Raw genomic sequence first — 48,014 nt, forward strand, 5'->3', positions numbered from 1 at the left:
GCCAGCTCAAGCATGGACAGAAACTTGAATTCGAGCTCAATCCGAATGGTCAATTGACCAGCCTGCACAGCAAGGTCAGCGATCTGGAAACCCTCAACCGTGCCCTTCATCGCCCGTTACCGGAAAGAAGTGACCGGCAGCCTCGATGACACCCAACTGCGTCATCTGGAAGAGCGCCTGCGCTACCTGCGAGAACTCGACGAACGGCGTATCAGCATCCTTGCCAGCATCCAGGAGCAAGGCAAGCTGACCCCCGCGCTCGAACGCGACATCAAGCTCGCCGACACCAAGACCCGCCTCGAAGACTTGTACCTGCCGTACAAGCAGAAGCGCCGCACCAAGGGCCAGATCGCCCTGGAAGCCGGCCTCGGCGACCTGGCCGACGGTCTGTTCAACGATCCTTCGCTGGCCCCGGAAGCAGAAGCGGCACGCTTCATCAACGCTGAAAAAGGCGTGGCCGACGTCAAGGCCGCCCTCGAAGGCGCCAAATACATCCTGATGGAACGCTTCGCCGAAGATGCCGGCCTGCTGGACAAGCTGCGCAACTTCCTCAAGCAGGAAGCCACCCTCAGTGCCCGCGTGATCGCCGGCAAGGAAGAGGAAGGCGCCAAGTTCCGCGACTACTTCGAACACGACGAACCGCTCAAGAGCATGCCGTCGCACCGCGCCCTGGCGATTTTCCGTGGCCGCAACGAAGGTATCCTCAGTTCCGCACTGAAAGTCGGCGACGAACTGCCGGGCACCCTGCACCCTTGCGAAGGCATGATCGGCCAGCACGTCGGCATCGCCAACCAGAACCGGCCGGCCGATAAATGGCTGGGCGAAGTGGTGCGCTGGACCTGGAAGGTCAAGCTTTACACCCACCTGGAAACCGACCTGCTGGGCGAACTGCGCGATGGCGCGGAAACCGAAGCGATCAACGTATTCGCGCACAACCTGCACGATTTGCTGCTGTCGGCACCGGCCGGCCCGCGCGCCACGCTGGGCCTCGACCCGGGCCTGCGTACCGGCTGCAAGGTCGCCGTGGTCGATGCCACCGGCAAGCTGCTGGACCACGCCACGGTTTACCCGCATGTGCCGCACAACAAATGGGACCAGACCATCGCGATCCTCGCGGCCCTGTGTGCCAAGCACTCGGTGGACCTGATCGCCATCGGCAACGGCACCGCCAGCCGTGAAACCGACAAGCTGGCCATCGAGCTGATCAAAAAATACCCTGCGATGAAAATGACCAAGGTCATGGTGTCCGAGGCGGGTGCATCGGTGTACTCGGCGTCGGAACTGGCAGCCAAGGAATTCCCGGATCTGGACGTATCGATCCGTGGCGCCGTGTCGATTGCCCGTCGCCTGCAGGACCCATTGGCGGAGCTGGTGAAAATCGATCCGAAGTCAATTGGCGTCGGTCAGTACCAGCACGACGTGTCGCAGTTGAAACTGGCCCGCGGCCTGGATGCCGTGGTCGAAGACTGCGTGAACGCCGTCGGCGTCGACGTCAACACCGCCTCCGTGGCGCTGCTGGCGCGGATCTCCGGTCTTAACGCGACCCTGGCGCAAAACATCGTCAGCCACCGCGACGAGCACGGCGCGTTCAAAACCCGCGCGGCGTTGAAGAAGGTCGCTCGCCTGGGTGAAAAAACCTTTGAACAGGCTGCCGGTTTCCTGCGTGTCATGAACGGCGAAAACCCGCTGGACTCCTCTGCAGTTCACCCGGAAGCCTACCCTCTGGTGCAGCGCATTGCCGCTGAAACCAACCGTGACATTCGCTCATTGATCGGCGATGCCGCGTTCCTCAAGCGCCTGGACCCGAAAAAGTTCACCGACGAAACCTTCGGCCTGCCGACTGTCACCGACATCCTGCAAGAACTGGAAAAACCGGGTCGTGACCCGCGTCCGGAGTTCAAGACCGCCGAATTCCAGGAAGGGGTCGAAGACCTCAAAGACCTGGAGCTGGGGATGATCCTCGAAGGCGTGGTGACCAACGTCACAGCGTTTGGCGCATTCGTCGATATCGGCGTACATCAGGACGGTTTGGTGCATATCTCCGCGCTTTCGGAGAAATTCATCAAGGACCCACGGGAAGCGGTCAAGGCTGGCGACGTGGTGAAGGTGAAGGTCATGGAAGTCGACATCCCGCGCAAGCGCGTTGGCCTGTCGATGCGCATGAGTGACACGCCTGGCGAAAAAATCGACGGTGCCCGTGGCTCCCGCCCTGGTTCGGCGCCACGCCAATCGCAGAACAATGCCCCGCGCAAGGAAACTGCAGCGCCTGCTCCTGCCAACAACGCCATGGCTTCGCTGTTCGCCAATGCCAAACAGTTGAAGAAACGCTGATGGACATTCCGGCCGGGCTCGTCGAGAGCGCGTTTTTCAAGCTGTTGGGTTGCCGCCTGCACAGCCTGGAAACCGGGGTGGCGCAAGTCGCCCTGGTGCTGGAACCGCAGCTGCGCAATCGTGGCGGCAAGCTGCACGGCGGCGCCTTGTTCAGTCTGGTGGATATCGCCATGGGTCTGGCCTGCTCCAGCACCCACGGCTTTGACCAGCAGAGTGCGACCATCGAATGCAAAATCAACTACATCCGTGCCGTGTCCGACGGCGAGGTGATGTGCACGGCGCGGGTGATCCACCCGGGCCGTCGCACGCTGGTGGTCGAGGCCGATGTGATGCAGGGCGACAAACTGGTCGCTAAAGCACAAGGCACGTTCGCTGTCCTGTAGCTACCTGTCATCGATTTGAGTTAATTTCGACGCAGTGCCTTTCCCTGTAGGAGCGAGCATGCTCGCGATGGACGTCAACGATACCGCTGGGTACCTGAAACCCCGCGGCGATCTTCAGACCATCGCGAGCATGCTCGCTCCTACAGGATTTGGATCAATCGGCGACAAAAACCAGGCGATAACGCCAGTTTCAACTTCACCCTTGTAGACCGTCTTGCCCACCCCCATATTGGGGCGACTGACGCGTGAAGGAATCCAACTTGAGCGAACTTCTCAACCGCCGCCTGGCCCTGCTCGGCGAGCGCGCCAACCTCTCTCTGCTCGAACAGTGCCTTCACGGCATCGAACGTGAATGCCTGCGTGTGACCGACGAGGGACGCCTGGCGCAAACGCCGCACCCGGAAGAACTGGGCTCCGCGCTGACCAACGAACAAATCACCACCGACTATTCCGAGTCGCTGCTGGAGTTCATCACGCCGGCACTGCACGACCCGGCCGATACGCTGGCGAGCCTGGACAGCATTCACCGCTTCGCCTACAGCAAGCTCGGCAACGAGTACCTGTGGAGCCCGTCGATGCCGTGCCCCTTGCCGGCCGAGGAAGATATTCCGATCGCCTATTACGGCACATCCAATATCGGCCAGCTCAAGTACGTGTACCGCAAGGGCCTGGCACTGCGCTACGGCAAGACCATGCAGTGCATCGCCGGGATTCACTACAACTTTTCCCTGCCGGAAAAGCTCTGGCCGCTGCTCAAGGCCACCGAAGGTTTTGTCGGCACCGATCGCGATTACCAGTCGTCGGCGTACATCGCCCTGATCCGCAACTTCCGCCGCTACAGCTGGCTGCTGATGTACCTGTTCGGTGCATCGCCGGCACTGGACGCCGGCTTCCTGCGCGGGCGTGCGCACCAGTTGGAGCAGCTGGACCCGGACACCTTGTACCTGCCGTACGCCACCAGCCTGCGCATGAGCGACCTGGGCTACCAGAGCAACGCCCAGGCAGGCCTGACACCCTGCTACAACGACCTGACCAGCTACACCGACAGCCTGCGCAAAGCGGTGGCCACGCCCTACGCACCCTATGTCGAAGTCGGCACGCACAAGGACGGTGAGTGGGTCCAGCTCAACACCAACATCCTGCAGATCGAAAACGAGTACTACTCCAACATTCGCCCCAAACGCGTGACCTATTCCGGCGAGCGACCTATCCAGGCCCTGATGGCCCGCGGCATCCAGTACGTTGAAGTACGCTGCCTGGACATCAACCCGTTCATGCCGATGGGCATCGATATCACCGAGTCGCGGTTCCTCGACGCGTTCCTGCTGTACTGCGCCCTGAACGACAGCCCGCTGCTGACCAACACCAGCTGCGGCAACGCAACGTCGAACTTCCTCAGCGTGGTCAAGGAAGGTCGTCGCCCGGGTCTGCAACTGCAACGCGACGGCCAGCCGGTAGACCTGAAGCAATGGGCTGGCGAGTTGCTGGAAAACATTGCGCCACTGGCCGCGCTGCTGGATCAAAGCCATGGCGGCGATGCCCACAACAAGGCACTGGATGCGCAACTGGCCAAGGTCAACGATCCGTCCCTGACGCCATCGGCCCAGGTCCTGGCGGCCATGGCCGAGCACAAGGAAAGCTTCGCCCAGTTCTCCCTGCGCCAGAGCCGGGCCCATGCGGAGTTTTTCCGCAGCGAGCCGTTGCCGGCCGAGCAGCAGGCGAAATTCGAAGAACTGGCGCGCTCGTCGCTGGCCCAGCAGGTTGAGCTGGAGCAGAACGAAGTCGGCGATTTCGATGTATTTGTCGGTTCGTATCAGGCGAGCATCCTGGCGATCAGCAACTGACATCTGAAGGTCTTTCGGACCTTATCGCGAGCAGGCTCGCTCCCACAGGGTATGTGTTGTCCTTGTGGGAGCGAGCCTGCTCGCGATTCGCCGTGAGTACCGATCGTTCCCACGCTCCGCGTGGGAACGCCTCAAGGGACGCTCTGCGTCCAGTGACGCGGAGCGTCACGGGCTGCATTCCCACGCAGAGCGCGGGAACGATCAGTTACGTGACATAGATTTTTCCGTTAATAAGCTCATTCGAAAAAGTTATTTATTTTTGAATTCTTAGATCATTTAGTCTTCTTTTCACGCCGATCCTCGGTCGCCTGACAAGGAGCTTAATGATGAAACTGACTTTCCCTCTTCGCCTGCTGGCGGCCGCTTCCCTGGCGGCAGCAAGTTTTATTGCCCAAGCCGCTGACGTCACTGTCGCCTACCAGACCACCGTCGACCCGGCGAAAGTCGCCCAGGCCGATGGCGCCTACGAAAAAGCCACCAAGGCCGACATCAACTGGCGCAAGTTCGATAACGGTGCGGACATCATCGCCGCCATCGCTTCCGGCGACGTGCAAATCGGCTACCTCGGTTCCAGCCCCCTGACCGCCGCCATCACCCGGAAAGTGCCGGTGGAAACGTTCCTTATCGCCACCCAGATCGGCGCGGCCGAAGCCCTGGTGGCCCGTGATGGTTCCGGGATCAAGACGCCGCAAGACCTGATCGGCAAGAAGGTCGCCGTACCGTTCGTATCCACCGGTCACTACAGCCTGCTGGCGGCGTTGAAGCACTGGAACATCGACCCGTCGAAAGTCACCGTTCTCAACCTCGCCCCGCCCGCGATCATTGCCGCCTGGAAACGCGGTGACATCGACGCCACTTACGTATGGGACCCGGCACTGGGTGTCGCCAAGGAAAACGGCAAAGTGCTGATCACCTCCGGCGAACTGGCCAAGTTCGGTGCGCCAACCTTCGATGCCTGGATCGTGCGCAAGGATTTCGCCGAGAAGCATCCTGAAATCGTCACGGCATTCGCCAAGGTGACACTCGATGCCTACGCCGGTTACCGCAAAGACCCGCAAGCCTGGCTCGCCAACCCGAGCAACGTCGACAAGCTGGTGAAGCTGTCCGGTGCCAAGGCCAGCGACATTCCGCTGCTGCTGCAAGGCAACGTCTACCCGTTGGCGGCTGATCAGGTGGTCACGCTCGGCGCCCCGACCACCAAGGCGATCACCGATACCGCCGTGTTCCTCAAGGAGCAAGGCAAGGTCGAGGCTGTGCTGCCGGACTACGCGCCCTACGTGAACGCCAAGTTCATCACCAACTGATCGGGAGTTCACCGCGATGGCCTTGCTACAGCTGGAGCGCATCAGCGCACAGTACCCCGGCAGCCCGGACCCTGTGCTGGCGGATATTTCACTGAACCTTGGGCCCCGGCAACTGCTGGTGGCCCTGGGCCCCTCCGGCAGTGGCAAGACTTCGCTGTTGAACCTGATTGCCGGCTTCGTCGAACCCAGCGCCGGGCGCATCACCCTCGATGGCGTGCCGGTCAAAGGCCCAAGCGCTGAACGCGGAGTGGTGTTCCAGGACGACGCACTGCTGCCCTGGCAGGACGTGTTGGCCAACGTTGGCTTCGGCCTGGAACTGGCAGGCGTCGACCGGCAAAAACGCGAACTTCGCGCCCGGGAAATGCTCGCGCTGGTGGATCTTGCCGGGTTCGAGAGTCGCCGCACCTGGCAACTCTCCGGCGGCCAGAAACAGCGGGTCGGCCTGGCCCGCGCCCTTGCCGCCGACCCTCGCGTGCTGCTGATGGATGAACCCTTCGGTGCTCTCGATGCCTTCACCCGCGAACAGATGCAGGAATTGCTGCTGCAAGTCTGGCGGCGCACCGACAAACCGGTGTTCCTGATCACCCACGACATTGAAGAAGCGGTATTCCTGGCCACCGACCTGATTCTGCTGGCCCCCAACCCCGGGCAAATCGTCGAGCGATTGAGCCTGGATTTCGGCCAGCGTTACGCGGCCGGGGAGTCTGCCCGCTCGATCAAATCCGACCCGCGCTTTATCGAAACCCGTGAGCATGTGCTCGCCCGTGTCTTCTCCCAACGCAGCGCCGCTCAGCGGCAGGAGCGCGCATGAGCAGTTATCAGATTCCCGCCGTAGCAGTGAAAGCCGGCACCACTGCACCACCTGCCCGTCGCAGTTTGAGTACGCGCTGGATCAGTGTGCTGACCTTGATCGCGCTTATCGTTATCTGGTGGGCCGTGACGGCGAGCGGTTTGATCGAGCCATTGTTCTTGCCGCCGCCGTCGGCCGTCGTGCAAAAAGGCTGGCTGCTGGCGACCAGTGGCTACATGGATTCGACCCTGTGGCAGCACCTGAAGGCGAGCCTCGCTCGCATCGGCCTGGGCCTTGGCTTCGCCGTGCTGACCGCGGTGCCGGTTGGCATTGCCATCGGCGCCAACCGGATCGCTCGTGGTGTTATCGATCCCTTGATCGAGTTCTACCGCCCTATTCCGCCATTGGCCTATTTGCCACTGATCGTGATCTGGTGCGGCATCGGCGAGCTGTCGAAAGTCCTGCTGATTTACCTGGCGATTTTTGCACCGATTGCCATCGCGACCGCCACGGGCGTGCGCACGGTCGACCCGGCCAAACTGCGTGCCGCGCAGTCGCTGGGGGCAACGCGAGCGCAGTTGATCCGCCATGTGATTTTGCCGAGTGCCCTGCCGGACATTTTGACGGGGGTGCGCATTGGCCTGGGCGTGGGTTGGTCGACCCTGGTCGCCGCCGAGCTGATTGCCGCCACCAGTGGTTTGGGCTTCATGGTGCAGTCGGCCGCGCAGTTTCTGGTCACTGATGTCGTGGTGCTGGGCATTCTGGTCATTGCACTGATCGCCTTTGCCATGGAAATGGGCCTGCGCGCCCTGCAACGCAAACTGGTGCCATGGCACGGCCAGGCCCACTGAAGATTTTCAATGTGGGAGCGAGCCTGCTCGCGATTGCGGTATGTCAGACGACAACGCTGTGACTGTTCCACCGCCATCGCGAGCAGGCTCGCTCCCACAGTCTGTCATTAAAGAGAACGTCCATGAGCAGCTTGAATATCACCCCCTTGAGTTCTGCCCTCGGCGCGCAAATCAGCGGCGTCGACATCAGCCAGCCGTTGAATCTGGAACAGCGCGATGCCATCGAACAGGCATTGCTCAAGCACCAAGTGCTGTTCTTCCGTGACCAGCCGATCACACCGCAGCAACAGGCGCGGTTCGCCGCCAATTTCGGCGACCTGCACATTCACCCGATCTACCCCAACGTGCCGGAACAACCGGAAGTGCTGATCCTCGACACCGCAGTCACCGACGTGCGCGACAACGCGATCTGGCACACCGATGTGACGTTCCTGCCCACCCCGGCCATGGGCGCGGTACTCAGCGCCAAGCTGCTGCCGGAATTCGGCGGCGATACCCTGTGGGCCAGCGGTATTGCGGCCTATGAAGCTTTGTCGGCGCCAATGAAAACCCTGCTTGAAGGGCTGACCGCCACCCACGATTTCACCCGTTCGTTCCCGCTGGAACGCCATGGCAATTCACCAGAGGCACTGGTGCAGTGGGAAGAAACCCGACGCAAGTATCCGCCGCTGTCGCACCCGGTGATCCGCACGCATCCTGTGAGCGGGCGTCGCTCGCTGTTCGTCAACGAAGGCTTCACCGCCAGGATCAACGAGCTGTCGGAAACCGAGAGCGAGACGATTCTGAAGTTCCTGTTCGCCCACGCCACCCGACCGGAATTCACCCTACGCTGGCGTTGGCAGAAGGACGACATCGCGTTCTGGGACAACCGTGTGACGCAGCATTACGCGGTCGACGACTACCGGCCGGCGCGGCGGGTGATGCAGCGGGCAACGGTGTTGGGGGATGCGCCGTTCTTTCGCTGACTGCGATGATCGTTCCCACGCTCCGCGTGGGAATGCCTCAAGGGACGCTCCGCGTTCCGGCCAAGCCGCGGGCTTCTGATCCGAGATCGTTGGGACGCGGAGCGTCCCGGGCTGCATTCCCACGCAGAGCGTGGGAACGATCAAATGTGGGAGCGAGCCTGCTCGCGATGGCGATCCGAAAGGCGCCGAATAGTCCGGCGCCAACTTGTCATTCAGCCGTCGAAGGCTTTTCCCAAAGATTAATCCCGCCTTCCTGGGCAAACCGGTCGATCTCCAACAGCTCCTCTCGACTGAAATACAGATTGCTCAAGGCCCCGACGTTTTCGATGATTTGCTCCGGCCGACTCGCACCAATCAGCGCCGAAGTCACCCGAGGGTCGCGCAGGGTCCAGGCCAGCGCCATTTGTGCCAGGCTCTGACCGCGGCGCCTGGCGATCTCGTTGAGTGCATGCACCTGCGCCAGGTTGCCTTGCGACAAATGCGACGCCTGCAGCGATCCACCACCCGGTCGATTGACCCGCGCATCCGCCGGTACGCCTTTGAGGTACTTGTCGGTCAGCAGTCCCTGGGCCAGGGGCGTGAAAGCAATCACACCGGCGCCAAGCGCTTCGGTGGTGTCCAACAGGTCCTTTTCCACCCAGCGGTTGAGCAGGTTGTACGCCGGCTGATGGATGAGCAGAGGGACTTTCCATTCCTTGAGCAACGCCGCCATCTCACGGGTTTTCACGCCGGAATACGACGAGATGCCGACATACAGCGCCTTGCCCTGCTGCACGGCCGTGGCCAGTGCGCTGGCGGTTTCCTCCAGTGGCGTGTCCGGATCGAAACGGTGCGAATAGAAAATGTCCACGTAGTCCAGGCCCAGGCGTTGCAGGCTCTGATCAAGGCTGGCCAGCACATACTTGCGCGAACCGCCGCCTTGCCCATAAGGACCGGGCCACATGTCCCAGCCAGCCTTGCTGGAGATAATCAGCTCGTCGCGGTACGGCTTGAAATCCTCACGCAGCAAACGACCGAAATTGATCTCGGCACTGCCGTAGGGCGGGCCGTAGTTGTTGGCCAGGTCGAAGTGGTTGATGCCAAGGTCGAACGCCGTGCGCAGCAGCGTCCGCTGGGTATAGATGGGCGTGCTGTCGCCGAAGTTGTGCCACAGGCCCAGGGACAACGCCGGCAGCACCAGCCCGCTGCGGCCCACACGGCGGTAAGGAATGGAGTCGTAGCGGTTTTCAGCAGCGGTGTAAGTCATCGAGTCCTCTCTTGTCTGTCTTCAATCGGGTGTCGACTGCTTCGCCAGTCACCCAGCATACGCCCGGACAAACGCCAAAAAACCTCTGACTCGACAAATTGCTGAAACGTTTCACAGAATTCCACCGATACCATCCGGCAATCTATGACAACGAGTCAACGCGCATCGGCAAATACCTCCCCCAACCAATCCACAAACACCCGAACCCGTGGCGACAGGTGTCGATTGTGCGGGTACAGCACGGATATCGGCATCGGCGGCGGTGGCGTGTCGGTGAGCACTTCGCGGATCAGACCCTGGGCAATCTGCGTTTCCATGCGGTAGTGCGGACACTGGATCAGGCCCAGACCGGCAATGGCGGAAGCAGCGTAGATTTCAGCGCCGAACACTGAAACGGCACCTTCGATGGCCACTTCCTGGCGTTCACCATCGACCATGAATTCAAACGGAAACCGCTTGGCGGTGGTGCGGGAAACGTAATTCACGGCGCGGTGGTTTTTCAGGTCGTCGAGGTTTTTCGGTTCGCCGTGTTTACGCAAATAAGTGGGGCTGGCGCAGGTGATCTGGCGCAGGCTGGCGATGCGTTTGCCGATCAGTGCCGAATCGCTCAGGGTTCCGGCGCGCAGCACGCAGTCGACACCTTCGGCGATCAGGTCCACCAGGCGGTCAGCCTCGCTGATGGACAGCTCGATATCCGGGTAGCGCGCCATGAATTGCGGCAGCGCCGGAATCACGAAGTGCCTGGCCAGCGTACCTTGCAGATCCACCCGCAGCCGCCCTTTCGGCGCCACGCTGCGGAACGCCAGTTCAGCTTCCTCCAGCTCCGCGAGCAATTGCACGCAACGCCGGTAGTACGCCTCGCCATCGAGCGTAGGCCGCACCTTGCGCGTGCTGCGCTCCAGCAAGCGCGTGCCGAGCCAGGCTTCAAACTGATTGAGGGTGTGGGTCAGCGTCGCGCGCGGCATGTCCAGATCATCCGCCGCCCGGGTGAAGCTGCTGCGCTCGTAGATCCGCACGAAAACCTTCATCGCCTTGACTTGATCCACTGTGCGCTCCCGGCTATTGATTGTTGGTGTTTCTTGAACAGTCAAGGCAACTCTGGTGCATTTATCCACCTGAGTAAACATGTGAAATTGGCTTCACCCCCCCATTCAGAGGAAACAAGCCATGACCCACCAGAACTCGAAAGTTGCCCTCGTGACCGGCGCCTCCCGCGGCATCGGCGCAGTCATCGCCCGACAACTGGCCAGCGAAGGTTTTGCCGTTGCCATCAATTACGCCAGCAGCGCAGGCGATGCCTCGAAATTGGTGGTGGAGCTGCGTCAGGCCGGGCATCGAGCCATAGCGATCAAGGCCGACGTTGGCAGCGCCGACGATGTGCGGCGGATGTTCGACGAAGTCGAAACACAACTGGGCAAGATCGATGTGCTGGTCAACAACGCCGGCGTACTCAAGGTCATGCCGCTGGCGCAACACAGCGACGAGTTGTTCGAGCAGAACTTCAACATCCACGCACGCGGCACCTTCAACACCCTGCGCGAAGCCGCCACACGCCTCAATGCCGGAGGACGAATCATCAATTTTTCCAGCAGCACGGTCGGTTTGAATCTGCCGGGTTACGCCGTGTACATCGCCAGCAAGGCTGCGGTCGAATCCCTGACCCAGGTGTTCGCCAAGGAAATGCGCGGGCGCAACATCACCGTCAATGCCGTGGCGCCCGGCCCGGTTGCGACCGAGCTGTTCCTGCACGGCAAGAGCGAGGAACAGATCCAGACCTTCGCCAAAATGGCCCCGCTGGAACGCCTCGGACAACCGGAAGACATCGCCCGCGTCGTTTCCTTCCTGGCCGGGCCTGATTCGGCGTGGGTCAACGGGCAGATTCTGCGGGTCAATGGCGGGCTGGTTTGACTAAGCTCACATTGAAACCGTAGTGAATCCAATCGCGAGCAGGCTCGCTCCCACAGGGTTCACAGTGATCCTTGTGGGAGCGAGCCTGCTCGCGAAAACGGTCTTAAGGACAACGTAATTCCGACGGGCATAGTCGACCATGCACACCACCATCATCATCACCTTCGGCCTGATCCTTCTGGCCCTGATGCTGTACATCGGCGAGAAGATCGGCTTCACCCGCCAGACGCTGGCCTACAGCTTCATCGGGCTGTGGCTGGCCCTGACGCTGATCAATGGCGCGGTCGGCATGGTGCATGCTGGCCAGCCGTTGAGCACGGAACTGGTGGTTGGCAGCGCCGTGTTCGGGGTCCCGGTGGCGGCGCTGGTGCTGTTCATGGTGCTGACCAACGAGGCGTGACCGACGATCAGCGCACCAAATGCAGAAACTGCATGTGCCGCTCGTACTGGTCCAGGATGTCGTTGATCACCTGCTCCCTGCTGTAACCCACCAGGTCGTAATCCTGGCTGCCTTCACTCAAATGCACTTCGGCGCGGTAGTAACGGCGATTCTTGAGTTCCCGGGAGCCCATACCGCCCAAGGCGAACGACGGGGTGAAATAGCCACGCATCCGCGCCTGATAGATGAACGGGTGCTGGTCGCCGTGACCGATTTCCAGACTGACGCTGTCGGTGACCGGTTCCGAATGCGTGGCGACGCTCAGGCCCTTTTCGATGAACACCGCCGACACTTCGTCGATGGCCGGACGCACCGTCGAATCGAGAAAACGATACACCTCGTCCCGCGACGGAAAATGCACGGCCTGGCTCAAGCGCTGCTGCCAGCCACCGCGCCGTGAACCGGACACCGGTGCCAGCGAGTGCATCTGCGCGATCTTCCTCTGCGACTCCAGATAAAACGCTTTGTGCAGTCCCCACATCATGGACAGCAGGATCAGCGAAAACGGCAGCGAGGTCAGCACCACCGCCGACTTCAACGCATCGATGCTGCCGGAGAACAACAGCGCACTGGTCACCAGCGCGGTCATTGCCCCCCAGAACACCCGCAGCCATTTCGGCCCGTCTTCATCCGGATTGCCGCCCCTGGCGGACAATGTCGACAGCACCACCGTGCCGGAATCGGCGGAAGTCACGAAGAACACGAAGCTGATGAACACCGTGACTGCAATGACGGTTTTGCTCCACGGGTAGGTTTCCAGCAGCAGGTAAAGCGCCATCGACGGATTGTCGATGGCCGACAGGCCCAGCGCCGACATGCCGTGGTTGAGTACCTGGTCGATGGCGCTGTTGCCGAAAATCGACATCCACGCCAGGGTGAAACCGAGTGGAATCAACAGCACGCCGAAGACGAATTCGCGCAGGGTGCGGCCACGGGAAATCCGCGCGATGAACAGCCCCACGAACGGCGCCCAGGCAATCCACCAGGCCCAATAGAACACTGTCCAGCCGCCCAGCCAGTCACTGGGTTTGTCGTAAGCGTAAAGATCGAAACTCTTCATCGGCAACGCGCCGAGATAATCGCCAAGGTTCTGGATCAAGGTATTGAGCAGGTGCTGCGTGGGGCCGGCGAACAGCACAAACAGCAGCAGCGCGCAGGCCAGCAGCATGTTAATGTCGGACATGACCCGCACGCCTTTGTCGACACCGGACACCGCCACGATGATCGCCGCCCCCATCATCAGCGTGATCAGGCCGACCTGAATCCACTGGGTGTGGGCGATGCCGAACAAGTAGTCCAGCCCCGAGTTGAGGTGCAACACGCCAAAGCCCATGTCGGCGCCGAGGCCGAACACCGTGGCGATGATGCCGAAGCCATCCACCGCGTAGCCGATGGGACCATTGATACGCTTGCCGATCAGTGGATAGAGCGCCGAGCGCAGGGCCAGCGGCAGGTTGTGTCGATACGCGCAGTAGGCCAGCGCCATACCGACGAAGGCAAACACGCCCCAGCCGTGCAGGCCCCAGTGCAGAAACAGGATCTGCATCGCCTGGCGCGCCGCGTCCGCAGTGCCCGCCTCACCTTGCGGTGGTGCGAGCAGGTGAGTCAGCGGTTCGGATACACAGAAGAAAAACAGGGTGATGCTGATACCGGCCGCGAACAACATGCCGGCCCAGGACAGATAACTGAATTCGGGCTCGTCGTGGTCGGCACCGAGTTTGATCTTGCCGTAGCCCGATAACGCGGTGACCACCACGAAGACCAGATACAGGGTCATCGCCAGCATGTAGTACCAGCCAACCGTATTGGCTGCCCAATTTTGCGCCGCCAGCAACCAGGCACCGGCCTGCTCGGGCAACGCCATCACCACGACACCGAACAGCAGAATGAAGGTTGCCGAGAACCAGAAAACCGGCGGATTCATGCGGACCGGGCCGCTGGCAGGAAGGAACGATGCACTCATCCGCGGTGCACCTCGAAACGGTAAAACGTGGCTGGAAAAATCGGACTCAGCAAAGGCAAGCCTCCTGTTGTGAGCGGGCGGCGAACCGCCGGTTTAACTTGAATGAACGTTCAAGTTAAACATAGATAGGAGGCTAAGGACTAATTCCAGGGCTGGACGGTGCCGGGTTGGCTACTCGATTCGACGGGAAATCCCTTCGCGAGCAGGCTCGCTCCCACAGGGTTCACAGTGATCCTTGTGGGAGCGAGCCTGCTCGCGATGAGGCCAGAAAGATCAGTGGAGACTGATCGTTCCCACGCTCTGCGTGGGAATGCAGCCCGTGACGCTCCGCGTCACTACGGTGCCCGGCTCTGCAATCGGGTGAAGCTGGAACGCAGAGCGTCCCGGGAGGCGTTCCCACGCGGGAGCGTGGGAACGAGCAAAAGCCTTACTTCTGTGCCCCATCGTCATGCTGCAGATTGGCCTGGGTCAGGTTGCTGCCCGGCGGCACGCTGCGGGTCAGCCAGACGTTACCGCCGATGGTCGAGCCCTTGCCGATGGTGATACGCCCGAGAATCGTCGCACCGGCATAGATCACCACATCGTCCTCGACAATCGGATGGCGCGGCTGGCCCTTTTGCAACTGGCCGTCTTCGTCCGCCGGGAAACGCTTGGCACCCAGGGTCACGGCCTGGTAGATGCGCACCCGCTCACCGATGATCGCGGTTTCGCCGATGACCACGCCAGTCCCGTGATCGATGAAGAAACTGCGGCCGATCTGCGCGCCCGGATGGATGTCGATACCGGTGGCCGAGTGCGCGATTTCAGCGCTGATACGGGCCAGCAACGGCAGACCCGCGCGGTACAAATGATGGGCCAGGCGATGATGAATCACCGCCAGAATGCCGGGGTAGCACAGCAAGACTTCATCGACACTGCGCGCCGCCGGGTCACCGTGGTAGGCCGCCAGCACATCGGTATCGAGCAGGCTGCGCAAGCCTGGAAGGGCCAGCGCAAAATCCTGAATGATCTGGATAGTCCTGGCCTCGACCTCGGTGTCGACCTGATTGCTATGCCGGGCGGCGTAACGCAGCTCAAGTCGCGCCTGAGCCAGCAACGCATTCAACGCGACGTCGAGGGTATGGCCGACGTAAAAGTCTTCGCTCTCCTCGCGCAGGTCTACCGGCCCAAGACGCATCGGAAACAACGCGCCACACAGGGCTTCGAGAATCTGCGCCATGGCCGCCCGAGACGGCAACTCGCGACCGCCCTGCTCGGTACTGGCGCGGCCGTTCTGTGCACGCCACTGGTCACGTGCCGTGCGCAACTGGCTGACGATGGTCTGCAATTGCCAATGGCTGGAACGCTCACTCACGGTAAAAACTCCTCACGGGCGGCCGGACGTCCTGGCCGCGTCAACGGCGATTACTTTACGGCATGCTCCAGAGCCGAAATTAAGAACCAATTCTGCTGGACCAAGAACCATTGGCTATAAGCGCCTGACGGTTGCCCAGGCTTTTGAGCGTGCCTATAGTCCTGACATCTCCCACCGCCAGTACGGACCCATGATCAAACAACAGCTTGCCCGCTTTAACCGCCTCGACCTGCTCGGTCACCCTACCGCCCTGGAAAAACTCGAACGTCTGTCGTCCTGGCTGGGCCGGGATGTCTACGTCAAACGCGATGACCTGACACCACTGGCCATGGGCGGCAACAAGCTGCGCAAACTCGAATACCTGGCCGCCGACGCCCTGGCCCAGGGTGCCGACACCCTGATCACCGCCGGCGCCCTGCAGTCCAACCATGTTCGCCAGACGGCTGCCATTGCCGCCAGACTGGGCCTGGGTTGTGTCGCGTTACTGGAAAACCCGCTGGGCACCGACGACGCCAACTATGTCGGCAACGGCAACCGGCTGCTGCTGGACCTGTTCGACGCCAAGGTCGAATTGGTGGACAACCTCGACAATGCCGACGACCAACTGCACGCCCTGGCAGCTCGCCTGCGCAGCAATGGCAAGAAGCCGTACCTGGTGCCGATCGGTGGCTCCAACGCATTGGGCGCCCTGGGTTACGTGCGTGCCGGCCTGGAGCTGGCCGGGCAGATCAAGGACACCGGCCTGGATTTCGCGGCCGTCGTCCTCGCCTCGGGCAGCGCCGGCACCCACAGCGGCCTGGCATTGGCGTTGAGCGAGACGCTGCCGGATTTGCCGGTAATCGGCGTCACGGTTTCACGTAGCGAAGAAGATCAGCGGCCGAAGGTACAGGGTCTCGCCGAACGCACCGCCGAACTGTTGGGTGTGCCACTGCCGGCGAGCTTCAAGGTCGAGCTGTGGGACGAATATTTCGCGCCACGCTACGGCGAACCCAACGCGGGCACGCTGGCGGCGGTCAAGCTGCTGGCGAGTCAGGAGGGCCTGCTGCTGGACCCGGTCTACACTGGCAAGGCCATGGCGGGATTACTGGACGGAATCGGCCGCCAGCGTTTCGATGACGGCCCGATCATCTTCCTGCACACCGGCGGGGCACCGGCGTTGTTTGCCTACAAGGATTTCCTGTAACAGCCAGGCCATCTTCTGTAGGAGCGAGCATGCTCGCGATGGAGGCACGAGCCCCAAGGGGTGTCAGGTTGCCCGCGTCATCGTTGACGACCATCGCGAGCTTGCTCGCTCCTACAGGGAAAAGCTGAATTATTCAAAATATGAATAAGAAGATTATTATTTATTATTTTCTAATCTAAAAACGCCATCATATAGTCATCTCGCAGGCAAATTTGCCGCGAGACGCATACGCTGCTTTAGGGCAGGATAGCGCTGTCGTTCAAATCCCGAATTCGCCAACTTTCGTTTAGCGTCTTCCATAAGAAAACACAGGGGTTCGTCATGAATTTTTCCGCACTACGTCGCAATCTGCTGGTCGGTTCGCTGGGCCTGGCTCTGGGCGCCGGTCTGCTGGGGCAAGCGGTTGCCGGTGAGCAACTGCAACAGATCAAGGACAAAGGCGTTATCAACGTCGGCCTGGAAGGCACTTATCCACCGTTCAGCTTCGTCGATGAAAGCGGCAAGCTGACAGGTTTCGAAGTGGAATTCTCCGAAGCCCTGGCCAAAGAACTGGGCGTGAAGGTCAAGCTGCAACCTACCAAATGGGACGGCATTCTCGCAGCCCTGGAATCCAAGCGTCTGGACGCCGTGATCAACCAGGTGACCATCTCGGAAGAGCGCAAGAAGAAGTATGACTTCTCCGAGCCCTACACCGTTTCCGGGATTCAGGCACTGGTGCTGACCAAGAAAGCCCCTGAGCTGAACATCAAGTCCGCCGCCGATCTGGGTGGCAAGAAAGTCGGCGTGGGCCTGGGTACCAACTACGAGCAGTGGGTCAAGGCCAATGTGCCGACCGCTGACGTGCGTACCTATGAAGATGACCCGACCAAGTTCCAGGACCTGCGTGTCGGCCGCATCGACGCGATTCTGATCGACCGCCTGGCAGCGCTGGAATACGCCAAGAAGGCCAAGGACACTACCGCCGCCGGTGATGCGTTCTCCCGCCAGGAAGCCGGCATTGCCCTGCGCAAGGGCGAGCCAGAACTGCTGGCTGCAGTGAACAAGGCCATCGACAAGCTGCGCGCCGACGGCACGCTGAAAAAGCTTTCGGAAAAATACTTCAGCGCTGACGTCACTCAATAATGGAAGCAGCTTTCCAACTCGCACTGGACTCCGCGCCCTTTCTGCTCAAGGGCGCGTACTACACAGTCATCTTGAGCCTGGGCGGGATGTTCTTCGGCCTCGTGCTGGGCTTCGGCCTGGCACTGATGCGTCTGTCGCGCTTTCGGCTGGTGAGCTGGATCGCCCGCATCTACGTGTCGTTCTTTCGTGGCACGCCGTTGCTGGTGCAACTGTTCGTGATCTATTACGGCTTGCCGCAATTGGGTCTGGAACTCGATCCGCTGCCGGCAGCCCTGATCGGCTTCTCGCTGAACATGGCCGCCTATGCCTGTGAAATCCTGCGCGCCGCTATCGGTTCCATCGAACGCGGTCAGTGGGAAGCTGCCGCCAGCATCGGCATGACCCGTGCGCAGACTCTGCGCCGGGCCATCCTGCCGCAGGCGATGCGCACTGCATTGCCACCGCTGGGCAACAGCTTCATTTCGCTGGTCAAGGACACTGCGCTGGCCGCCACCATCCAGGTGCCGGAACTGTTCCGTCAGGCGCAATTGATCACCGCCCGTACCTTCGAAATTTTCACCATGTACCTTGCCGCCGCGCTGATCTACTGGGTTCTGGCCACGGTGCTGTCGCACCTGCAGAACCAGTTGGAAGCCCGGGTCAATCGGCACGATCAGGAGTCCTGACCCCATGATTGTCGTGGAAAAACTGACAAAGCAGTTCAAGGGTCAAGTCGTGCTCAACGGCATCGATCTGCAAGTGAAGGAAGGTGAGGTCGTGGCGATCATCGGGCCCAGCGGCTCGGGCAAGACCACGTTCCTGCGTTGCCTGAACTTCCTGGAAGAACCCACCAGCGGCCGGATCAAGGTCGGCGATATCGAGATCGATACCAGCCGCCCGCTGAACCAGCAGCAAGGCCTGGTGCGCAATCTGCGCCAGCATGTGGGCTTCGTGTTCCAGAACTTCAACCTGTTCCCCCATCGCACCGCCCTGGAAAACGTCATCGAAGGCCCGATTGTGGTCAAGAAAGTGCCGCGCGCCGATGCCGTTGCCCTTGCTAAAAAGCTATTGGCCAAGGTGGGCCTGGCGGGCAAAGAGGACGCCTATCCGCGTCGCCTTTCCGGTGGACAGCAACAACGCGTGGCGATTGCCCGCGCGCTGGCGATGGAACCGGAAGTGATCCTGTTCGACGAGCCGACCTCGGCCCTCGACCCGGAACTGGTGGGTGAAGTACTGGCGACCATCCGCGGCCTGGCCGAGGAAAAGCGCACCATGGTCATCGTGACCCATGAAATGGCTTTCGCTCGCGATGTGGCCAATCGTGTGGTGTTTTTCGACAAGGGCGTAATCGTCGAACAGGGCGAAGCGAAAGCACTGTTTGCCAACCCGAAAGAAGAACGCACGAAACAATTCCTCAGCAAGTTCCTCAATAACACCCCGCACTAAGAACACCTCGCAAAACTTATTAACTTCCACGGACGGAAGTTACTCACTCTCGCACCATTCACGCACAATAAAACATCGCCAACAATAAACGGTCTTTGTCAGCGTGCGCGGTACATATTTATATTGCACGGCTGATTTCCTTGCCTTGGCGGTACACGCCCCTGCCCGCTCGCCTCTGCCCTGATTACCCCAAAGCCGGATAATTCAAATATCCGTGGTCCATTTCGACGCATCGATAGCGCTTATTAACTTCAATGCGTAGGAGTTTTCTGAATAACGCTGGATTTTGTATTTAACCAACTTATTCCATTGACTCTTTTTCCAGCAAACTTATATCTAACGCTCCAACAAGCGTCACTCAGCACGCTCACTCATTATTTAAACTCAAAGTAATGATCGGTTTTGCAGTTTTAACTCCATGTTTTCAGGAATGGATTGAACGGCAAAACTTCAAGGAGATTCCCATGCCAAGCACCTCGAACAAAACCGGGCTCGCGGCCCCGACCCTGGCGCAATCGCGCAAGACCGGCATCAACATCACCTCGGCAGCGCACCTGCTCATCGACGTGCCGCCCTACCCCGCGATGGATGAAGGCGATCTGATCGAATTGTTCTGGGATGGCTGTTATGTCGCCTCGCGGGTGCTGACAGCCAGTGATGTCGGTGGCCCCGTTCAGTTGCGTGTGCCTGAGAGTTTCATTGCCAATGGCACCTCACGGGTTCATTACCGGGTCATGCAGGTTGGCCAGGGGCCCGCCGTGTCGGCGGCGCGACGCGTACAAATCAAACTCGACTGTCCCGGTGGCCAGCCATCGGCCTTGAGCGGCGACGAAAACCAGAGCCTGGCCCCCGTGAGCATCCCTGAAACGATTCGCCGTCAGGGCGTCAATCCGAACCAGATCAGGCGCGGCGTGCCCTTGACCATCGAGCCGTACCTGAACATGGCGGCCGACGACGAAATTACGCTGCGCTGGGGCGATGTACGCATGGACCTGCCTCGCCTGAAGGCGGCGGATGTGGGGCAGCCGATCCAGATCTGGGTGCCACCGGTGGTCATTGATGAAGCTGGCGAAGACCTGCGGCTGGAGGTGACTTACTGCATCCTCGACCGGGTCGGCAACAACTCGCGCTGGGCGCCGGCACGGATGCTGAAGATTGGTTGCACCAACCCACTGCAACTTGCGGCCCCCCGTAGGAGCGAGGCTTGCCCGCGAAGGCGTCAGTCCTGACACACCGCGTCATCGTTGTTCGCCGTAGGAGCGAGGCTTGCCCGCGAAAGCGTCAGTCCTGGTACACCGCGTTACCGTTGTTCGCCGTAGGAGCGAGGCTTGCCCGCGAAGGCGTCAGTCCTGGTACACCGCGTTACCGTTGTTCGCCGTAGGAGCGAGGCTTGCCCGCGAAGGCGTCAGTCCAGATACACCGCGTTATCGTTGTTCGCGGGCGAGCCTCGCTCCTACAGGCGAAGGCGTCAGTCCTGGTACACCGCGTCATCGTTGTTCGCGGGCTAGCCTCGCTCCTACAGGCGAAGGCGTCAGCCCTGACACACCGCGTCATCGTTGTTCGCGGGCTAGCCTCGCTCCTACAGGAAGATACGTCTTCTATGTTTATTCCTAAAAGTTAGTTCATAACTTTTTTATAAACGCTTAGGGTATATACACCGGACCACCGGACATTCTTTTTCGTTCGCCGCACAGCGGCGTTTCCATGAGATGTGAGGTAGGTATGGTCCGGAACACAATCACCCCAGTGCAGATCGCCAGGGCATTGCGTGTAGCCAAGGAGTGGCAGTGATGTCCAGTCTGGCAGATGCAATCATCCAGAGTGATCTGGATATCGCCCCGCTGTTGTTGCCTGCGCAGGTGCTGCACGACGACGCTCAAGCCATCAAGGCCGCCCATGAGCTGGCGCAAGTCGCCCGCCTGCAAGCGTCCCGTCGCGATCAGCAGCGCAAGCTGCCGTGGTCGGAAATCGAACAGTTCACCCGCAGCGGCCTGGGCAGCATTGCCATCCCGCGCGAGTACGGTGGCCCACAGGTTTCGTTCGTCACCCTGGCCGAGGTGTTCGCGATCATTTCCGCGGCAGACCCGGCACTCGGGCAGATCCCGCAGAACCAGTTCGGCATCCTGAACCTGGTGTTCGGCTGCGCCACCGAAGCGCAGAAAAAACAGCTCGCCAAAAGCGTGCTCGACGGCTGGCGCATCGGTAATGCCGGGCCGGAACGCGGCACAAAACACACCCTTGAACTCAAGGCACGCATCACCGCCGACGGCGATGGCTACGTGCTCAACGGACAGAAGTTTTATTCCACCGGCGCGCTGTTTGCGCACTGGGTTGCGGTCAAGGCGCTTAACGATGAGGGCAAACAAGTGTTGGCCTTCGTGCGTCGCGGCACACCGGGATTACGGATTGTCGATGACTGGTCCGGCTTCGGGCAGCGCACCACCGCCAGCGGCACGATTTTGCTGAACAACGTGCGAGTGGACGCCGAATGGGTGGTGGACAACTGGAAAATCAATGAGAAACCGAACATTCAGGGCGCCGTATCGCAGCTGATCCAGGCTGCCATCGACGCCGGTATCGCCCAAGGCGCCATCGACGATGCCATCGAGTTCGTGAAAACCCGCGCCCGCCCGTGGATCGACGCCAATGTCGAGCGCGCCAGCGACGATCTGTATGTCATCGCCGACATCGGCAGACTGAAAATCGAGCTGCACGCCGCCCAGGCACTGCTGCGCAAAGCCGGGCAAGTGCTCGATCAGGTCAGTGCCGCACCGGTTACCGCCGAGTCCGCCGCCCGCGCCTCAATCGCCGTGGCGGAAGCCAAAGTCCTGACCACCGAAATTGCCTTGCTGGCCAGCGAAAAGCTGTTCGAACTGGCGGGCAGTCGCGCCACCCTCGCCGAATTCAACTTCGATCGCCACTGGCGCAATGCCCGGGTGCACACGCTGCACGATCCGGTGCGCTGGAAATATCACGCAGTCGGCGCCTATCGCCTGAACGGCACGCTGCCGGCCCGTCATTCCTGGATCTGACGACCGAATCTCTGGAGAACTACATGAGCACTTCTCAACATGTCGCCGTCATCGCCAGCGATGAGCAAGCTCTGGTCGTCGCCAGCGACCTGGCTGAAGACTTCAAGCGCGACAGCGCCCTGCGTGACCGCGAACGCCGTTTGCCGCACGCGGAACTGGATGTCTTTTCCCGCTCCGGCCTCTGGGGCATCAGCGTGCCCAAGGCCTTCGGCGGTGCCGGGGTCTCCAACGTCACGTTGGCCAAGGTCATCGCGCTGATCGCCCAGGCCGATGGCTCGCTGGGGCAAATCCCGCAAAACCATTTTTATGCATTGGAAGTGCTGCGGGTGAATGGCAGCCAAGAGCAGAAAAAACGCCTGTACGCCGAAGTATTGGCCGGCCAGCGCTTCGGCAATGCCCTGGCCGAACTCGGCACCCGGACAGCCCATGATCGCGTGACCCGCCTCACCCGTGACGGTAACGGCTATCGCATCAACGGTCGCAAGTTCTACGCCACCGGCGCGATTTACGCACAGCGCATTCCGACTTCCGTGGTGGATGAAAACGGCGTGCAGCAATTGGCGTTCGTCCCGCGCGACAGCAAAGGCCTGAGCGTGATCGACGACTGGAGCGGCTTCGGCCAGCGCACCACCGGCAGCGGCTCGGTGGTGTTCGAAGACGTGCAGGTTGCAGCCGAAGACGTGATCCCGTTTCAAAGCGCTTTCGAGCGACCCACGCCGGTCGGTCCGCTGGCGCAGATTCTCCATGCCGCCATCGACACCGGCATTGCCCGTGCCGCCTATGAGGACGCGCTGCACTTCGTGCGCACCAAAACCCGCCCATGGATCGATTCGGGCAACGACAGTGCGACCAAAGACCCGCTGACGATCAAGAGTTTCGGCCACTTGAGCATTCGCCTGCATGCCGCCGAAGCCTTGCTCGAACGCGCCGGTGAATACCTCGACAGGGCCCAGGCCGACACCAATGCCGACACCGTCGCCGCCGCCTCGATTGCCGTCGCCGAAGCGCGGGCGATCAGCACCGAAATCTCCCTCGCCGCCGGCAGTACGCTGTTCGAACTGTCCGGCAGCCAGGCGACCCTGAGCGAACACGGCCTCGATCGTCACTGGCGCAATGCCCGGGTGCATACGCTGCACGACCCGGTGCGCTGGAAGTATCACGCCGTGGGCAACTACTACCTCAACGATCAAAACCCTCCGCTGCGGGGGACGATCTGATGAGTAACGCTTCAGGCGCGAAGAAAAAGATCCTGCTCAACGCGTTCAACATGAACTGCATCGGGCACATCAACCATGGCCTGTGGACGCACCCACGGGACAATTCCACCCAATACAAGACCATCGAATACTGGACCGAACTGGCGCAGTTGCTCGAACGCGGGCTGTTCGACGGCTTGTTCATCGCCGACATCGTCGGCGTCTACGACGTCTACCAGAACTCGGTGGATGTGCCGCTCAAAGAGTCGATCCAGTTACCGGTCAACGACCCGCTGCTGCTGGTGTCGGCCATGGCGGCAGTCACCAGAAACCTCGGTTTCGGCCTGACCGCCAACCTCACCTACGAGCCGCCGTACCTGTTCGCCCGGCGCATGTCGACCCTCGATCACCTGAGTCGCGGCCGCGTGGGCTGGAACATCGTCACCGGCTATCTCGACAGCGCCGCCAAGGCCATGGGCCTGAGTGAACAGGTCGAGCACGACCGTCGCTACGACCAGGCCGACGAATACCTGCAAGTGCTCTACAAGCTCTGGGAAGGCAGCTGGGAAAACGGCGCGGTGCTGAACGATCCGCAGCAACGGATCTATGCCCGGCCGGACAAAGTGCACAAGGTCGAGCACAAGGGCGAGTTCTATCAGGTCGAGGGTTATCACCTGTGCGAACCCTCCCCGCAACGCACGCCGGTGCTATTCCAGGCCGGCACGTCCGATCGCGGCTTGCTGTTCGCCGGACGGCATGCCGAGTGCGTGTTCATCAGCGGTCAGAACAAGCCATCGACCAAAGCGCAGGTGGACAAGGTGCGCGCCAGCGCCATCGAGGCCGGGCGCAACCCCGAGGACATCAAGGTGTTCATGGGCCTGAACGTGATTGTCGGCGAAACCGAGGAGTTGGCCTGGAGCAAACACGCGGAGTACCTGAGCTATGCGAGCGCCGAGGCGGGCGTGGCACATTTTTCGGCCTCCACCGGCATCGATTTTTCCGAGTACGCCATCGACGAACCGATCCAGTACGTCAAGAGCAACGCCATCCAGTCCGCCACCAGGCACCTGCAAAACAACGACTGGACCCGTCGCAAATTGCTCGAACAACACGCCCTGGGCGGGCGCTACATCACCGTGGTCGGCTCGCCGCAACAGGTGGCCGACGAACTGGAGTCGTGGATCGCCGAAACCGGGCTCGACGGCTTCAACCTCACGCGAATCGTCACGCCGGAGAGCTATGTGGACTTCATCGAACTGGTGATCCCGGAGTTGCAGCGACGTGGCTCGTACAAGACCGCCTACGACGACGGCAGCTTGCGGGAAAAACTGTTTGGCGAAGGGGCGTATCTGCCACAGCAGCACACCGGTTCCGTGTTTCGCCGCTAAGAGCATCGCGAGCAGGCTCGCTCCCACAAGAGCACCGCAATCCCCTGTGGGAGCGAGCCTGCTCGCGATGAGGCCCAAACAAACAACAAACATTTATGCACTGACTGGATAAACCATCATGACCAAAAACTACTTCTCTCACCCAGTCAAAGCACTGGCCCTGGCCCTCGGCCTCTTCAGCTCGGTGGTGTTCGCCGCCGACGCGCCACTGAAAATCGGCACCACCGCCGCTTTTGCCATTCCGCTGGAAGCGGCCATCGAGGAGGCCGGCAAGCAAGGCCTGAAAGTCGAGCTGGTGGAATTCAGTGACTGGATCGCGCCGAACGTCAGCCTCGCTTCGGGCGACATCGACGTGAACTATTTCCAGCACATCCCGTTCCTGGAAAACGCCAAGGCCGCTTCCGGTTTTGATCTGGTGCCATTCGCGCCGGGGATCATCAACAACGTCGGCCTCTACTCGAAGAAGTACAAGAGCTTCGAAGAATTGCCACAGGGTGCCAGCGTCGCCATTGCCAACGATCCGATCAACAGCGGTCGCGGCTTGCAGCTGCTGGCCAAGGCCGGTTTGATCACCCTCAAGCCCGGCGTCGGCTACAAGGCCACCGAAGAGGACATCGTCGCCAACCCGAAGAAAATCAAGATTCTGCAAGTTGAGGCGGTGCAACTGGTGCGCGCCTACGATGACGCCGATCTGGTCCAGGGTTACCCGGCCTACATCCGCCTGGCGAAGACCTTCGATGCCGGCTCCGCGCTGCTGTTCGACGGCCTCGACCACAAGGAATACGTGATTCAGTTCGTGATTCAGCCGAAAAGCAAAACCGACCCGCGCCTGATCAAATTCGTCGACATCTACCAGCACTCGCCAGCGGTACGTGCGGCCCTGGACAAGGCCCACGGCAAGCTCTATCAAGCCGGTTGGGAGAGCTGAAATGACGACCGCCACACAACTTCGACTGCAAGTCCCGACACCCCAAAGCGCGGAACACACCGAGCTGCATCCCGAACTCAACCGTGCCCATGTGCGTTTTATCGGCGTGGGTAAAACCTACGACGGCCAGCAAGGCGCGGTGCCCGCCCTTCAAGGCATCGACCTGGCGATTCAGCGCGGCGAAGTGTTCGGCATCATCGGCCGCAGCGGTGCCGGCAAGTCGTCGCTGATCCGCACCATCAATCGCCTGGAACGACCGAGCAGCGGCCGGGTGCTGATCGATCAGGTCGACATCGGCGAGTTCGATGACGACCGGCTGGTGGCGCTGCGTCGGCGCATCGGCATGATCTTCCAGCACTTCAACCTGATGTCGGCCAAGACCGTTTGGCAGAACGTCGAACTGCCGTTGAAAGTCGCCGGCGTACCGAAGGCCCAACGCGAGCGCAAAGTCCGTGAACTGCTGGAGCTGGTGGGCCTGCAAGGCAAGCACGCGGCCTATCCGTCGCAGCTGTCCGGCGGTCAGAAACAGCGCGTCGGCATCGCCCGCGCGCTGGTGCACGACCCGGCGATTCTGCTGTGCGACGAAGCCACCTCGGCGCTGGACCCGGAAACCACGCAATCGATTCTTGGCCTGCTGCGCGAGATCAATCAGCGCCTGGGGCTGACCATCATTTTGATCACCCACGAAATGGCGGTGATTCGCGAGATCTGTGATCGCGTGGTCGTGCTCGAACGCGGCCGCGTTGTTGAGCAGGGGCCGGTGTGGGAGGTGTTCGGCAACCCGCAGCATGAAGTCAGCAAGACCTTGCTCGCGCCGTTGCAGCACGCCTTGCCGCCCGAACTGCAAAGCCGTTTGCAGGCTCAACCACAGTCATCGGAAGACGCCGTGGTGCTGCGCCTGCAATTTACCGGCGCGGCCCAGGACGAGCCCGACATCGCCGCCCTGTTCAGCACCCTCGGCGGCCGCGTGCGTTTGCTGCAAGGAGGCGTGGAGCGGATTCAGGGCCACGCCATCGGGCAGCTGCTGCTGGCGGTGACCGGCTCGTCACTGGATGCACAAGCGCTGCGCCTGCGCGCCAGCCTCTGGGCGCAACAGGTGGAGGTGCTGGGTTATGTGGTTTGATCGCTTGCTGCAAGGTTTTATCGATACCTTCCTGATGGTTGGCGTGTCGTCGCTGATCGCGCTGCTGGCGGGTATTCCGCTGGCGGTGATTCTGGTCACCAGCTCCAAGGGCGGCATCTACGAAGCCCCGGCCGTGAACCGGGCGCTGGGCGCGTTCGTGAACCTGTTCCGCTCGGTGCCCTTTTTGATCCTGATGGTCGCGCTGATCCCTTTTACCCGCCTGATCGTCGGCACCACCTACGGCGTCTGGGCCGCCGTGGTGCCGCTGACCATCGCGGCCACACCGTTTTTCGCGCGCATTGCCGAGGTGAGTTTGCGCGAGGTCGACCATGGCTTGATCGAAGCGGCACAAGCCATGGGTTGCCGACGCGGGCACATCGTGCGGCACGTGCTTCTGCCCGAAGCGCTGCCCGGGATCGTCGGCGGCTTCACCATTACGCTGGTGACAATGATCAACTCCTCGGCCATGGCCGGCGCCATTGGTGCGGGTGGACTGGGGGACATTGCCTATCGGTATGGCTATCAGCGCTTCGACAGCCAGATCATGCTGACGGTGATTGTATTGCTGGTGGCGTTGGTGGCGCTGATTCAGCTCGGCGGGGACCGCCTGGCACGCGGACTGAACAAGCGCTAACCCAACCCCCCCACCCTCTGTAGGAGCGAGCAAGCTCGCGATGGTCGTCAACGATAACGCGGGGCGTCTGATGCCCCGTGGTGCTCTTGAGTGCATCGCGAGCGTGCTCGCTCCTACAGGAAACCGCATACCCCTGTGGGAGCGAGCCTGCTCGCGATGGCGTATATTCGGTCAACCCCAATTACCCTCACAGCCCACCATGAAGCAGACCCCCGCCGACCTCGAACAGATCACCACAACCACCCTGGCCCACTACAACTCGGTGGCCGAAGGTTTCCGCGAAGGCACGCGTGATCACGATGTCAGCCAGAACATCGATGCATTGCTGCGGCACATCCAGGGCGAGGCGCCTTTCGACATTCTCGATTTTGGCTGTGGGCCGGGCCGTGATTTGCAGACCTTCACCCGCATGGGCCATAGGGCCGTCGGGCTGGACGGTTCGGAAAAATTCGCGCAAATGGCCCGTGAAGACAGTGGTTGCGAGGTCTGGCAGCAGGACTTTTTGAAACTCGCCTTACCGTCGGAACGTTTCGACGGGATATTTGCCAACGCCGTGCTGTTCCACATCCCACGCCAGGAATTGCCTCGGGTGCTGCAGCAGCTGCGCGAGGCGCTGAAGCCCGGTGGCGTGTTGTTCAGCTCCAATCCCCGTGGCGAGAATCAGGAAGGCTGGAACGGGCCGCGTTATGGCTCGTATCACGACCTTCAGGCGTGGCAGCGGTTGCTGGGTGAGGCGGGGTTTGTGGAGCTGGAGCATTACTACCGGCCGGCAGGGCTGCCGCGGGAGCAGCAGCCCTGGTTGGCGAGTGTCTGGCGTAAGCCTTGCTGACGCCATCGCGAGCAGGCTCGCTCCCACAGTTGACCGCGTACCTCTGTGGGAGCGAGCCTGCTCGCGATGGGCGCAAAGCGCCCGCTTCTACCGCACCTCTTTCTGAGGTTCGCGGATTTTGTACCAGGCCACATACAGCGCCGGCAAAAACAGCAGTGTCAGCAGCGTCGCGATGATGATGCCGCCGATCATCGCGTAGGCCATCGGTCCCCAGAACACTTCCCGGGCAATCGGGATCATGCCCAGGCTCGCGGCCGCAGCAGTCAGCAGGATCGGCCGACGACGATGCTCGGTGGCTTGCACCACGGCATCCCAGGGTGAATAACCTTCGGCCTCGAACGAGTCGATCTGGGTCACCAGAATCACCGAGTTGCGGATGATGATGCCGATCAGCGCGAGGATCCCCAGAATCGCCACGAAGCCCATCGGCGTTCCGGTCGGCACCAGCGCCAGCACGACACCAATCAAGCCCAGCGGCGCCACGCTGGCGACCAGGAACAGCTTCTGCACGCTGTGCAATTGGATCATCAGGAAGGTGGCCATCAAAAACAGCATCAACGGCACGACCTTGGCAATCGGCCCCTGGGCCTTGCCGCTCTCCTCCACCGTACCGCCCGTGGCGACCTTGAAGCCTGCCGGCAACCCGGCGGCGAATTTGTCGATATCCGGCTTGAGCAGGGTCACCAGGTCAGTGGGCTGAATGTCGCCCAGGGTGGCGGCCTTGATGGTGATGGTCGGCTTGCGGTCGCGACGCCACACCAACGGTTGCTCCAGTTCGTAACGCACGGTGGCGAAGGCCAGCAGCGGGATCGAGGTGCCGCTCGGCGTGACGATCTGCAGGTTCTGCAAGGTTTCCGGCGTGCCACGCTCGGCATCCACCGCACGCCCGACCACGTTGATCAGGTAGATATCATCGTCGACCTGGGTCACGGTCGAGCCGCTGACAATGCTGTTCATCAGGTTCGCCACATCTTCGGAGGAAAGGCCCAGCTGGCGCGCCTTGTCCTGGGCGATGTCGATGCGCAGGACCTTGCCGGGCTCGTTCCAGTCGTAAATGATCTCGCCGATGTACGGGCTCTTGTCCAGCTCCGTGGCCAGCTCGATGGCATGCTTGCGCACCTGATCGATGTCACCGCCGCTGACCCGATACTGGATCGGCCGCCCGACCGGCGGGCCCATTTCCAGGGCATGCACGTAGCTGCCGATGCCGACGAAGTCTTTGCGCAGGCGCTCGCTCAAACGATCGCTGAGGGCTTTGCGAGCCTCGAAATCCTTGCTGACGATCACCAGTTGCGCGTAGTACGGGTTTTGCAGTTGCTGGTCGAGGGGCAGGTAGAAGCGGATCGCACCCTGGCCGATGTAGGTACTCCAGCGCACGATGTCCGGGTCACCCTTGAGCGTTGCTTCAAACTTGTCCACCGCTTTGCGGGTTTCGTCGATGGAGGCGTTTTGCGGCAGGTTCAGGTCCACCAGAATTTCCGGGCGATCGGAGTTCGGGAAAAACTGGTTCTGCACAAAGCGCATGCCCAGCACCGACGCCACGAACAGCAGCACGGTGATGCCGATGGCCCACCAGCGATTGCGCATGCTCCAGAGCAAGCCTGCGTTGAACGCATGCCCCAGGCGCCCGGGTTCTTCGGAGTGGGGTTTGACCTGCGTGCTGAGGATGTGCACGCCGATCACCGGGGCGAACAGCACCGCGACAATCCACGACACGAGCATCGCCACCGCGATGACCGCAAACAGGGTGAAGGTGTATTCACCGGCGGAACTGGCATTCAACCCGATGGGAACGAAACCTGCGACGGTCACTAGCGTACCGGTGAGCATCGGAAAAGCTGTGGAGGTGTAGGCAAAGGTCGCGGCCTGATCCTTGGTATCGCCCAGTTCAAGGCGCGACACCATCATCTCGACCGTGATCATCGCGTCATCCACCAGCAGGCCCAGGGCGATGATCAACGCACCGAGGGAAATACGCTGCATGGTGATGCCGCTGTATTCCATGAACACGAAGACCATCGCCAGCACCAGCGGAATCGAGCACGCCACCACCAGCCCGGCACGCACCCCAAGGCTGACAAAACTGACGAGCAACACGATCACCACCGCTTCGAACAAGGCACTGGTGAAGCCGCCCACCGCCTCTTCCACCACCACCGCCTGATCGGAAACGTTGTGTACACCGACGCCCACCGGCAAATCGGCGGTCAGTTCAATGATGCGCTGGTGCAGTGCCTTGCCGAAGGCTTGAATGTTGCCGCCCTTCTGCATGGCGATGGCCAGGCCGATGGCCTGCTGGCCGTTGTAGCGAAACTCGGGTGACATCGGGTCGACATAGCCACGGCGAATCTCGGCGATATCGGCCAGGCGATAGAAACGGTTATTGACCCGCAAATTGACAGTAGCCAGGTCTTTTTCGGACATGAACTGGCCCGATGTGCGCACCGAGATCCGCTCCGGACCGGCCTCGATCACCCCGGCCGGTGTCACGGCGTTCTGGGTTTGCAGGCTCTGCAGCACCTGGCCTTGATCGATGCCCAGCGCCGCCAGTTTGCGCGTGGAAAAATTCAGGTAGAGCACTTCATCCTGCTGGCCGATCATCTCGACCTTGCCCAACCCCGGCACGCTGCGAATCTCGATGCGGGCCTGCTCGACATAGTCGCGCAACTGGCGCAACGACAAGCCGTCGGCGGTGAAGGCATAGATCGAGCCGAACACGTCACCGAACTCGTCGTTGAACGAAGGCCCCTGAATGCCTTGGGGAAAGGAGCCGCGGATGTCGTTGATCTTCTTGCGGACCTGATACCAGATCTGCGGAATGTCCTCGGCCTTGGTGGTGTCGCGCAGGTTCACGTAAACCGTGGATTCGCCCGGGCGGGTGTAGCTTTTCACGTAATCGAGGGAGTCGAGCTCCTCGAGCTTCTTCTCGATGCGGTCGGTGACCTGCTTGAGGGTTTCTTCCTGCGTCGCACCGGGCCAGCGGGTCTGGATCACCATGGTCTTGATGGTGAACGAAGGGTCTTCCTCACGGCCCAGGTTCATGTAGGAGAACACGCCCATCAACAACGCGACGAACATCAGGTACCAGATAAACGACTGATGCTTGAGCGCCCATTCGGATAAGTTGAAGCTCCCTTTCATTGCGCGCTGCCCCCATCCACTTTTACTTTCTGCCCCGGTTTGAGGCTGTTCACGCCGGCACTGACGACACGCTCGCCGGTCTTCACACCGCCCGCCAGCACGATGCTGCGGTCAGTGCGGCTGATGAGGTTGACCTCCCTGGGCGAAACGGTTTGCGTCTGCGGGTCGATGACCCAGATGCGGTTCTTGCCCTCCAATTGCTGCAAGGCGCTCGCCGGCAGTTCGATTCGCGGCTTGATGGCAGAACTCAAGGTCACGCTGATCGCCGTGCCCAGGCGAAAGGCAGTGGGGGTGTCGGCCAGGGTCAGGCGCGCGCGGCGGGTGCGCGTGGTGCTTTCGGCCTGGGGTTCGATTTCCCGGATGACGGCAGTGGTGTTGATTTGCGGGTTCAGTTGCGAAGCGACTTGAAACACCACATCGGCGGGCAACTGGTCGACCAGGGTGTCCGGCAGGTCGATCACGGCTTCCTTGATGTCCGGTTGCGCCAGGGTCACGACCTGTTGGCCGGCGGTCACGACCTGGCCCGCCTCGGCATTCCAGGCAGTGACCACGGCCTTGTGGTCGGCGCGCAATTCCACGTAATTGAGCTGATCCTTGGCCTGGTCGACGGCAGCCTTGGCTTGATCGAGGGAGGCCTGGGTGGTTTTCAGATCGGTTTGCGCGGCATCGAGTTGCGCCTGGGCGCCAACGCCGCGATCGAACAGGTCCTGTTGCCGCCGCGCGGTCGCCTGGGCATTGATGAATTGCGCCTGGACGCTTGCCAGGTTGCCTTGCGCCGAGCGCAACTGGTTCTGTTGATCGCTGGGGTCGAGCGAGGCCAGCAAGGCACCCTTTTCCACTTGCGCGCCAACGTCAACGGCGCGGCTGGCAATACGCCCCGGCACACGGAAACCGACGTTGCTTTCGTAGCGCGCCTGGATGTTGCCGGCAAAGCGCCCGAGGTTTTGCTCGCCCTGTGCCCGAACTTCAACCGACAGCACGGGGCGAACCGGTTCCGGCGGCAGCTCTTTTTTCTCGCAAGCGGCCAGCATCACGCCGGCAACGACCACTAGCAGGCGCTTCATGGCTGAGCCTCCGTGGCCAGTTCCTTGTAGGTGTTTTCGGCGATTTCCACGCTCACGCCCGGGTGCAGCAACTGGCCACCGGCGATGATGACTTTTTCGCCACCGTTCAAGCCTGCGCTGATGATGACTTTTCCGGTCAGGTAGCGGCCAACGGTGACCGGGTGTAATTGTGCCTTGCCCTCGTCATCAACCAGCCACACGGCGGGTTTGCTGACGTCTTTGGTCAGCGCCGACCAGGGCAACTGCACCGCAGCCTTGCCTCGGGTGGTGCCGGTTGCACTCACCACCGAGCCCAATTGCATGCCTGGCGGCAAGTTGCCGAGGCTGACCTTGACCTGCACCGTGCCGGTCTGCTCGGAGACCGCAGGTGTAACCTCACGCACGGTGCCGGTGGTTTTGATCGAAGGGTTATCGAGCAGGCTGACCACCACCGTTCTGTCCGCCGGCGGCTCGATCAGCAGCGATTCATAGACGTTGAACACCGCGTCGCGCTCGCCGTCCTGGGCCAGACTGAAAATCGGCACCGTGGCCTGTACCACCTGACCGACTTCCGCCTGCCGCGCAGTAATGACCCCCGGCGCCTCGGAGATCAATGAGGTATAGCTCAGTTGGTCCTTGGCATTGGCCAGTTGCGCCTGGGCCGCCGCCAACGAACTCTGGCTGCTGCGCAACGCCGCTTGCGCGGAATCGTATTCGCTTTGACTGGTGTAACCCTTGGGCAGGAGTTTTTGCTGGCGCACGAAAGCCGCGGCGTTCTGCGTGACCTTGGCCTGCTCGGCGACAACCTGTGCCTGCGCCGAGTCGAGGCTGGTTTGCAGGTCTTTGGGGTCGAGTTTTGCCAGCACCTGTTTGGCGGCAATCCGGTCACCGACATCGACCATGCGCTGAATGATCTTGCCGCCGACGCGAAACGACAGTTCGGTCTGCACCCGCGCCTGTACGTCACCGGTCAGGGTAACGCTGGCGGCATAATCAGAAGGCTTCACTACCTGTACGAAAACCCGTGGCCGATTCTTCTCGGTCGGTTTTGTTTCATCACACGCTGTCAGCAAAGCCAGCAGGCTCAGGCCAAGCACTAATTTCAATCCGGGACCAGCCATGCAGACTCCTTTGCGTTTTGCGGGCGCAATACGTCTGTCAGCTTAGATCAGGGTTTGGAGGGCGCACGGTGTTGCGGCAAAAAACCGCGGGGATTGTGTTCCTCATTGTGGTGTCGGTGTCATTTAACAAACGGGCCTTGATTCGCGTTCTATTTTTAGTGCTTGCGAATGTCTTGCCCGTATCGACTGAATCCCTGTTTTGAGCGTCTGTCATTGTTGGTGCGTTCGAGAAAGGAAAATCTCTGCCCCATAGACGTTCCCACTGCGGGCGTAATCGGAGCCGGCGGTGTCTCACCAGTCGCTTTTGCAGGTGGGCGCTCAAAACCCTTCAACGCTGGAATTGTCTTGGGATCACGTGCAGCCCAGTATGAGCCACCCCGCGCAAGCAGGGCTGTGGAACCTGCAATCAGCGACGTCCAGGCCAAATACTTCAGTGCGGGGGAATCGGGGTCGACCTCTTGAATGACTGCTCGCGCCACACCAGCCGCCGCACCGACAACAGCCATTGGCCCCGCCAGTGCGCCTGAAACTGCCCCCACCATGGTCCTGACAGACTGACCGGACGTTAGAACTCCTCCAGCAATTGCATTTTTTGCGAGCAGGAAAGGCACAGCAGGAGCCAGAGTGATCAACGAAGTCGCGAGGACCACGCCGCTGAAAATAATCCCGATAAGATTGATCTCGGATATTTTCCCCGTCGGATCACTGAAATTCACCGGATCGCCCAGGCAATACGCATACGGGTTCAACCCGCCGCGCCCAAACGGGCTCAAGCTGTCCGGGCTGTTGAAGCGCATCAGCACCGGATTGAATGCGCGATGCCCGTTACCCAGCAAATAGTGGCCGGTGAGCGGATCGATCACTTCGCCGTTGAAACCCAACAGGCTGCCAGGACCACGTCGAGTCCTGCGATGCCCATAAGGCGCATAGACCTATCGTACCGACTCACCCTGTTCCATGAACTGCATGACCGACCGTTGCTGATCGGTCGCCAGCAATCGACTGTCGATGTCATCACCCATACGCTGTTGTTCCGCCAGCAGTTGCCTGTCGTGCTGGAACACCGTCTGCGCAGACTGACCTTGCAGCTGCGTCACCAGATGTTCGTGACGGTAAAACCGTTGCAGCCTTGTCTGACCGGTCGGTTCAAGCGCAGTCAATCTATCCAGTGCATCGTAGCGATAACGAACCAGGGATTTTCTTGAGGTATTCATCACGACAGCCTCTGCGTAAAGACCCCAGCTTGCATCAGCAAGGGTTTTCCAACACCTGACAGAACTACCAGTCCTTCCGGGAAAAACGTTTCGCGGGTTTACTGTGGCAATGGAAGACAGCTATGTTCCCCTGCGCCGTAGGAAGGATCTTTTTTTCGAATTGCTCCTCCAAGGACGGACCGCTTTTGGCCAGACTCCCGGCCGACCACTCACAAGGAAGAGAAAAATGGCAACCATGAAAGGGCCACAACCGCTGGATCCGCAGGACATCGTGAAGTTGCTGGTGGCCTTGCGCAGGGCACTGAAGGCCAGGGTGGCCTGAACACCACTGCAATAGGCTTCGGGACTTCCAACATGCTCAAAACCCTCGCGGTCGCCAATTACCGCTCGATCAACAAGCTGGTGATCCCGCTGGGTCGCTTGAACCTGATCACCGGCCCTAACGGCAGCGGCAAATCCAATCTCTACCGCGCATTGCGCCTGCTGGCGGAAACCGCTCAGGGCGGTGTGGTCAATGCGCTGGCCCGTGAGGGTGGGCTGGATTCAACCTTCTGGGCCGGGCCGGAAGTCATCAGCCGGCGCATGCAAAAAGGTGAAGTTGCCATCGAATCCGCAGTACGCAAGGGCCCCAAACGCCTGCGCCTGGGGTTTGCCGGTGAGGACTTCGGTTACTCGATCAGCCTCGGCCTGCCCGAGTCCAGCGGCCATTTCATGCTGCCCGGGCACAGTGCTCCCATCCCTTCCCGCTTCAGCCTCGACCCGCAAATCAAGCGTGAATGCATCTGGGCCGGGCCGTTCTATCGCCCGGCCAGCCTGCTGGTGGATCGCGACGGCCCGATGATTCGCGGCCGCGCCAATCGCAATTGGGACGTGCTGGCACAGCACACGCCGAACTTCGACAGCCTGTTCGATCAGGTCGGCAGTCTGCGTACATCGCCGGAGGTACTGGAACTGCGTGAGTTCATCCGCCGCTGGCGTTTTTATGACCACTTTCGCAGCGACGCCGACGCGCCCGCGCGCCAACCGCAACTCGGCACCCGCACCCCGGTGCTGCACCACGACGGACGCGACCTGGCGGCCGCCTTGCAGACCATCATCGAAATCGGCGACCCCGAGGCGCTGCGCGCCGCGATCAGTGACGCCTTTCCCGGTGCACGACTGAACATCGCGTCACTGGCCGGTGGACGGTTCGCCATCGAGTTTTTTCAAGAAGGATTACTGCGGCCCTTGTCATCCGCGGAGCTGTCGGATGGCACCTTGCGCTATCTGCTGTTGGTGGCGGCCCTGCTGACCCCCAGACCGCCGACACTGATGGTACTCAACGAACCGGAAACCAGCCTGCATCCCGACCTGCTGCCAGCGCTGGCCAGGCTGATCATCCGCGCCTCGCAGCAGTGCCAGGTGTGGGTCGTCTCCCACGCACGCCGATTGATTTCCGCCTTGCAGCAAGACCCTGAGTGCAATTGCATCGTGCTGGAGAAAAACCTCGGGCAGACGGGGATCGTCGGGCAACGAGTGCTTGATGAGCCTGCATGGCATTGGCCGGATTAGTGAACGACTGGACGACCGCCATCGCGAGCAGGTTCGCTCCCACAGGGTTCGGGTGACGCCTGTGGGAGCGAGCCTGCTCGCGATGGCGATAACTGGATTTGATCGTTCCCATGCTCCGCGTGGGAACGCCTCCCGGGACGCTCTGCGTTCCAGCTTCACCAGAGTGCAGAGCCGTGCACCGTCGTGACGCGGAGCGTCACGGGCTGCATTCCCACGCGGAGCGTGGGAACGATCAGCTAAAACGCAAAAAAAACGCCGACGCTGCATCAGCCGTCGGCGTTGGAAACCTTGAAGGGGTTTACCTGGCGAATCAGAACGCTGGCAGTACCGCGCCGCTGTACTTCTTCTCGATGAAGGCTTTGACTTCCGGGCTGGTCAGGGCCTTGGCCAGTTTCTGGATGGCGGCGCTGTCCTTGTTGTCCGGACGCGCTACCAGGAAGTTCACGTAAGGCGAATCCGCGCCTTCGATCACCAGTGCATCTTTGGCCGGGTTCAGGCCCGCTTCCAGCGCGTAGTTAGTGTTGATCATGTCCAGGTCGACCTGATCCAGCACACGCGGCAACATCGCGGACTCAAGCTCCTTGAACTTGAAGTTGTGCGGGTTCTTGGCGATGTCTTTCGGGGTGGCCAGGGCGTTTTTCGGGTCTTTCAACTCGATCAGGCCAGCCTTCTGCAGCAGGATCAAGGCACGGCCGCTGTTGCTGCCTTCGTTAGGAATGGCGATGGTCGCGCCGTCTTTCAGCTCGGCCAGGGTTTTGACTTTCTTCGAGTAGCCGCCGAAGGGTTCAACGTGAACACCGATCACGGTTTCCAGGTGGGTGCCTTTGCCTTCGTTGAAGCTCTTGAGGTACGGCAGGGTCTGGAAGTAGTTGGCGTCCAGACGCTTCTGGTCGACTTGCACGTTTGGCTGCACGTAGTCGGTGAAGACCTTGATTTCCAGGTCAACGCCTTCTTTGGCCAGGGTTGGCTTGATCAGCTCAAGGATTTCAGCGTGTGGAATCGGGGTAGCCGCAACCACCAGTTTTTCGCCAGCCTGGGCCAGACCCGCGGTCAGGGCAGCCGCCAGTGCGGTGAACAACAGAACCTTTTTCATGCAGTGTCCTTATCGAAAATCACAGTCGCTTGTGGCGACGGCTTGAAATGAGAGTGCCAGTGAAGTGCTATCGCTGGCGTGAGGCGGACAATACCGGGATTTTTTATTCCCGGAAAATAACCTTTATTCAGTTTCATATTCCATTTTGCTCATGTAGGAGCGAGCACGCTCGCGATGGAGGCACAGGCACCGCGGGCATGCAGGCACCCAGCGTCATCGTTAACGACCATCGCGAGCGTGCTCGCTCCTACAGGAGTTGTTGAAGCGCTGCTTTTTCGGCGGGTGTTCCGTTGCGCAGAATATGCATGAGCTTGTGCTCAAGCTGCGTGAACTCGGGCAAATTCAGATGCTCCGGCAAAATCTCGTCGCCGGTGCTGACCAACAGGGCAAAGTGAATGACGTTCTCCAGCTCACGGGTATTGCCTGGCCAGCTGTGCCACTCCAGCACCCGCTGCGCCGCTTCGCTGATCAATGGCACTACAAGGTCCAGACGCTGGCTGTAAATGCCAAGGAAGTATTCCGCCAGCGGCAGGATATCCCCCACTCGCTCGCGCAATGCCGGCAATTCCAGCTGGCCTTCGCGAAGGTAGTGATAAAGCCGTTCATGGAACTTGCCGGCGGCGACAGCCTGGGCCAGGTCGATGCTGGTGGCCGCGACCAGACGCACATCCACCGGGCCAGGCTGATGCGCCCCGACACGGGTCACTTCGTGATTTTCCAGGGCCGCGAGCAGTTTGATCTGGATCGGCAACGGCAAATCACCGATTTCGTCCAGGTACAGTGTCCCGCCGTTGGCCGAACCGAACCAGCCGGCACGGCTGCTGGCCGAACCGCTGTAGCTGCCTGCGGCGTAGCCGAACAATTCGGCGTCGGCGTAGGTCGGGCTGATCGCAGCGCAATTGACCGAGACGAACAGCCCACCGCGTTCACTTTCACGATGGATGTGCCGCGCCAGCAATTCCTTGCCGGTGCCGGTCTCACCACGAATCAGTACCGAGATCGAGCGTGGCGCCAGTTGCTCCAGCTCACGGCGCAATTGCCGCGAACGCGGATCGACGAACACCAGCGCCTTGGCGCGAATGCTCAGGGGACTCTTTTCGGCGTCGGGAAAGGTCAGCAGTGGCTGACCGAAAGATTCAATATTCATGACAGACTCCCGCCCAAACCGCCGGGAGACGGGGGCGTTTTCTAAAAGAGAGAAAAAAGGTTCAAGCGCGGAGCAGCGCGTGATGTTCCATGCGGTTTTGCAGGCGATACAGATAGGCGAAACCCTGCTCCCAGCGCTGGTGACCGGACTTCACGTTGATATGCCCGGCGCCCGCCAGAATCCCCGCCTCCGCGCCCCAGTTGCGTGCCAGCTCCAGCGCCCGTGGCGCGCTGACGGCAGCGTCGTTGTCGGAGCTGACCACCTGGCTCGGAAACGGCAACAGGTCGACAGGAATCGGTGCAAAGTTACGCAGCGCCGGCGCACAGGCAGGGCGCTCGACATCGGCCGGTGCGACCAGCAAGGCACCACGCACCTGACGCAAAAGCGGCAAGGGCGCCGTCGCCGCCCAATGCGCAACCGTGATGCAACCCAGGCTGTGGGCAATCAGGATGACCGGCGTGCTGTCGGCAGCAATGGCTTCAGCCAGTGCCGCGACCCAGTCTTCTCGACGTGGCGTCAACCAGTCGGCCTGCTCCACCCGTGCACTGTTGGGCAGGCTGTTCTGCCAGTGGCTTTGCCAATGATCCTCTGGCGATCCTTGCCAGCCCGGCACAATCAGATAGCGAATGGATTCGTTGCGCATGGGGAAGCTCTCCTGCGGCGTGTCAGTTCCCGGTCGAGTATAGGGAGGAGAATTATATTCGTTAAGGAATAAGAAGATATTTATTAAGATCAATATAGAATATCAAACGCGCCACTGCTCCCTGTAGGAGCGAGCACGCTCGCGATGAACCTGAGAACGCCGTGGAGTGTCAGGCTTCTCGCGTTATCGTTGACGTCCATCGCGAGCATGCTCGCTCCTACAGAGGTCAATGCTTCCCAAAGGCAAAAAAAGGGGCCGCACCCTGCCAAGGAGACGGCCCCGGAAACTCAGAATCTGTCAGCATTGTTCAACAACCCTGAAGGGCAATGATTAGCGAAATCGGTTATCCATTAAAGGAATATTTACTTACCTTAATAGACCGAAAACGCATAAGCACATCTCCCCCGCATTGATCGCCAAGCCTTCCGTGGCTTGCTTCACAACTTAGCGTCCCTTTGGGTCAGAATGATGACGAGTCCTTGGCATTTGAGTTTCCGGGAGCTCTGGCTCAAGCCTGAGCGGCGCGCACAGGCTGCGTGTTTGCAGCTTCCTTGCGCACAAACCGGTTCGCACGGGTGAACGTACCGAAATCGTTGAAGCGAACACCCATTTCACGCATCACCTTGTGTGCCACCGGCACCGTCAACTGGCGGATGTAAAACGGCTCCTTCACCACAAAGTGATGGATGCCATGGCTGCTGCCGAAGTTGAAGCAGAACGCCTGCAACGGCCACAACCACCAGGCGTTCAACACCTGGCATTGCTGCATCACGTTGCCCGGCTCGATATCGCCGTAGTAGTGCATGTTCGAGCTGATGAAGTGCAGGCAAAAGGTGCGCAACACGTTCGGGCCGATGATGACCACCGCGGCGATGTCGATGACTTGCATCACCGAGAGTGTCGTGGCCGACCATTCGATCGGTGCGCCCAGCAAATGGGCGATGCCATTGGCGCCATGGAAGCCGAGGAATACGTACCACGCGCCCCAGTGCATCAGGGCCAGCGGCGCGTAGGCCTTCAAGGTGCGCTTGATGATGCTGAGTTTCATGGCCCAGGTATTGGCCCGCAGCATGCGGATGAAGGACGACATGATGTTGTCGCCCACCATCAGCAGCCGGGCGATTCCCCAGGGCTCGCCGTTGGTGATGGCGCGCTCTTCCACATCCGTCTCGCTGCCCGACACCTTGTGATGGTTGAGGTGCAGGTTGCGGCGAATCCATGGGTTGATCGTGCTCGGTCGCGCCAGCCACACCAGCCCCATCATCAGGTTGTGCGGCACCCGCTGTTTGCGGAAGTACATGCTGTGAATCAGGTCGTGTTCCAGCTCATGGGTCAGCGAGGCGAAAAACGCATTGAGCAGCAGGCACGCCCACCACGCCATGTGCCCGGCCAAGTAGAGCGCCGCCGAACCGACCATCCCGGCCAGCGCGAAGGTCAGGATGCCCGCGCTCATCGCATCCTGATGCTTGAGAATCGGGTAGCGTTCGCGCAACTCGACACCCTTGGCCAATACCACTTCACGAATATGCGCTGATCGCTGAGTTGCATTCAGTCGCTGGGGACTTGCAGAAGTACCGTGCATGCTTCCATCCTCTGGTTATTGATGTTCGCATCCTGCCTGTTGCAACCTGTCGTAGCGGTAGCCGTGAACGCCAACCTGTTGACCGGAAGCGCCAATCAGCATGACTGAACCCACGTCCCTCGCCAGTTGGACCCGCGCCTTGCGCAAGCAGCTCGATGCCTTGGGCCTCGACAGCACGGCACTGTGCCAGCAAGCCGGGCTCGATCCGCACTTGATGGACGACCCCAACGCCCGTTACCCGTTGTCCGGCACCACGCGCCTGTGGGAACTGGCGGTGCAGGTCAGCGGCGATCCGGCGATTGGCCTGCGCGTTTCGCGCTTCGTCAGCCCGACCACGTTTCACGCCCTCGGTTATGCCCTGGTGGCCAGCGGCAGCCTGCGTGAAGTCTTCGAACGTATCGTGCGTTATCACCCTGTGGTCAGCGATGCCCTGGAACTGGAACTGATCCGCACCGAAGACTGCTACCGCTTTCGCCTGAAGATCCCGCCAGGCAATCCCGCCCCGGCTTACGAAGCCATCGATGCTTTCACCGCGATTTACGTTCGCACCTGCCGCAACCGCCTGGGCCGCGATTACGCGCCATTGGCGGTGTACCTGCGGCGCCCGGAGCCCGAAGACCCGCACCAATGGCACAAGGTGTTTCGTTCACCGGTGCATTTCGATACCGACGAAGACCGGCTGGAGTTCGCGCTCAGCGATTTCGACAGCCACCTGGACGACGCCAACCCGGAATTGGCCGAGCACAACGAAACCGTGCTCAAGCGCACCCTGGCGCAACTCAAGCCGCTGACGTGGGAGCGCAAGGTTCGTGATGCCATCGAGGAGCAATTGCCGGAAGGCGAGCCCAGTGCCGAACACATCGCCAAGGCTTTGCACCTGAGCCTGCGCAGCCTGCAACGGCACCTGGCGGACGAGGGTTGCCGGTTCGATACGCTGCTCAATGAGAGCCGCGAGAACCTGGCACTCCTGCACCTGCGCGACCCGCAGGTTTCGCTGAGCGAGATCAGTTATTTGCTGGGGTTTGCCGACACCAGCAGCTTCAGTCGCGCCTTCAAGCGCTGGACCGGGATGACGCCGGGGCAGTTTCGCGACGGGTTGCGCTGATTGATCCGACATGTGGGACGTCTGGGTTGACGCCATCGCTGGCAAGCCAGCTCCCACAGGGATCTCTGGTGTGAATGCTATCTATGCAACACAGAAAAACCTTGTGGGAGCAGGCTTGCCCGCGATGGCGTCAGGTCAGGCAATATCAATGCTGGATTTGCAGCAGTGTCAGATCGTGGCCAATGCCCGCAACCGCACAGGGTCGAGAATTTCGATCTCGCCGTAACTCAGTCCGATAATCCCCTGCCCCTGCAAATCCTTGAGGATCTGGTTGGTGGTCTGGCGCGAGAGTGACAGCAGCGATGCCAACTGTTCCTGCGGCAGTTGCAGGATGCGCCGTGGCTCGTCGATTTCGCCATAGCCTTCGGCGATCATCAGCAGGCGATGCGCCAGGCGAACCGGGGCCGGCATCAGGCTCAACTGTTCGAGATTGATGAAGGTCAGGCGCAGTTTCTGGCTCATCAGCAACGCCAGTTGCCGCCAGTACACCGGATGTTCGTCCAGCAATGCGATCAGCGTGGCGTGCGGGATGTGCAACAGCGTGCACGGCCCCATGGCAAAAGCGTCGTGGGTGCGTGGCTGGCCATCGAACAGGCAGATTTCACCGAACCAGTGCGGCGCCTCGACCAGGCTGAGCAACGCCTCCTTGCCCTGTTCATTCACGGCGCCGATGCGCACCGCGCCCTCGAGTACCGCGTACAGGCCGCAGGGTCGATCGCCGCGCTGGAACAGGCGCTGCCCCGCAGCCAAGTGCCGCACCCGTGCCGCAGCCAGCAGGCTATCCTGAAGGGACACAGGCAGATGGCTGAACCACTGGCCGCGCATCAGGCGCGCACGACAGACCTGCATATCCATGAAAACTCCTAGAGATTGTCGCCTGGCTGACAGAGCGGAAAATGGCCCCGAGGCATGATCAGTCACCCTACAGGAGGAACAACAATGAAAAAAAGCCTCGTCGATTATCTCAGCCAATACGCCGCCTACCACCGCGATCCGCGCAACATTGCCAGCCACTTTGTCGGCATCCCGCTGATTGTGGTCGCAGTCGCCGTGCTGTTGTCACGTCCGCAATGGGGCGGGGGCTGGCTTTCGCCGGCGGTGCTGGCATCGCTGGCTTCGGCGTGGTTCTACCTGCGCCTTGAGCTACGCCTCGGTGTGTTGATGACAGTGCTGCTGGGACTGTGTGTCTGGGCCGGTCAGGTACTGGCTCAGCAAAGCACGCTGGTCTGGCTGGCAAGCGGCCTGGGGATGTTTGTGGGAGGCTGGGCGATTCAGTTTGTCGGGCATCACTACGAAGGGCGCAAACCGGCGTTTGTCGACGATGTCTCGGGATTGATTGTCGGGCCGCTGTTTGTGGTGGCCGAGCTGGCATTCATGCTGGGGATGCGGCATGACCTGAAAGAGCAGATCGAGGCGCGGGCGGGTGGTGTGCGGGTCAATCCGCATCGCGCTGCTGTTTAGATCGCGTTCGCGGGCGAGCCTCGCTCCTACAGATCCCCAATACCTGTGGGAGCGAGCCTGCTCGCGATGCTTTTGATCTTAAAGGTTGGCGACTTTCTGCCAGACCTTGGGCTTGAAGAACAAGGTTTCGCCCTTGGCCAGGCCGATCAGGCTGTCGTGATCCTTCACCACTTCGGCCTCGATCAGATCGCTCTGCCCTTCAACCTTGAGCGTCACCCGGGTGGTCGCGCCCAGCGGCCGGATATCCCGCACTTCAGCCGCGTGATGGTCTTGCAGCTCATGCCGTGACAGCGACACTTCGTGCGGTCGGAACAGCACGTGCCGGTCTTCGCCCAGATGCAGCCGGTTCGAGTCACCGAGGAAGTGATAGACGAAATCGCTGGCCGGGTTTTCGTAGACGTCGCCCGGTGCGCCGATCTGTTCGATCACGCCCTTGTTCATCACCACGATACGGTCGGCGACTTCCATCGCTTCTTCCTGGTCGTGGGTCACGAACACCGACGTCAGGTTGATGTCCTCGTGCAGGCGCGCCAGCCAGCGGCGCAGTTCCTTGCGGACCTTGGCATCGAGGGCGCCGAACGGTTCGTCGAGCAGCAGGACCTTCGGTTCCACCGCCAGGGCTCGTGCCAGGGCGATACGCTGGCGCTGACCGCCGGAGAGTTGTTCCGGGTAGCGATCCGACAACCAGTCCAGCTGCACCATGTTCAATAGCTCATGCACCTTGGTCGCGATCTGGCTTTCGCTCGGGCGCTGGTTTTTCGGCTTCATGCGCAGGCCGAAGGCGACGTTGTCGAACACCGTCATGTGGCGGAACAACGCGTAGTGCTGGAACACGAAACCGACATTGCGATCACGCACGTCGTGCCCGGAAACGTCTTCGCCGTGGAAGACGATATTGCCCTGATCCGGGGTTTCCAGGCCGGCGATGATCCGCAACAACGTGGTCTTGCCGCAGCCGGACGGCCCCAGCAACGCCACCAGCTCGCCGCTGTGAATGTCCAGGCTGATGTTGTTCAGCGCCTTGAATGCGTTGAAGTTCTTGCTGACGTTTTGCACTTCGATCGACATGAATTATTCCTCCGCGGCGCTGGCGCGCAGGCGGTTGATACGGTTTTCGCTCCACTGCTTGAGCAGCAGGATGAAGAGCGCCAGGATCAGCAACAGGCTCGCCACGGCGAACGCGGCCACGTGGTTGTATTCGTTGTAGAGGATCTCGACGTGCAGCGGCAGGGTGTTGGTCACCCCGCGAATGTGCCCGGAAACCACCGACACCGCACCGAACTCACCCATGGCCCGCGCGGTGCACAACACCACGCCGTAGATCAGGCCCCATTTGATGTTCGGCACAGTCACGTGCCAGAACATCTGCCAGCCATTGGCGCCGAGCAGGCGTGCAGCTTCTTCTTCCTGGGTGCCCTGCTCCTGCATCAGCGGGATCAGCTCGCGCGCCACAAAAGGGACGGTGACAAAAATCGTCGCCAGCACGATGCCCGGCAAGGCGAAGACGATCTGAATGTCGTGATCCTGCAACCAGGGACCGAATACGCCCTGGGCACCGAACATCAGCACATAGACCAGACCTGCAATGACCGGCGACACCGAGAACGGCAGGTCGATCAGGGTCACCAGCATGCTCTTGCCACGGAACGTGTACTTGCTCACGCACCAGGCGGCACTGACACCGAACACCAGGTTCAACGGCACCGAGACCAGCACGGCAATCACCGTGAGCTTCAGGGCCGACAGTGCATCCGGTTCGAAGATCGCGGTGAAGAATGCGCCAAGGCCGAGTTTCAGGCCCTGGGACACGACGATGAACAACGGCAATAACAAGAACAGCGCAAAAATCAGCCAGCCAAGGCCAATCAGGATGCGCCGCGACACTGCGCTGCCGCGACGGGCCGCGTTCGAGGAAGCGGCGGCAATAGACGATTGGGACATGTCGCACTCCTCCCTATGGGGTTTCGATGCGCCGCTGCAGCAGGTTGATCAGCAGCAACAGGATGAAGGAAACCACCAGCATCAGTACACCAATGGAGGTAGCGCCGGTGTAATCGTACTGGTCGAGCTTGACCATGATCAGCAACGGCAGGATCTCGGTTTTCATCGGCATGTTGCCGGCGATGAAAATCACCGAACCGTACTCACCAACCCCACGGGCAAAGGCCAGGGCGAAACCGGTCAGCCAGGCGGGCAACAGGGCCGGTACCAGGATATGGCGGAAAATCTGCAAGGGTTTGGCACCCAGGCACGCTGCGGCTTCTTCCACCTCCCGGGGTATATCGGCCAATACTGGCTGTACGGTACGTACTACGAATGGAAGTGTCACAAAAGTGAGGGCAAGGGTGATCCCCAAAGGGGTATAGGCGATCTTGAAACCCAGATCCGCCGCAAACTGCCCCACCAGGCCCGTGGGGGTGTACAGCGCGGTCAGTGCAATACCGGCCACGGCGGTGGGCAACGCGAAGGGCAAGTCGATCATTGCATCGATGACTTTGCGTCCAGGGAAGGTATAGCGCACCAATACCCAGGCCAGTAGCGTGCCGATGATGCCGTTGATGACTGCGGCGTATAGCGCAGTGCCGAAGCTCAGCTTCAATGCCGCCAGCACCCTTGGCGCCGAGATGATTGCCCAGAACTGATCCCAGGTGAGTTGAGCGGCATGCACGAACATGGCTGCCAGCGGTATGAGCACAATCAGGCTGAGGTACACCAAGGTGTAGCCCAGCGTCAGCCCGAAGCCGGGTATGACGGGGGAGATACGACGCGACATAAAAGTCCTTGGTTAACAGATAGTTACGACTGTAGGAGCGAGCACGCTCGCGAGAAACCCAACGACACCGCGGGGAATCAGGTTTCCCGCGTTATCGTTGGCGTCCATCGCGAGCGTGCTCGCTCCTACAGTATTTTTTACTGCGCCTGGTAGATCTGGTCGAACACGCCACCGTCGTTGAAGAATTTCGGCTGTGCGGTTTTCCACCCGCCGAAGTCCTTGTCGATGCTCACCAGTTCCAGTTTCGGGAACTGCTGGGCGTATTTGGCGGCGACGTCCTTGTCACGTGGACGATAGAAGTTTTTCGCCGCGATTTCCTGGCCCGCCGGGCTGTACAGGTGCTTGAGGTACGCTTCGGCGATCTCGGCATTGCCCTTCTTCTCGGCATTCTTGTCGACCACCGCCACCGGCGGTTCGGCGAGAATGGACAGTGAAGGCACGACGATGTCGAACTTGTCGGCGCCGCCCTCTTCTTTCAACGCCAGGAAGGCTTCGTTTTCCCAGGCCAGCAACACGTCACCCTGACCGTTGTTGACGAAGGTGATGGTCGAGCCGCGAGCACCGGTGTCCAGTACCGGCACATGCTTGAACAGCGTTTGCACGTATTCCTTGGCCTTGGCTTCGTCACCGCCGTTGGCCTTGAGGCCGTAGGCCCACGCCGCGAGGAAGTTCCAGCGCGCACCGCCGGAGGTTTTCGGGTTAGGCGTGATGACCGACACATCGTTCTTCACCAGGTCGCCCCAGTCCTTGATGCCCTTCGGATTGCCCTTGCGCACCAGGAACACGATGGTCGAGGTGTAAGGCGTGCTGGCTTCGGGCAGGCGCTTCTGCCAATCCGCCGGCAGGGTCTTGCCGAGCTTGGCGATTTCATCGATGTCACCGGCCAGTGCCAGGGTCACCACATCGGCACGCAGGCCATCGATCACCGCCCGGCCCTGCTTGCCGGAGCCGCCATGGGATTGCTGGATTTTCACCGTGTCGCCGGCGTGTTCCTTCTGCCAGAACTTGGTGAATTCGGCGTTGTAGTCCTGGTACAGCTCACGGGTCGGGTCATACGACACATTGAGCAGTTCGTAATCCTTGGCGACTGCAGAACCGGCGAACAGGGCGCTGGCCAGGGCGGCCAAAGCGAAGTGGCGAATCGACGACATGGTGAAAGCTCCTGGAATTCTTTTGGTGTGTTGGCTTTTTTATGGATTTCTGGAATCGCGGGGCCTGTTCAAAGATCGCAGCCTTCGGCAGCGCCTACGCAAGGCTCGTTATCCTCAGGCCGGTTTGTTGCCCGGGTTCTGCAAGCGGAATTTTTCTTTGCGTTCGATCTGCACCACCTGTGCGTTGTGCACGGTGATCTCCACGGCGCCAAACCGCAGATCGCGCAGGGCGCTCTGGATTTCCCGCAGAATGGTTGCTTCGTCCTGGCCGTCAACGCTACGCAGGGATGCGCTCATGGGTGCTGCTCCTTCGACTGTGGGGGTGCCTGGCAGTGGCTGTACTGCTTGCGGCTTGGGACCCATAGTAGAGAGACGCAGATATTCTTAAAAAGACTATTTAAGAATTTTTATATAACCAGAATGAATTATTTGGCAAAACACATCTCCCTGTAGGAGCGAGCCTGCTCGCGAAAACGTCTGTCCTGGTACACCGCGTTATCGTTCTTCGCGGGCGAGCCTCGCTCCTACAAACGAAAACGTCCGTCCTGGCACATCGCGTTATCGTTCTTCGCGGGCGAGCCTCGCTCCTACAAACGAAAACGTCTGTCCTGGCACATCGCGTTATCGTTCTTCGCGGGCGAGCCTCGCTCCTACAAGCGAAAACGTCTGTCCTGGTACACCGCGTTATCGTTCTTCGCGGGCGAGCCTCGCTCCTACAAACGAAAACGTCCGTCCTGGCACATCGCGTTAT

42 protein-coding genes and 1 pseudogene are annotated in these 48,014 nt (G+C 60.7%); 24 read left to right on the forward strand and 19 right to left on the reverse strand.

Annotated features, from left to right (window positions below; all coding sequences use genetic code 11):
- Positions 1 to 93: 93 nt before the first annotated feature.
- The 7 genes and pseudogenes from ACQKP2_RS16080 to tauD form a co-directional block, all read left to right on the forward strand.
- Positions 94 to 2,331: pseudogene (locus ACQKP2_RS16080) on the forward strand (Tex family protein); the annotation flags it as partial.
- The gene (locus tag ACQKP2_RS16085; RefSeq protein WP_427577777.1) at positions 2,331 to 2,714 is read left to right on the forward strand and encodes a PaaI family thioesterase; all 384 of its coding nucleotides are present in this window, start codon (positions 2,331 to 2,333) and stop codon (positions 2,712 to 2,714) included. The pseudogene ACQKP2_RS16080 and the gene ACQKP2_RS16085, both read left to right, overlap by 1 nt.
- A gap of 260 nt (positions 2,715 to 2,974) precedes the next feature.
- Positions 2,975 to 4,558, forward strand: coding sequence for a glutamate--cysteine ligase (gene gshA, locus ACQKP2_RS16090; RefSeq protein WP_427577779.1), 1,584 nt, complete (start codon positions 2,975 to 2,977; stop codon positions 4,556 to 4,558).
- A gap of 326 nt (positions 4,559 to 4,884) precedes the next feature.
- Complete coding sequence (gene tauA, locus ACQKP2_RS16095) at positions 4,885 to 5,862, forward strand: taurine ABC transporter substrate-binding protein (protein ID WP_427577781.1); 978 nt, start codon at positions 4,885 to 4,887, stop codon at positions 5,860 to 5,862.
- 16 nt (positions 5,863 to 5,878) lie between these two features.
- Entirely contained in the window at positions 5,879 to 6,673 is a 795-nt protein-coding gene (gene tauB, locus ACQKP2_RS16100) for a taurine ABC transporter ATP-binding subunit (RefSeq protein ID WP_427577783.1), read from the forward strand.
- A complete protein-coding gene (gene tauC / locus ACQKP2_RS16105) occupies positions 6,670 to 7,503 on the forward strand; it encodes a taurine ABC transporter permease TauC (protein WP_427577784.1) in 834 nt (277 codons plus the stop codon). The genes tauB and tauC overlap by 4 nt, the downstream gene beginning before the upstream one ends.
- A gap of 122 nt (positions 7,504 to 7,625) precedes the next feature.
- On the forward strand, positions 7,626 to 8,468 hold the full coding sequence (tauD, locus tag ACQKP2_RS16110; protein ID WP_427577785.1) for a taurine dioxygenase: 843 nt from the start codon (positions 7,626 to 7,628) through the stop codon (positions 8,466 to 8,468).
- Positions 8,469 to 8,676: 208 nt separating this feature from the next.
- On the opposite strand, the gene mgrA is transcribed toward tauD, so the two are convergent.
- A complete protein-coding gene (gene mgrA, locus ACQKP2_RS16115) occupies positions 8,677 to 9,714 on the reverse strand; it encodes an L-glyceraldehyde 3-phosphate reductase (protein ID WP_427577787.1) in 1,038 nt (345 codons plus the stop codon).
- A 155-nt stretch (positions 9,715 to 9,869) separates the two neighbouring features.
- The gene (locus ACQKP2_RS16120) at positions 9,870 to 10,760 is read right to left on the reverse strand and encodes a LysR family transcriptional regulator (protein WP_427577789.1); all 891 of its coding nucleotides are present in this window, start codon (positions 10,758 to 10,760) and stop codon (positions 9,870 to 9,872) included.
- Between the two features lie 121 nt (positions 10,761 to 10,881).
- On the opposite strand from ACQKP2_RS16120, the gene ACQKP2_RS16125 reads away from it, so the two are divergent.
- Complete coding sequence (locus ACQKP2_RS16125; protein ID WP_427577790.1) at positions 10,882 to 11,622, forward strand: SDR family oxidoreductase; 741 nt, start codon at positions 10,882 to 10,884, stop codon at positions 11,620 to 11,622.
- Between the two features lie 139 nt (positions 11,623 to 11,761).
- Complete coding sequence (locus ACQKP2_RS16130; RefSeq protein WP_427577791.1) at positions 11,762 to 12,022, forward strand: hypothetical protein; 261 nt, start codon at positions 11,762 to 11,764, stop codon at positions 12,020 to 12,022.
- A gap of 7 nt (positions 12,023 to 12,029) precedes the next feature.
- Here the strand turns inward: ACQKP2_RS16130 and betT are convergent, their stop codons facing one another.
- Together betT and epsC are read right to left on the reverse strand one after the other, a co-directional pair.
- The gene (betT, locus tag ACQKP2_RS16135; protein ID WP_427577848.1) at positions 12,030 to 13,985 is read right to left on the reverse strand and encodes a choline transporter BetT; all 1,956 of its coding nucleotides are present in this window, start codon (positions 13,983 to 13,985) and stop codon (positions 12,030 to 12,032) included.
- A 466-nt stretch (positions 13,986 to 14,451) separates the two neighbouring features.
- The gene (epsC, locus tag ACQKP2_RS16140; RefSeq protein WP_427577793.1) at positions 14,452 to 15,378 is read right to left on the reverse strand and encodes a serine O-acetyltransferase EpsC; all 927 of its coding nucleotides are present in this window, start codon (positions 15,376 to 15,378) and stop codon (positions 14,452 to 14,454) included.
- A gap of 190 nt (positions 15,379 to 15,568) precedes the next feature.
- Here epsC and ACQKP2_RS16145 point away from each other — a divergent pair, with 190 nt between their 5' ends.
- From ACQKP2_RS16145 to ACQKP2_RS16200, 12 genes are all read left to right on the forward strand, one after another.
- A complete protein-coding gene (locus ACQKP2_RS16145; RefSeq protein ID WP_427577795.1) occupies positions 15,569 to 16,561 on the forward strand; it encodes a D-cysteine desulfhydrase in 993 nt (330 codons plus the stop codon).
- 321 nt (positions 16,562 to 16,882) lie between these two features.
- Positions 16,883 to 17,683 (forward strand): cystine ABC transporter substrate-binding protein, encoded by an 801-nt coding sequence (gene tcyJ / locus ACQKP2_RS16150; protein ID WP_427577797.1) that lies wholly within the window; start codon positions 16,883 to 16,885, stop codon positions 17,681 to 17,683.
- On the forward strand, positions 17,683 to 18,348 hold the full coding sequence (gene tcyL, locus ACQKP2_RS16155) for a cystine ABC transporter permease (protein WP_427577799.1): 666 nt from the start codon (positions 17,683 to 17,685) through the stop codon (positions 18,346 to 18,348). Before tcyJ ends, tcyL begins: the two co-directional genes overlap by 1 nt.
- Positions 18,349 to 18,352: 4 nt before the next feature.
- Positions 18,353 to 19,108, forward strand: coding sequence for an L-cystine ABC transporter ATP-binding protein TcyN (tcyN, locus tag ACQKP2_RS16160; RefSeq protein ID WP_427577800.1), 756 nt, complete (start codon positions 18,353 to 18,355; stop codon positions 19,106 to 19,108).
- Between the two features lie 464 nt (positions 19,109 to 19,572).
- The gene (locus tag ACQKP2_RS16165; protein ID WP_427577802.1) at positions 19,573 to 20,337 is read left to right on the forward strand and encodes a hypothetical protein; all 765 of its coding nucleotides are present in this window, start codon (positions 19,573 to 19,575) and stop codon (positions 20,335 to 20,337) included.
- 561 nt (positions 20,338 to 20,898) lie between these two features.
- On the forward strand, positions 20,899 to 22,140 hold the full coding sequence (locus ACQKP2_RS16170) for an SfnB family sulfur acquisition oxidoreductase (protein ID WP_427577804.1): 1,242 nt from the start codon (positions 20,899 to 20,901) through the stop codon (positions 22,138 to 22,140).
- A 23-nt stretch (positions 22,141 to 22,163) separates the two neighbouring features.
- Positions 22,164 to 23,357 carry an SfnB family sulfur acquisition oxidoreductase gene (locus ACQKP2_RS16175; protein WP_427577806.1) on the forward strand — a complete coding sequence of 398 codons (1,194 nt, stop codon included), beginning with the start codon at positions 22,164 to 22,166 and terminating at the stop codon, positions 23,355 to 23,357.
- Positions 23,357 to 24,724 carry an LLM class flavin-dependent oxidoreductase gene (locus tag ACQKP2_RS16180; RefSeq protein ID WP_427577807.1) on the forward strand — a complete coding sequence of 456 codons (1,368 nt, stop codon included), beginning with the start codon at positions 23,357 to 23,359 and terminating at the stop codon, positions 24,722 to 24,724. The genes ACQKP2_RS16175 and ACQKP2_RS16180 overlap by 1 nt, the downstream gene beginning before the upstream one ends.
- A gap of 118 nt (positions 24,725 to 24,842) precedes the next feature.
- Positions 24,843 to 25,652 (forward strand): MetQ/NlpA family ABC transporter substrate-binding protein, encoded by an 810-nt coding sequence (locus ACQKP2_RS16185; protein WP_427577809.1) that lies wholly within the window; start codon positions 24,843 to 24,845, stop codon positions 25,650 to 25,652.
- Position 25,653: 1 nt separating this feature from the next.
- Complete coding sequence (locus tag ACQKP2_RS16190) at positions 25,654 to 26,775, forward strand: methionine ABC transporter ATP-binding protein (protein WP_427577810.1); 1,122 nt, start codon at positions 25,654 to 25,656, stop codon at positions 26,773 to 26,775.
- Entirely contained in the window at positions 26,765 to 27,409 is a 645-nt protein-coding gene (locus ACQKP2_RS16195; protein ID WP_427577812.1) for a methionine ABC transporter permease, read from the forward strand. Before ACQKP2_RS16190 ends, ACQKP2_RS16195 begins: the two co-directional genes overlap by 11 nt.
- 199 nt (positions 27,410 to 27,608) lie before the next feature.
- Positions 27,609 to 28,238: a class I SAM-dependent methyltransferase gene (locus tag ACQKP2_RS16200; protein WP_427577814.1), complete on the forward strand. Its 630-nt coding sequence runs from the start codon at positions 27,609 to 27,611 to the stop codon at positions 28,236 to 28,238.
- Between the two features lie 87 nt (positions 28,239 to 28,325).
- On the opposite strand, the gene ACQKP2_RS16205 is transcribed toward ACQKP2_RS16200, so the two are convergent.
- The 5 genes from ACQKP2_RS16205 to ACQKP2_RS16225 form a co-directional block, all read right to left on the reverse strand.
- Positions 28,326 to 31,379 (reverse strand): efflux RND transporter permease subunit, encoded by a 3,054-nt coding sequence (locus ACQKP2_RS16205; protein WP_427577816.1) that lies wholly within the window; start codon positions 31,377 to 31,379, stop codon positions 28,326 to 28,328.
- Positions 31,376 to 32,443, reverse strand: coding sequence for an efflux RND transporter periplasmic adaptor subunit (locus tag ACQKP2_RS16210; protein ID WP_427577817.1), 1,068 nt, complete (start codon positions 32,441 to 32,443; stop codon positions 31,376 to 31,378). The genes ACQKP2_RS16205 and ACQKP2_RS16210 overlap by 4 nt, the downstream gene beginning before the upstream one ends.
- On the reverse strand, positions 32,440 to 33,543 hold the full coding sequence (locus tag ACQKP2_RS16215) for an efflux RND transporter periplasmic adaptor subunit (protein ID WP_427577818.1): 1,104 nt from the start codon (positions 33,541 to 33,543) through the stop codon (positions 32,440 to 32,442). Before ACQKP2_RS16215 ends, ACQKP2_RS16210 begins: the two co-directional genes overlap by 4 nt.
- A gap of 155 nt (positions 33,544 to 33,698) precedes the next feature.
- Positions 33,699 to 34,424, reverse strand: coding sequence for an RHS repeat-associated core domain-containing protein (locus ACQKP2_RS16220; RefSeq protein WP_427577820.1), 726 nt, complete (start codon positions 34,422 to 34,424; stop codon positions 33,699 to 33,701).
- Positions 34,425 to 34,475: 51 nt separating this feature from the next.
- Entirely contained in the window at positions 34,476 to 34,757 is a 282-nt protein-coding gene (locus tag ACQKP2_RS16225) for a hypothetical protein (protein WP_427577822.1), read from the reverse strand.
- 354 nt (positions 34,758 to 35,111) lie between these two features.
- Here ACQKP2_RS16225 and ACQKP2_RS16230 point away from each other — a divergent pair, with 354 nt between their 5' ends.
- The gene (locus ACQKP2_RS16230; RefSeq protein WP_427577823.1) at positions 35,112 to 36,308 is read left to right on the forward strand and encodes an AAA family ATPase; all 1,197 of its coding nucleotides are present in this window, start codon (positions 35,112 to 35,114) and stop codon (positions 36,306 to 36,308) included.
- 310 nt (positions 36,309 to 36,618) lie between these two features.
- Here ACQKP2_RS16230 and ACQKP2_RS16235 read toward each other — a convergent pair whose 3' ends face one another.
- The 4 genes from ACQKP2_RS16235 to ACQKP2_RS16250 form a co-directional block, all read right to left on the reverse strand.
- Positions 36,619 to 37,401, reverse strand: coding sequence for a MetQ/NlpA family ABC transporter substrate-binding protein (locus ACQKP2_RS16235; RefSeq protein ID WP_368556474.1), 783 nt, complete (start codon positions 37,399 to 37,401; stop codon positions 36,619 to 36,621).
- A gap of 247 nt (positions 37,402 to 37,648) precedes the next feature.
- Complete coding sequence (locus ACQKP2_RS16240; protein ID WP_427577825.1) at positions 37,649 to 38,548, reverse strand: sigma 54-interacting transcriptional regulator; 900 nt, start codon at positions 38,546 to 38,548, stop codon at positions 37,649 to 37,651.
- Positions 38,549 to 38,609: 61 nt separating this feature from the next.
- Complete coding sequence (locus ACQKP2_RS16245) at positions 38,610 to 39,191, reverse strand: alpha/beta hydrolase (protein ID WP_427577827.1); 582 nt, start codon at positions 39,189 to 39,191, stop codon at positions 38,610 to 38,612.
- A gap of 508 nt (positions 39,192 to 39,699) precedes the next feature.
- A complete protein-coding gene (locus tag ACQKP2_RS16250; protein ID WP_427577828.1) occupies positions 39,700 to 40,773 on the reverse strand; it encodes a fatty acid desaturase in 1,074 nt (357 codons plus the stop codon).
- 100 nt (positions 40,774 to 40,873) lie between these two features.
- Here ACQKP2_RS16250 and ACQKP2_RS16255 point away from each other — a divergent pair, with 100 nt between their 5' ends.
- Positions 40,874 to 41,878: an AraC family transcriptional regulator gene (locus ACQKP2_RS16255; RefSeq protein WP_427577829.1), complete on the forward strand. Its 1,005-nt coding sequence runs from the start codon at positions 40,874 to 40,876 to the stop codon at positions 41,876 to 41,878.
- Between the two features lie 168 nt (positions 41,879 to 42,046).
- Here the strand turns inward: ACQKP2_RS16255 and ACQKP2_RS16260 are convergent, their stop codons facing one another.
- Positions 42,047 to 42,733, reverse strand: coding sequence for a Crp/Fnr family transcriptional regulator (locus tag ACQKP2_RS16260; protein ID WP_427577831.1), 687 nt, complete (start codon positions 42,731 to 42,733; stop codon positions 42,047 to 42,049).
- A gap of 84 nt (positions 42,734 to 42,817) precedes the next feature.
- On the opposite strand from ACQKP2_RS16260, the gene ACQKP2_RS16265 reads away from it, so the two are divergent.
- Complete coding sequence (locus ACQKP2_RS16265) at positions 42,818 to 43,339, forward strand: DUF962 domain-containing protein (RefSeq protein ID WP_427577832.1); 522 nt, start codon at positions 42,818 to 42,820, stop codon at positions 43,337 to 43,339.
- Between the two features lie 78 nt (positions 43,340 to 43,417).
- Here the strand turns inward: ACQKP2_RS16265 and ACQKP2_RS16270 are convergent, their stop codons facing one another.
- The 5 genes from ACQKP2_RS16270 to oscA all read right to left on the reverse strand — a co-directional run bounded on the left by ACQKP2_RS16270 (position 43,418) and on the right by oscA (position 47,560).
- Positions 43,418 to 44,407: a sulfate/molybdate ABC transporter ATP-binding protein gene (locus tag ACQKP2_RS16270; RefSeq protein WP_427577834.1), complete on the reverse strand. Its 990-nt coding sequence runs from the start codon at positions 44,405 to 44,407 to the stop codon at positions 43,418 to 43,420.
- 3 nt (positions 44,408 to 44,410) lie between these two features.
- Positions 44,411 to 45,280 carry a sulfate ABC transporter permease subunit CysW gene (gene cysW / locus ACQKP2_RS16275; protein ID WP_427577835.1) on the reverse strand — a complete coding sequence of 290 codons (870 nt, stop codon included), beginning with the start codon at positions 45,278 to 45,280 and terminating at the stop codon, positions 44,411 to 44,413.
- A 13-nt stretch (positions 45,281 to 45,293) separates the two neighbouring features.
- The gene (gene cysT, locus ACQKP2_RS16280; protein WP_427577836.1) at positions 45,294 to 46,112 is read right to left on the reverse strand and encodes a sulfate ABC transporter permease subunit CysT; all 819 of its coding nucleotides are present in this window, start codon (positions 46,110 to 46,112) and stop codon (positions 45,294 to 45,296) included.
- A 137-nt stretch (positions 46,113 to 46,249) separates the two neighbouring features.
- The gene (locus ACQKP2_RS16285; RefSeq protein ID WP_427577838.1) at positions 46,250 to 47,263 is read right to left on the reverse strand and encodes a sulfate ABC transporter substrate-binding protein; all 1,014 of its coding nucleotides are present in this window, start codon (positions 47,261 to 47,263) and stop codon (positions 46,250 to 46,252) included.
- A 114-nt stretch (positions 47,264 to 47,377) separates the two neighbouring features.
- On the reverse strand, positions 47,378 to 47,560 hold the full coding sequence (gene oscA / locus ACQKP2_RS16290) for a sulfur starvation response protein OscA (RefSeq protein WP_056847244.1): 183 nt from the start codon (positions 47,558 to 47,560) through the stop codon (positions 47,378 to 47,380).
- Positions 47,561 to 48,014: the final 454 nt, after the last annotated feature.

Source organism: Pseudomonas sp. NPDC089569 (assembly GCF_050280625.1).
Lineage (GTDB): Bacteria > Pseudomonadota > Gammaproteobacteria > Pseudomonadales > Pseudomonadaceae > Aquipseudomonas.

Bases quoted from the DNA above. Each gene is read 5' to 3' on its own strand.
- ACQKP2_RS16270 (WP_427577834.1), bottom strand. From the start codon at position 44,407: ATGTCGATCGAAGTGCAAAACGTCAGCAAGAACTTCAACGCATTCAAG.
- ACQKP2_RS16230 (WP_427577823.1), top strand. From the start codon at position 35,112: ATGCTCAAAACCCTCGCGGTCGCCAATTACCGCTCGATCAACAAGCTG.
- ACQKP2_RS16145 (WP_427577795.1), top strand. From the start codon at position 15,569: ATGATCAAACAACAGCTTGCCCGCTTTAACCGCCTCGACCTGCTCGGT.
- ACQKP2_RS16175 (WP_427577806.1), top strand. From the start codon at position 22,164: ATGAGCACTTCTCAACATGTCGCCGTCATCGCCAGCGATGAGCAAGCT.
- ACQKP2_RS16165 (WP_427577802.1), top strand. From the start codon at position 19,573: ATGCCAAGCACCTCGAACAAAACCGGGCTCGCGGCCCCGACCCTGGCG.
- ACQKP2_RS16170 (WP_427577804.1), top strand. From the start codon at position 20,899: ATGTCCAGTCTGGCAGATGCAATCATCCAGAGTGATCTGGATATCGCC.
- ACQKP2_RS16125 (WP_427577790.1), top strand. From the start codon at position 10,882: ATGACCCACCAGAACTCGAAAGTTGCCCTCGTGACCGGCGCCTCCCGC.
- ACQKP2_RS16195 (WP_427577812.1), top strand. From the start codon at position 26,765: ATGTGGTTTGATCGCTTGCTGCAAGGTTTTATCGATACCTTCCTGATG.
- ACQKP2_RS16215 (WP_427577818.1), bottom strand. From the start codon at position 33,543: ATGGCTGGTCCCGGATTGAAATTAGTGCTTGGCCTGAGCCTGCTGGCT.
- ACQKP2_RS16250 (WP_427577828.1), bottom strand. From the start codon at position 40,773: ATGCACGGTACTTCTGCAAGTCCCCAGCGACTGAATGCAACTCAGCGA.
- betT (WP_427577848.1), bottom strand. From the start codon at position 13,985: ATGAATCCGCCGGTTTTCTGGTTCTCGGCAACCTTCATTCTGCTGTTC.
- ACQKP2_RS16130 (WP_427577791.1), top strand. From the start codon at position 11,762: ATGCACACCACCATCATCATCACCTTCGGCCTGATCCTTCTGGCCCTG.
- ACQKP2_RS16180 (WP_427577807.1), top strand. From the start codon at position 23,357: ATGAGTAACGCTTCAGGCGCGAAGAAAAAGATCCTGCTCAACGCGTTC.
- ACQKP2_RS16235 (WP_368556474.1), bottom strand. From the start codon at position 37,401: ATGAAAAAGGTTCTGTTGTTCACCGCACTGGCGGCTGCCCTGACCGCG.
- oscA (WP_056847244.1), bottom strand. From the start codon at position 47,560: ATGAGCGCATCCCTGCGTAGCGTTGACGGCCAGGACGAAGCAACCATT.
- ACQKP2_RS16260 (WP_427577831.1), bottom strand. From the start codon at position 42,733: ATGGATATGCAGGTCTGTCGTGCGCGCCTGATGCGCGGCCAGTGGTTC.
- ACQKP2_RS16265 (WP_427577832.1), top strand. From the start codon at position 42,818: ATGAAAAAAAGCCTCGTCGATTATCTCAGCCAATACGCCGCCTACCAC.
- cysW (WP_427577835.1), bottom strand. From the start codon at position 45,280: ATGTCCCAATCGTCTATTGCCGCCGCTTCCTCGAACGCGGCCCGTCGC.
- ACQKP2_RS16200 (WP_427577814.1), top strand. From the start codon at position 27,609: ATGAAGCAGACCCCCGCCGACCTCGAACAGATCACCACAACCACCCTG.
- ACQKP2_RS16240 (WP_427577825.1), bottom strand. From the start codon at position 38,548: ATGAATATTGAATCTTTCGGTCAGCCACTGCTGACCTTTCCCGACGCC.
- tauA (WP_427577781.1), top strand. From the start codon at position 4,885: ATGAAACTGACTTTCCCTCTTCGCCTGCTGGCGGCCGCTTCCCTGGCG.
- tcyN (WP_427577800.1), top strand. From the start codon at position 18,353: ATGATTGTCGTGGAAAAACTGACAAAGCAGTTCAAGGGTCAAGTCGTG.
- ACQKP2_RS16190 (WP_427577810.1), top strand. From the start codon at position 25,654: ATGACGACCGCCACACAACTTCGACTGCAAGTCCCGACACCCCAAAGC.
- tauB (WP_427577783.1), top strand. From the start codon at position 5,879: ATGGCCTTGCTACAGCTGGAGCGCATCAGCGCACAGTACCCCGGCAGC.
- tcyL (WP_427577799.1), top strand. From the start codon at position 17,683: ATGGAAGCAGCTTTCCAACTCGCACTGGACTCCGCGCCCTTTCTGCTC.
- ACQKP2_RS16255 (WP_427577829.1), top strand. From the start codon at position 40,874: ATGACTGAACCCACGTCCCTCGCCAGTTGGACCCGCGCCTTGCGCAAG.
- cysT (WP_427577836.1), bottom strand. From the start codon at position 46,112: ATGTCGCGTCGTATCTCCCCCGTCATACCCGGCTTCGGGCTGACGCTG.
- ACQKP2_RS16285 (WP_427577838.1), bottom strand. From the start codon at position 47,263: ATGTCGTCGATTCGCCACTTCGCTTTGGCCGCCCTGGCCAGCGCCCTG.
- ACQKP2_RS16085 (WP_427577777.1), top strand. From the start codon at position 2,331: ATGGACATTCCGGCCGGGCTCGTCGAGAGCGCGTTTTTCAAGCTGTTG.
- ACQKP2_RS16225 (WP_427577822.1), bottom strand. From the start codon at position 34,757: ATGAATACCTCAAGAAAATCCCTGGTTCGTTATCGCTACGATGCACTG.
- mgrA (WP_427577787.1), bottom strand. From the start codon at position 9,714: ATGACTTACACCGCTGCTGAAAACCGCTACGACTCCATTCCTTACCGC.
- ACQKP2_RS16210 (WP_427577817.1), bottom strand. From the start codon at position 32,443: ATGAAGCGCCTGCTAGTGGTCGTTGCCGGCGTGATGCTGGCCGCTTGC.
- tauC (WP_427577784.1), top strand. From the start codon at position 6,670: ATGAGCAGTTATCAGATTCCCGCCGTAGCAGTGAAAGCCGGCACCACT.
- ACQKP2_RS16245 (WP_427577827.1), bottom strand. From the start codon at position 39,191: ATGCGCAACGAATCCATTCGCTATCTGATTGTGCCGGGCTGGCAAGGA.
- ACQKP2_RS16185 (WP_427577809.1), top strand. From the start codon at position 24,843: ATGACCAAAAACTACTTCTCTCACCCAGTCAAAGCACTGGCCCTGGCC.
- tauD (WP_427577785.1), top strand. From the start codon at position 7,626: ATGAGCAGCTTGAATATCACCCCCTTGAGTTCTGCCCTCGGCGCGCAA.
- ACQKP2_RS16205 (WP_427577816.1), bottom strand. From the start codon at position 31,379: ATGAAAGGGAGCTTCAACTTATCCGAATGGGCGCTCAAGCATCAGTCG.
- tcyJ (WP_427577797.1), top strand. From the start codon at position 16,883: ATGAATTTTTCCGCACTACGTCGCAATCTGCTGGTCGGTTCGCTGGGC.